Raw genomic sequence first — 56,097 nt, forward strand, 5'->3', positions numbered from 1 at the left:
CCGGTAGAAGCAATCAGCCGGGAAAAAGTAGAATCGTCGGCGACAGTCGATAAGAGTGATTATAAAGGCGTATGGGTCTTTGTAGAACAGACCGCCGGTCAGGCTCGCGGCGTGGTTCATGAACTCTTAGGCCAGGGTCGGATTTTAGCCGATAAATTAGGCGAAGAATTGTCGGCAGTCATGTTCGGCGGGAATGTAGATGAAGTGGCGAAAGAACTCTTTGCGAGCGGCGCAGACAAAGTCTATGCCGTAGAAGGAGAAGAATTCAGTCATTACAATTCCGATGCCTTCACTAGCGCGTTTGTCGATTTAGTCAATACGTATAAACCGAATGTAATTTTATTAGGAGCGACAGTCGACGGCCGCGATCTCGGACCGAGAGTGTCTTGTCGGGTCAATGCAGGCCTAACGGCAGACTGTACGAACCTGGATATCAATGAAGATCGATTAGTAGCTTGGACGCGTCCAGCTTTTGGCGGCAACATCATGGCTACGATTGTATGCCCGGATTATCGTCCGCAGATGGGTACGGTTCGCCCGAAAGTCTTTAAGCGTCCCGAGCAAGATTATAGCAAAACGGGCGAAATTGTCCGCTTAAAGAGCAAAGTGAAACCAGAAGAAATTCGGACGAAACTGATCGAAGTGATCAGCGTATGTTCGGCATCGTGCAATATTGAAGAAGCAGAAATTGTTGTAGCAGGCGGCCGTGGCTTGTGCAGCTTGGAAAACTTCAAGCTCATTGAAGACTTGGCAGAAGTGCTGGGCGGAGCCGTTGGGGCGTCCCGTGCAGCGGTTGACGCTGGCTGGAAACAGGCGCTGCATCAAGTGGGTCAGACGGGTAAGACCGTTGCGCCGAAGATCTATTTTGCCTTTGGGATTTCAGGCGCGATTCAGCATCTGGCGGGCATGACTACATCAGATCTGATTATTGCTGTCAATAAAGATCCTGATGCGACAATCTTTAAATATGCCGACTATGGTATTGTAGCAGACGCTATGGAAGTTCTACCGATTTTGATTGAAGAGTTTAAAAAGCTAAAAGCTTAAATGGTTTCTTAACCATATAAGTGTATGCAAGCCAGTGAAAATGAATTTTGAATAAAAAAAGAAAGAGGTGACATTATGATTCAAGACGTAAAGTTTGCTGATATCGTAGTCGGTCAAAAAGCCAGTGTTTCTAAAACGATTTCAGAAGCCGATGTCTATGCTTTTGCTGGTATCACAGGAGACTTCAATCCGGTCCATGTGAATGCGGAGTTTGCTAAAAACTCAATGTTTGGCGAACGAATTGCTCACGGCATGCTTTCTGCGGGTCTTATTTCCGCTGTGCTTGGGACAACTCTTCCTGGGGCAAATACAATTTATATGGGACAGGAACTTTCTTTCCTCGCTCCCGTGAAATTCGGCGATACGCTGACAGCGACGGCAGAAGTTATCGAAAAAATCGAAGGTAAAAACCGTCTAGTTTTAAAAACCACAGTAACAAATCAAGAAGGAAAAGTTGTTACTGATGGTAAAGCAACAGTTATGAAGAAATAAATGCATAAAGAGTCACTGCAGGATCTCCTGCAGGACTCTTTTCTGTAGTCACGGGTAGCAACGAAAGTATAGAATATATACTAAAAGCTAGGGAGTGGATATTATGGAATATAGTACACTACTTTACAGCGTTGACGAAGGAATTGCTTTAGTAACAATTAATCGCCCGAAAGCGCTCAATGCTTTAAATGCAGCAGTTATGTATGATTTAACCGATTTGTTTGGCAAAATAGCCGTTGATCCGGCTGTCAAAGTTGTTATTATTACAGGCAGCGGTGAAAAATCTTTTGTCGCTGGCGCCGATATTACAGAAATGCAGAAAATGAATGCAATCGAAGGCCGTAACTGGGGAAAACTTGGTCAGGCTGTATTCGATAAAATAGAAAAATTACCACAGCCAGTGATTGCTGCTGTGAATGGTTTTGCTTTAGGCGGCGGCTGCGAACTGTCCATGGCTTGCGACATTCGTATTGCTGCGGAAAATGCAAAATTTGGTCAACCAGAAGCTGGCCTAGGAATTCCTCCGGGATTTGGTGGTACTCAGCGTTTGCCTCGTTTAGTCGGCAAAGGCAGAGCCAAAGAACTGATTTTTACAACTGATATGATTGATGCACAAGAAGCCTATCGTATCGGCCTAGCGAACAAAGTAGTGCCTTTGGCCGAGCTTCTCGATACAGCAAAGAAAATGGCTCATAAAATTATGGGGAAAAGCGAAATTGCTGTACGGCTTTGTAAAGCAGCAATTAACGAAGGCATGGATGTGGATCTTGATTCCGGCACAGCTTATGAAGCGGAAGTCTTCGGCCTTTGCTTTGCTACAGAAGATCAAAAAGAAGGTATGGCTGCTTTTGTGGAAAAACGCAAACCAGCTTTTACGGGAAAATAACTTTGCAAAAGCAAGCGAAGGAACTTGTCGTCAGGCAAGTTCCTTTTTGTATTAAGCGGAGCTTTTTGGAAAAAAGGAAATCGCCTGCAAGCGTCAAATTATTTATATTCGAACCTAAGTATTTAAAGGAGGAGTCTAATGCGCATCATCGATATGATGAATACAGATATCGTTCCTTTGAATTCGTCAATGTCTTTGGCAAAAGCGGCAAAGGTATTTTCAACGAATCTTTGCTATGAATCTTTACCTGTAGTGAATAGTGAAAGCCGTGTGACTGGATTATTGACAAAACCGGCTTTAATTAAGGCAATTGGCGATTTCGGCGATGCTTTAGGGCATACGATTTCAGAAGTGATGACAGTCAACATTGTTACGCTTCGACCGCTTATGACTCTTTTTGAACTTCATCAACATCATAAGCATTTTGAACAGGTGATTTACCCTGTTGTGGATGACAATAAACGTTTTTTAGGCATTGTAAATTGCAGCTCGCTTTTATATAGTCTTCCTGATGCTGTGACTGCTTTAGAAAGTGAGTTCGATTCCGAAAATAATGCCTTATTTCACGGCGTGATTGCAATTAATGGACAGGGGCTTATTACAGCAGTAAATCGAGCCGGGGAACAGTTAATCGGTCTTACAAAAGATCAATTAGAAGGCCGGGCGATTGAAGAAGTTTTACCGCAACTAGGAATGCTTCGCGTTCTACAGACGTCTACAGCCGAAATGAATCAGTATTTTCATGTAAATGGTCACGAGTTGTTACTAAATCGTTTTCCCATTTTTAATGAACAGCGTATTGACGGCGCTGTAGCAACCTTTCAGGATATTACAGCTCTTGATAAATTGCAAAAAGAATTGCGGACAGTGCAGCAACAAAATTACATGACCAATCTTTTTGTCGATAGCATGCTAGAATGTGTGGTAGCAGTAGACCGTAAGGGAATTATCGTTATGCTAAACTCGGCTTATTGTAACCTTCTCGGGATTCGTCGCGAAGACGCTGTTGGTAAACATGTGTCTGACGTGATTCCCAATACCAGGATGCATATGGTAGCCCATACAGGCAAAGCTGAAGTAGGCGAATATCAGCGAATTAAAAGTCACCATTGTATCGTAACACGTCTGCCAGTGATGCAGGGCGGACAAGTTGTCGGTGCAGTTGGTAAAATTATGTTCACAGAACTGAAAGAATTAAAAACTCTAGCCAATAAGCATATTAAGATGCAGTCTGATATGGAATGCTATACAGAAGAGACCAGCAGTAAAGGCCATAAGCTGGCAGTAGAACAGATTGTCGGGAAAAGTGAAGAGATGGAACGGCTAAAAATGTTAGCTGTAAAAGCGGCACGGGGGAATTCAACCGTTCTGATTCTGGGGGATAGCGGTACAGGTAAAGAACTGTTTGCCCAAGCTATCTATCATGCTAGCTCGCGTCGTCATGGACCTTTTGTGAAAGTGAATTGCGCTGCTGTACCGGAAAATCTGTTAGAATCGGAGCTGTTCGGTTATGAAGAAGGGGCCTTTACCGGTGCTCGTAAAGGCGGTAAGCCCGGCAAATTTGAGTTAGCTCAGGGGGGAACAATTTTTCTTGATGAAATTGGTGATATGCCTTTATCGATGCAGGCAAAGCTGCTCCGCGTTTTGCAAGAAAAAGAAATTGAACGCGTTGGTGGCACCAAAAGCACCAAAGTCGATACACGAGTGATTGCAGCCACCAATTGTAATTTGGAAGAAAAGATGGCAAAAGGTGAGTTTCGCCTTGACCTGTTCTATCGTCTAAATATTGTTCCGATTCATATTCCGCCGCTTTCGGAGCGACGCGAGGATATCCCTTTATTATGTCAGGTTCTGCTACAAAAAATTTATTATCATGTCCAACATGAAGTTGAAGGGGTTTCGCCAGCGGCCATGGAACTTTTAATGGCTTATGAATGGCCAGGGAATGTACGCGAGTTAGAGAATGTTTTGGAGCGAGCTGTTAATATGATGGACGATGAACGTTATATTATGCCGAAGCATTTACCGCTGTTGTCACCAGTCACTGTATCATTGCCGCAGAAAAATCAAGAAAATAACAAAAAATTGGCAGGATTAGTAGGAGATACGGAGAAACAAGCCATTTATAAGGCTTTAGAGTTAGCAGGCGGCAATAAAAGCAAAGCAGCAAAATTGCTTGGTATTCATCGCTCCGGCTTTTATCAAAAGCTGCAAAAGTATAAGATTCATTAAATTAAGGGCCTGGGAGGCTGCTATGTGGACAGTTGTATATATTGCGGTAAATCGAGCACAAGCAGAAACGCTTAAAAATCTATTGACAAGTGAAGGAATTCTTGCCGATACTAGGCCGCTCGGTGCTGCCGGTGTTGGCGACGGCGCCCATGAAATACTCGTTTTACAATCAGAAGTCAATGAAGCACATGAAATTCTATGTCAATTTGCTATTAAATAAATCGCTGTAGGGAGAGTGTCTTATGATTAAAAAAACGAAAATCATCTGCACTGTAGGACCTAGTACGGACAAGCTTGAAACTCTTGCGGAGATGTTAAAAGCAGGCATGAATGTGGCTCGCTTCAACTTTTCGCATGGCTCGCACGAGGATCATGCGAAACGGATTGCTTTAGTTAGACAGGCGTCGCTAGAAACGAAAATTCCTGTGGCTTTAATGCTCGATACCAAAGGGCCGGAAATGCGGCTTGGGAAATTTAAAGGCGGGAAAGCGCAGCTTGTGGCTGGAAATCGTTTTGTTTTGACGGGCAAGACGATCGAAGGCACGGCGGATATGGCTACAGTTAGCCATGCTCTTTTGCCTGAAGAAGTGAAATCAGGTGATACAATTTTGCTGTCAGACGGTTTAATCAGTTTGCATGTTGATAAAATTGAAGATGGCAATATTGTAACAACAATTCAAAACAGCGGTGAAATTAGCGATAGGAAGCGGGTAGCTGCCCCTGGCGTTAGTGTACAGTTGCCGCCGCTTTCCGAACAGGATATTGCCGATATACATTTTGGGATTCAGCAGGGGATGGACTGTATTGCCGCCTCCTTTATCCAGCGAGCTGCCGATGTTTTAGCAATTCGGCGTGTTTTAGAAGAAGCCGAATCGGACATGTTGATTTTTGCTAAAATCGAAAATGCCGCTGGTGTTGATAATATGGATGAAATCTTAAAAGTCGTTGATGGCGTTATGGTAGCCCGCGGCGACTTAGGGGTTGAAATTCCGGCAGAAGAAGTACCAATCATTCAAAAATTATTGATTCATAAATGCAACCGCGTAGGGAAGCCTGTTATTACGGCAACCCAAATGTTGGAATCAATGATGACAAATCCTAGACCGACTCGGGCTGAGGCTAGTGATATTGCTAATGCTATCTATGACGGTAGCGACTGTATTATGCTTAGCGGCGAGACTGCTTCCGGCAAATATCCCGTAGAAGCGGTTAAAATGATGGCGAAAATTGCGATTCGTACCGAAAACTCCCTTGAATATAGTTCACTGCTTGCCAACAAGGGTTTGGGACAATCTCGGACGACGACAGATGCAATCAGTCATGCGACGGTACAAATTGCCCACGAACTAGGGGCGGCGGCGATTGTGACAGCCACAGAATCGGGATATACGGCTTGTATGGTTTCAAAATATCGTCCACAAGCGGTGATTGTAGCTGTTACGCCCAATGAAAAAACGCTGCGACGTATGCTGTTACATTGGGGTGTCTGTCCGCTTCATGGCCCTAGCTCTAGAGACAGTGATCAAATGGTTAATAATGCGGTAGCTAGTGCTCTGTTTGCCAATATTATTAAAGATGGAGACCTTGTTGTGATTACTGCCGGCGTTCCTGTTGGAACAGTTGGTACAACCAATATGATTCGTGTTCATGTTGTGGGTAATATTTTAATGCGCGGTACGGGTGTTGGTCAAAAAAGTGTAACAGGCAAAGTTTGTATTGTTCGGTCCGAGCGGGAAATCAAGGAAAAGTTTAGAGATGGCGATATTTTGATTGTTCCCGGTATTGATGAAAGAACAGCGTCGTTTGCTGTCAAGGCTGGCGCGATTATTGCCGAAGAAGGCGGATTTACTTCTCAAGCAGCCATTGTGGGGATCAGTTACGGAATGCCCGTCATTGTCGGCGTTGATGGCGCTACAGATCGCCTGAAGGATGGGGCGATTGTTACTGTCGATGCGGCGAGAGGTTTGATTTATCAAGGGGAAATTAACGTACGGTAAAGGGACGGAAAGGGGAGCAGGGCTGATGCTGGGGTTTGGACGCAAGATTTTGCGCGGGCGTTTTTTCCTTTTAGCTTTTTCTAGAAAACGTCTGGAGCAAAAGCAGAATACAGAGCAATCCTTACTATGGCTCAAAAAAGCTTTTTTACTGCTCTTTGCTTTTTTAAAACAAGGAAAAACAGTAGAAGCCGTCCAAATTATTGAGCAGATAAAAAGTGCTTATGGGAACGGCTGGCATCGTGAAAATGAACCGATGAAGCTTACTTTGGCGATTGCTGCTTGTTTAAAGACGAAACAACATGATATGGCTGTTTTGTTGTTTGCTGCGTTTACTCCTTTATTTCGCTGTTTGAATCGGGAGCAACAAACGGCTTGCCTTAGTCAACTTGCCTTTTTAGCGCTCATTTCTGCACGGTATGGTCAAATTTTTCTTTGTGCTAAAGCGGCCGACCTTACATTACTTTATTTAGAGAAAAACGAATCCAGTTTAAGCGACATAGAAAATAGACCGGCTGTTGCAGCCGGTCTATTAACAGTAGGAAGGATTGGCTCTATCGCAGTTAGGCGAGATCAAAGCCTCTTTCGTGAGATCGTTTTACGATATACTAGAATCATGGAGCGAAGTGATCTACATTCTTTAGGAGCGTTACCCATAGCGCCGTGGGTTTCTTGGCTAAGAAAAAGTGTTAGCCAAAGAACGGAAGATACAACGGCTTTTTTGCTTGAAGCGATCGCTATTCTTGTAGAACAAGGCAGTTTATCGAAAGCACAATTTGCGGAGTGGATTTTAGAAAGTCAAAGTATTGCTTGTCAGCTTCTGGCTTCGACCAAGAGTACTGTGACGCCGCTTATTGTCAGCGGGATGATTGAAGCGGCCCTACAGGCGGGAAACGTTGCCTATTTCGAAGCTGCAGCAGCTAGCGCTGGGCGGATTTGCCGTATTGCAGTGCAGCAGCGCGGGTATGAGCAAATCTTTCCTTTATTATATCCCTTTTTGAAAAAAGGACGAGTTTTATTGCGTGATGAATGTCGGCTAGGCTATTCAGAAGCCAGTCAGGGTTTTCGACAACACTGTCTTTTCATAATCATGAAAGAATTATCGTTGTTGATGCATTTTGTTTTACGTCAGGAAGCAACAGTCGCATTTAGCGATCTTTTATTCTGGATATTTCATCAGTGGCCGAAAGCATCTGCTAAAGGGCAAAAAGAAATAGAGGCCTTTTGTCAGCTCTTTTATCTGTATTGGTGTCAAAATAAACGTCAGAATAAACGAGAAGCGGCAGCTTTGCAAGAAGCGATCGGAATGCTTGGGGACAAAAAAGAGCTGCCCCCTTTGTTCTTTTTGTCTTAGTTGATCGAAGTTTTTATTGGCGGTTGCCTGTTAGTAACAATGATACAAGCGGCAGTTTCTTTTTGTAATGGTTTAAACAAGCCGCGAAGAGAAGACTGCAAAGAACTGTGGCGCTGTAGAAACATAAAGTCATAAAGCCTGTAAACAGAAGATTTTCTTTTTCTAATAGACGTGACAGATAATACATAAAAAAGGGATGGACAAGATAAACAAGATAAGAATGGGTGCTTAAAGAACGCAGCAGCGAGGCCAATAAAGTGGGCGGCGAATAGCTTTCAAACCACATGATAAAGAACAAGCTTGCCGCTACTGTATAGAGAATCCCGAAAGGGCTGAGTTGGTGTCCTGTATTCACAGCTTGTTCCGGCGTATAGTGCAGCCCAAACAGCAGATAGTAGTACAAGCCAAGCATCGCGATCAAGGTTGTCGTAATGAAGAGAAGGACGGCGTTTTTATGACGCTTTACTGCTTGAGATACCGCTACGAAGTTTTGAGCACAGTAACCGCCCAAAAGGAAGATAAATACATAGTGCAAAACCCAGTAATTCAAACGGTAGTCAATCAAATGATCTACAAAGCGATGTCCTGTAACGGCAGGAATGCAATAACTAGAATAAAAATCGAAGACGATTTGCAGAATCAGCAAAGGGATAAAATAAACAGGATGGGAAAGTAAAATTTTGAGCAAATAGCGCCAAACAGGCATGAATAGATAAAACCATAATAAAATGACGAGAAAATAGAGTTGGTAAGAAGCCAGTCCGAAAAAAAGCGTGTCAAATAGTTCGCGTGGTCGCCAAAAGCTTGTATCGCCAGTTAGATAAGTGGAATGAAGCAAGTACAGACAAGACCAGACTAAATAGGGAATCAGAACGGTTTTAGCGCGTTTTCGCAGATATTCGCCATAAGAAAAGGGCGCTGTTAAATTTTGCGCCCAAAAGAGGCCAAAAGCAGAAACGAAGAAGAAAATAGGTACGCTAAAGCGACTTACGATTTCGAGTAAAGCGAAAAGCTGTATATTTACTTTAGGATTTGTGAGTGAGTAAGCTCCGGTATGAATACCTACTACCCCGAGCATTGCAATGCCGCGAATATATTCAACAGATAAAATGCGTTGTTTTGCCATAATAAAGTCCTTTCCTTACAAAACAGTAAAAATGGTGTAGAATAACAGGATTTGGTTAAACTATGTCGAATAAGATGAGCGAGTTAGGAGAAACGGAGGGAATAGAGTGAGCGAAATTACCGAAAATATGATAGCGCCTGATTTTTCTTTACCAGCTGCAGGCGGGCAAACCATTACCTTATCGGACTTGAAAGGACGGCGGATTCTCCTTTATTTTTATCCGAAAGATAATACGCCGGGTTGCACTATTGAAGCGCAAGAATTTAATGAAATTGTTGCGAGATTGGAAGCACTTAATGTTGTGGTACTAGGGGTGAGCCGCGATACCGTATCTACTCATGAAAAATTTCAAGACAAGCATTCGTTAACTTTTGCCTTACTGAGCGATAGTGACGCCAAGGTATGCGAACTTTACGGCGTTATGAAAGAGAAAAATATGTATGGAAAAAAAGTAATGGGAATTGAACGATCTAGCTTTTTGATTGATGAGACAGGTAAAATCACTAAAGTATGGCGCAAAGTAAAAGCACAAGGCCATGCAAAGGAAGTCCTCGCGGCCTGTGCCTTATAATTATTCTCGCTTTATGGCTATTTTCCTGCCCTAAATAAGAGCTGTCTCCCAGGCAAAGCTTTCACAAAGAGCGTTTTGCCTGGGAGACAGCTGTGTTTTTATTGTTGATTCAGAGGAATGCCTAAAAAGTTACCTGATTGAATCGGTTGATTTTCAATTAATTCTTCCGGTAAAATGTTAAAATGTTTAAAAAAGCGTTTGGCGCCGATATAAGCGCCTTTAGAAGCGAAACGGATGGGAAAACAATTTGTTTTTGGTTCTTCTAAGGGGAGAATACCGACGGCTTCTTGCGTCGCATCATAACCAAGCATGCAAAATCGGTTGTTTGCCAAAAGATCAGCCGCTTTTTTATTAAAAACGATGCGGCCATTGGGACGAACTTCTACAAGTGGTTCTGTGTTTGGCACCGTGCGAGGTTTTTTCGGCTCGAATAACTGAAAGGAAAAACTCATAAAAAACACTCCTTTATGCAATAATTTTCTATATAATCAAAGTATGCACAGAAAACGGAAATAATAAACTTTTTTTCAAAATTTCGAAAGAATTGACGAAAGTGATGCAATCAGTTAGGATTAGAAGAGTGAGGTGAAAGGCATGCCTGTTTTAACAGAAATGGAAAAGATTCCAGAACGCGTTTGGGTTGATTTTCTTCGAGCAAATTTGTTTCCGCCAGAAGAAATTCCCTGTATTGTTCCCTTAGAAAAATCCTTTTTTATGCTTTCTATTCCCGATGCGGGTTTTTTAGTTACAGCAAAGCGTCTTGTGATTTATCGGAAAAAATTCATGAAGGGCCTTGTCAAGCATGATGATGTTTTTTTGACGGACCTAGATAAAATTTCCTGTGAAGAAGCTACGAAAGGGTATCAGTTTTATTTTCACTTTGTCGATGGCCGTGAGTATTGGGTAAAACTAGCGGTCACGCAAGGGGAAGCGGAACTGATTCAAAAATCCTTATTTAATTTGGCGCCGCAACTGCATTCTGAGATCGCCTTATTTTAAGAAAGGAGAGATACTCGATGAATCAGGCTTGGTTGTTAATTTTTGCGATTATGATTGGCAGCAGCTTACTGAAAAATGTCTTTGTACACATGTTTGCTTGGGTGTTGATTGATGTAGGCGTGTTAGCTGTTTGCTATCTTGTTTTAAAACGCCATCCCTATATTGATATGGGAAAAAGTTTGACCTTTTTAGTTGGGTTGACCATAGTCAATGTCTTATCAGATCTAGATATTATTGGAAGTGTAGTGGCGAGCTTGCTGCTGTTGGCCTTACTTGTTTGGATTTTTTTGGGCGGAAACTTACGACCGCCTCGTTCGACTGTGCGGCGATTGCGTCATAAGTGGCACAAATGAAACTTCGTCAGCTTGTACGCGGATCACTGCTACTCGCCTTAGCGCTTGTGTTTCAGTCCTTGCGGCTGATGATTCCGATTCCGCCGATGTTCACGACCTTTTTAATCGGAACGCTAGTTAACAGTGTTTTGCTGTTCGCCTGTGAAATGGTAGGGCTTAGAGCCGCTTTGTTTATTGCTTGGATTACACCGCTTGTAGCTTTTGCGCAGCAAATGCTGCCTTTGCCTGTATTCATTTTGCCTGTGGCTATTGCCAATTCAGTTTTTCTGTTGAGTTTTTACGGTTTACGTCATAGGGCAAGTTGGTTGAGGCTTTTGGGAGCGGCGACGCTTAAAACCGTAATGATGTATAGTTCTTTTGTCTGGTTATTATCTTTTTTGACATTGCCAGCACCGGCAGCAAAGGCGATTTTGTTTGTAATGAGCTGGCCACAGTTTATTACTGGGGTAGGCGGTGGAATTTTAGCGCTTTTTTTAGTCAAGTGGTTTGCAAAATTTTATACAAAATAAAAACGGGATGTCTCATACATCGGGTTACCGATAGCGAGACATCCCATTTTTTTAGCTAGGATAGACAGTAAGTTTTATTCTAGTTCACAAATGAGCGAGACAGTGCCAGTTGCGATAATGGTTCCTGGGGAAATCGGTGTAGCTGCATTACTACTGAATAGTTCCGCTTTCAGCATCAACCGAGGCGAATCAGGTTGTTGGAAGCTAAGATCCTGTTCTGTTACGGAAGAAACGCGTTTAATTTTTTTATTGAGAGCTGCCGCAATGGTTTGGGCTTTTTCTAAGCCGTTTTGTACAGCTTCTGTCAACAGTGCCTTTTTTAGTTCAGTATCATTTTTTTTCTGGAAACGTACATTTGTGACTTGATTGGCGCCTGCAGCTAAGGCTGAGTCAATGATTGTGCCTACACTGGCAATATCATCAGCTTGTGCGGTAATATTGTTTGTTACACGGTAGCCAATGATTTTCGCTACTTTTGTGGATTTATCTGGTTCATTAGCATAGACAGGGTAAATCACAAATTGCGATGTGTGAATTTGTTGCGCAGCGATTCCGAGTGCGGCAATTTTGTCACGGACGGCAGTGGAATTTTGCGCGTTTTGGGCTCTGGCGGCTTCGGCCGTTTCGGCTTGACTTACGACGCCTAAAGTAATAAAAGCTTGGTCTGGTTCTATTTCCATCCGGCTGGTTCCCTGAACGGTTACCGTCGGCGCTTCGCTAGCCCAAGTTGTTGGCAAAAAGAAAGCTAGACAAAAGCAAAGGAGCAAAAGAGTTTTCAATCGGTTCATAGGTTCAAACCTCCTAAATGTTTTGTTTTTGACTGAGTAGTCTGTTAAGGAATTTCGCCATATAAGCTGGTTTTTCCTCTTAATTTGAAAAAAGACGCCGTAATAGAAGTCCTTTTTCTTTCAGCCAAAGGCGATGTTTTTGATAAGCTGGGTCAAAAGTGGCTACGATCTGCCAAAATCGTTTGGAATGGTTTGGTTCACGTAAATGAGCTAGTTCGTGAATAACGAGATAATCCATCACTTGCGGCGGTGCCATAATAATCTGCCAGTTATAAGCTATGTTTCCAGCGGAAGAGCAGCTTCCCCATAAAGTCTTTTGGTTTTTTAAGGTAATCTTGCGGGGAAAGACGCCGATCTTTTTTGCCCAGGTTTCGGTAGTTTCTCTTAGTTTGGTCTGCGCTGCCTCTTGGAAGAGCTGGGCTAGTATCGCCTTGGGAGCTTGCGGTAAAGTTGTTGCAAAATATAAATGAATCGCGTCTTGTTCGATCATGCCTTTCGTTTCTGTGGCATGTTCATGGAAGATTAGTTCATGGGGCGTCCCTTGAAATAAAATTTTTTGACCCGGTGCAATTGTTTGATTGACAGTGGCGTGTGACAATTGCTCCAGATGGGCGGCATGGCTTATGATCCAGGCAGTCTTTTCAAGTAGCAGCGCGCGAATTTGGGCAAGCGGGTAATTCTTTGGCGCTTTAATTTCGAGCTGTCTTGCCGAAACTACTCTTAGTAGTAAGGTTTTTCGACGCGGCACAAAAACTACGTCAAAGGAAAAGGGCTGTCCGTTTAATGATATATTCATAAATACCTCGCGAAAGTGGTTTATTTACGATTTTACCATAGGGTTTTATAAAATGCTTCATAATTTTTTTATAAACTGGCATTTTAGTGCTTGACATAATAGGTTCTGGATGTTATTATTATTTATGTCGCTGCGATGTGCAGCACGAAGACATGCCGAAGTGGCGGAATTGGCAGACGCACCTGACTCAAAATCAGACGAGGTCTCCTCGTGCCGGTTCGAGTCCGGCCTTCGGCACCAACAAGATTAAGGCTTCCCAGTTTGGGAAGTCTTTTTTCATGTTTAAAAGTGCTACCGGAGTGCTATGGCAAATTATTTTTTGTGAGTTTTAGGCGTAGTCATTTGCAGAATATCATCAAATTTATTTACAGCATCTTGTTGAAGCGTATCTGTAGCATGAGTATGCCTTAGATCGTGAAAGCGAGTATGAGGCAGTCCTGCGTTTTTTAGCCAAGTATAATGGAACTGTATAGCTAAAAGTGGAAGGACGAATGTAGCCTCCTTTACGGTTCTTAAAAACGATGTCATCAGGCGTAGTTGGTCCTTGCTCTGATTTATACTGCTTCAATTCTTCAATCACTATGTCTAGTAGCAAAACGATTAGATGAATCGTTTTTGTTATTGGTAGAAAAGATACGCAGTCTTTCTTAATTTTGTTACACTACCTTCGATCGTTAAAGTTTTTTTGCTAAAATCCATATTTTTCAATGAAACGCTAGTAGTTCAGAGCGTCTTAAGTCTGTTCCTAACTCGAAGAGTACGAAAGATAGAGCATTTAGCTTGAAATTAATAACAACTGTATTGCGCGAAGTATTAAGCCGTTTATAATTGGTCGCAAAAATTTTATGTTTACTAATACGTCGCGAGATGCAACAGCTAGTAGTATAATTTATAGTCTGGTGGAAACGGCGAAGAAAAATCATCTTAATCCTTATGCATATTTAAATTATGTATTGAAGAACGCACCTAACTGGGATATTTCTGATGCTGCTATACTGCAAAAACTATTACTAATGAATGCTCTTAATGAATGCAAGATACAAGCCGCATCCAGTTGACTTTGTCAGGGTAACGGCTTTTTTAACGCTTATCTATAACATAAAAGGCATTTGATTAAATGTCGAAAATTGTATTTATCTTGCAAAAAAACATTGCAAATTAGTATGAATTGGAATATAATGTCTTTTGTTGTTGTAGGAAAATTTAGGAATAGGAGTGAACTATTAGCATGAGGTTAACAGAATGGACTAAAATTTTTGTCGGATTAATTACTGTTTATGTATGTTTATTAGGCAGTTTTCCTGTAAAAGCAGCTGCACAAATTGAAAACAGTGCAGCTGATCCGATAATTACTGAACCTGTGGTGCAGGGGGAACCAACTCAGGATAATCGCAACTCTTCTGATATTGCGTTAGCTGGTGTAAAGCTCAATGGCAAGTGGGGGTTTATTAATCCGCAAGGGCAATTTGTAATTCCAGCCGAATGTAAAGAAATCAGAGCCTTCCAAGATGGTTTAATAGCAGTAAAAACGGAACTGGGCTGGGGCTTTTATGATAAAAAAGGAGTCATGGTGATACCTTGTCAGTTTGATGAGGTGGGAATTTTTAAGGATGGTTTCGTAGCAGTAAAGTATAAAGGTAAGTGGGGATATTACGATACGCAAGGGAAAATTGTTGTCCCGGTAGAATATGATGAAGTAGCTGGTATAAGCGAAAATATTGCTGTTGTTAAAAATAGTGGTAAATGGGGTTATTACAAAATAAAAGAAATGTTAACCATTCCTGGCTATAAGGAAGCAGGGCTGTTTGGCGATGGGATAGCACCGGTAAAGAGCGATGGAAAATGGGGTTATATTGACAATAATGGTAAAGTGATTATCCCCTTTCAATTTGAAGATGCTTTGAAATTCAACGAAGGATTGGCTGCTGTCAAAAGAAAGGGAAAGTATGGCTTTATTGATAAAACTGGTGCAATGATTATCAAAGAGCAGTTTCCTGAAGTAAGCAATGGATTTCAAGACGGTTTTGCTATGGTTAAGACTGATAAAAACTGGGGTTACATTGATCGCAGTGGCACCGTGTTAGCTTCTGACTACGATAGTGTTTTTCCATTTAAGAACGGATTAGCAGAAGTCAGAGTTGTAAAAAGATCGTTCAACATTTTTGACGCGGTCATGGTAGTGGTAGGGGCTACTGCAGGTGTGGTAGATATCCGTACTAATGACCTTTTGCCAGAGAATACGAAACGAGGATATATTGATAAAACCGGTAAAGAAGTTCTTTCGACTAAAAATGATTTTACAGGAGAGTTTCATGATGGACTCGCTGTTGTTAATGTAAAGGGAAAATGGGGAGCTGCAGACAGGACGGGGGCATTTATCGTACCGGCCCAATATGACAAGATGTCAGCTTTTCGGAGAGGATTTGCCCAGGTCAAAAAAGATGATAAATGGGGATTTATTGATACAACGGGTAAGCCTTTGACTTTGTTAAAATTTGATGAAGTTTCAAGTTTTGGCAATGATGGTTTGGCCGCCGTTAGAATAGGCGAGAAGTGGGGGTTTATTGATACCGAAGGGAAAACGGTTATTGCTTTCCGCTATGATGAGGTAGGTTTTCCTGAGACGGAAGCGTTACAAGAAAAACTTGGCTTCTTCTGCGGTTTTGCTAAGGTTAAAGCTTATGGCAAGTGGGGCCTAATTGATACTGCCGGAAAATGGGTTGTTCCGGCGGAGTATAGCAGTTCATCAGACCTTATGGGCGGATCCTTTGATTTGTTAGCAGTTAAAAAGAACGGTAAATGGGGGTATATGGATACTAAGGGGCAGCTGATTATTGAGCCAAGGTTCAATGAGGCAGGTATTTTCTGGAATCAGGCATTATTAGATAAGGAAAATAGTTATTACGTAAAATGATAGTACTCTAAGCAAGCGATTATTATATATTCTATGAATAATTAGCAGATAAATAAAAGAATGAGGTCAGTGGAATACTAATCCACTGACCTCGTTTCTATTTTAATAATGGATCTAAAATTTTTGCAGCATTTTTAAATCCGAAGTGTTGGAGATTTCACGAATGCTAGGTCATTTGGATTTGTAAGCGTAATAAGTCTTTCTGGAAATATGAAGGCATCGGCATAATAAAGCAACAGACTGTTAGAGAAAAGCTTACTGACTATTTGATCTTCGATGGCTATTCCAGGAGTTATACCAGCGTGAAACATGTATATTATAGCTGGCTAAAAAGGAGTTGTTGTGGTCAAAATATGGTCTTAGATTGCGGAACCCCGCACCTTCTCTATGCATAGGATACACTGTAATGAGACAGAGGCAAAAAGGAGGAAGTCTTTATGGGCTTTTGCGGCGGCGGCTTTCGCGGAGGAAACAACTGGGTTATTATCATCATCATTCTAGTGCTGCTCTTTTTCTGGGCAGAAGAAGAAAGTTCTACATGCTAAATAAGAAGTATACCACGAAGCATGGGCGCCTGCAGTGGCGCTCTTTTCATTTGTAAGGCTCTACAATCAATGCTATTATAATACTACAAGTAATACTCAAGTCAATAAAACGAGGTGAGGCAAGTGAAACTTTATTTGTGGCGCCATAATCGAAAATTTCATAGTTATAGCATGATTGAGGAGCCTTGCGTTCATCAGGATTTTTATACAGCCGCGACAGCAGCTGTTTTGGCAAGCTCATTAGAAGAAGCGTTAGCTCTTTTGGCAAAAGAGGGAAATGGCTGGCGAATTGAAGATTTACGTAAGCTTTCGCCCGAGGTTTTTGACTGTCAGGAGTCAGGACTTGTCTTGCAGCGCATTGAAGGTTCTTAAGTTGTTAGTAGTAAACCATTAAGAGGAGGAAGCTATGCTTTACGACACTCATTTACATACAGAATTTTCCACAGATTCGGAAATGAAGTTTAAGGAACTAAAAGACTGGGTTCAAAACTATGGACAGGGAGTTATTGTTACAGAGCATATGGATTTAAAATATCCGAAACCGAACCAATTTGTTTTTTCGCCGTCGGATTATTTTACTAAATTTGGGCCATATCGTTCCAAGCAAATTCTTCTAGGCATTGAAATTGGTTTGCGTCTTGATTGCCTCGAAGAATTTCGTCAAATGATTAAAGACTATCCCTTTGATTTTGTTCTTGGCTCGATTCATGTCGTGGATCAGAAGGATCTTTATTATAATCCCTTTTATGAAGGAAGAAGTAAGAAGGAAGCCTATGAAAGATATTTTCAGGCAATGTGGGAATGCCTGAGTGCTTTTGATTGTATTGATAGCTTAGGGCATATTGACTATATAGCGCGCTACGCACCTTACTCCGATCCGGAGATCCACTACTCTGAATTTCCTGAGATGATTGATGAAGTGTTGCGGCTTGTTGCGAAAAAAGATATTGCCCTGGAAATAAATACGCGGCGCTTTACCGAGCAAGAGACGGTGCAGCAGCTTATGCCCATTTACCAGCGTTTTCGGGAAGTTGGGGGGCGTTATGTAACGCTTGGTTCTGACGCCCACCGGATCAGCGAAGTTGGACGGGCCTTAGAAGAGGCCGACGCGCTAGCAAAAGCCTGTGATCTTACAGTAGTCCACTTTGTAAATCGTCAAAGAATAGAGGCGTAGAAAAATTGTTTTCAGGAGGCTTGTTGATGAATAAGCGCTGGAAATATATTGGATCTTGTTATTTGATGAGTCTTCTAGTGTATTTGGCGTTTTGGGGGCTGGCAATTGCCGCTCCGGCGGTGCTTTCTGATCGTGAAACTAGTGAAACAGTGACCTCGTTGCGCCATGAAACAGTGCAAACTCTTAATTCCTATCGGCAAGCAGCTGGTCTTACTCCGTTTAAGGAGGATTTTCGTCTGGCAAAGGCTGCGCAAGGGCATGGCGACTACATTACTCGCAATTATCCCCAAAGGATTACCCTTGATATCCACCGTGAACAGCTAGGTCGCAGTGGGTTTATTGGTCGTGACATTGGCGAAAGAGGCGCTTATTTTGGTTATTTTGGTACTGTCGGTGAAGCGCTTGATCCTGGCGGCGCTTTTACAGTAAAGCAAGGTGTTATGGGATTGTGGGACAGCCCCTATCATCGCTTGCTATTAGTAAATCCTAATTTTAACGACATTGGTGTCGGCTTTGGAGAAAAAGACGGCAATTATAATATTTTAGTTTTAGCAACTGGAACGGAACAAGCAGCAAAGGACGAACGGCTTGTAGTTTATCCTTATGATGGACAGAAGGATGCAAAACTTGGCTGGCTTGTTAGTGAAGTTCCGAATCCCTTGCGGTTTTGGAACAAAGAAAATATTGTGACAGGCTATCCCATTACTGTAAGTGTTCATAGCAGTAAGGTGCGAGAGTTGCGTTTGAAACAGGCAATTCTTACAGATGAAAATGGTTTGAATGTGGCTTGTTATCAAGTCGATTCATCCATGGAAACGATGGAGTCAGAGAAAAAACATGCTTTTTTGATTCCCCGCGAGCCCTTGGCTTGGAATAAGACCTATCATGTCGCAGCAGAAGGAACTTTAGTTTATCAAGATGGAAGCAGTGCGCCATGGCGAAAGGCGTGGGACTTTCATACGGTATTGCAGCTTCAGGTAGCGACAATCACCGTAGAGCAGTCCGCTTTTTCGGATGGAAGAGCGTTAGAACTCTTACGCTTGGCTACAACTGCCGGTGACCTGCCTGATTTAACCTATGAGCTTTGGCAAGGTGATCGGTGGATTCAACGCTGGGATGGGCGCAGCCACAAATTTCAATTTTATCAGCTTCTATTTTTACCCGGAGAGTATACGTTGAAAATGAATGGCTGGGGCCAAAGTACTTCCATGACTCTTCAGATCTATGAAACACAGGGCTTGAAGAAAGTCGCTCTTGGAAATAGTTTATAACAATAAAGCGGGGTAATATATGAAAAGTAAAGGCAGGAAAGCTACAGGGCTGTTACTTTTTTTTGCGGGCTTATTTCTAGTAAGTCTTCCCTATCGGGAATCCTTGGCAGGTGGTTTACTTTTGGGCGCGGCTAGTGCGGCTCTTGTTGGCGGCATAGCCGATTGGTTTGCTGTAACGGCACTGTTTCGTCGTCCGCTCGGCATTGCTTTTCGCACGGAGATTATACCACGAAACAGAGAACGGATTTTTCAGGAACTCATCGATATGTTGGAAAATACGCTTTTAACAAAGGAGCATTTAAAAGCAAAACTAGCTGGGCAAAATTTAGTTCGCACCATAGCTCTTTATTTGACAAGTCCGCCAGGAAAAGATTTTCTCGAATCGCTTTGCCACCAGCTTGTAGAGCAGGGGAAGAATCGTTTTGAAACGACAGAAATAGTCTATTTTGCTGAGAAGTTTTTAGCGGGGCAGCTTAGAGCTTTACCGGCAGGACCGCTGGCTGGCGCCTTTTTGCGGTGGCTAATACAGCAAAACTATGATAAACGTATTTTGCAGTTTCTTTTAGCGCAACTTATTACACTTTGTCGTGCCAAACCTTTGCATCAGATGCTAGAGGAGATGGTTGTAAAAACGAAAGAGACTTACAGTCGGGGCCATAGTGGTCGCAAAGCGATTCTTGATTTGCTTGAGTCTGGTAATTTATCAAACCAGGAAATCGCTACCAAAATGCAGCAAGAATTGATTGGCTTTCTTGATACGCTGCAACAGCCTGATTCGTCCTTTGGAGCTATGAGTCGTCTATGGCTCGAAAGCTGGGCGGACAAGCTTTGTCATGATGAATTGACGCAAAGCAAAGCGGAAGAGGTTAAGGCTTATTTGATCAGACAGCTACCTTTGCGTCAGTGGCTGGAGCTTTTGGTGCAAGAAGGCGAAGCTGCTTTGCGTGGTAAAGGCGGTATTGGATCGGTTGTGGCAGGGAAAATCCTCTATCAAGGTGAGCTGTGGTTAAACTCACTATTGGCGGATGAACAAAAACAGCTCGAGGTCAATGAACAACTTAGGCGCTTTGCCAATGAACTGATTGAACGCTATCATTTTCAACTAGGAAAAATGGCTCGTAATAGTTTGGAGCAATACACTAATGAGCGGCTTGTTACCTTTCTCGAAGAAAAAGTCGGCGACGACTTACAGATGATTCGAATCAATGGATCATTGGTTGGTGCTCTATTAGGAATTATATTGTATCTTATCGATAAATTTTTTATAGCAGTAGGTGGCTTATGACAGAACAACAAGTATTTACAAAGCGTCGTAAGATTGCGAATTGGGCGCTAGCCCTTTCTTTTATTTGCTACCTTGCATCATTATATCTAACGATTTCGTTTCATGAATCAGCGGGAGCTTCTATATTTAAAGCTGTAGCAGAAGCTGCTCTGGTTGGCGGTGTAGCTGACTGGTTTGCTGTTACCGCTTTGTTTCGAAAACCCTTAGGATTTTCTTATCATACCGCATTAATTCCTCGTAACCGCGAGCGCATGGCTCGTGCCATGGCAGCTATGGTACAGAATGAACTTTTAAGTGCCACAAGCCTTGGCAATAAAATGCGCCAGATTCATTTTGTGAAGCTCTTTATTTTCTTTATGGAAAAACGCGGCGGTAAGGAAAAGCTGCGTCAGTGGTTGCAGCAAAAAATAGCTTCTCTTTTGCAAGGCATTTCCGGCGAAAAAGTGGAAAAACAGTTAAAAGTTTGGCTTGATCGGCATCTAGCAGACTGGAACGGCCTGGGTTTTTTGTGTCACAGCGGTATTAAGGTGCTTGAGAATGGTCAAGAGCAAGCTCTGGTACTTTTCCTTTTGCAGCAGGTTCAGAAAGAAATTGCTTTGCCGCAAACACGGCAAAAGATGGAGAAGTTTTTAACGGCTTATGGCGAAATGACCAGTAAACCGCAATCTAACGATGCTTTTGGCTGGCTGAAGTCCCTCTTGTATGAGGGAGCGAAAGCTTTTAATATGATTAATTTTGCTGATGCGGCGCGGGCGCTGCAGGAAGAACTGATTGTGATGCTAAAAGCGATGGAAAACCCGGAGCATCCAGTACGTTTATGGCTAAGGGGTGAGGTTTATGAAATTTTCCGAAATCTTTCTGAACAAGAAGAGAAACAACGTGCTTTTTTAGCGTGGCAGAGAGAGCTTGTGGCCGAAATTGATTTTAGTGATCTGACTGACCGATTGGTGACAAGCTTGATTGAAGACGTATCACCGCAAAATAGAGCGACAAAGCAGGGGAAATCTGAGTTACTCTCGCGACCGGTTACGGCCTGGATTGTATTAGAGCTAGAACGGTTTTGGTCCCGCTTTTTGCAAGATTCGCCGCGCCAGTCTCAGGCTGAGCTACTCGTTCAGGAATTTTTGCAGAAACTTGTTAGCAGCCATCACCAATGGATCGGCGAGCTAGTCTATGAAGTGCTGACTCATTTGTCAGACGCGAGGCTCAATCAACTAATCGAAGAAAAGGTAGGCGCTGATTTACAGTGGGTGCGAATTAACGGTGCATTGGTGGGCGGATTTGTTGGACTCGTACTATCCCTTTTTTTGCACTGCTTTTATAATTAGATAATAAAAGCCCGGAGGAGAAGAATATGGCTTTATGGGATTTTTTGAAAAATATTCCTGTCTTTGAGGAACTCGGTGAGACAGAGTTAGCTCTGATTGCTGAGCTTACGGTAACGCGAAATTATAAAAAAAGTATGATTATTTTTATGGAAGGGGAACCAGGTGAGGGTTTTTACTACGTAAAATCAGGTAAAGTAAAAATTGTCCAGGCTTCTTCTGACGGGCGTGAGCATATTATTAATATTTTAGGGCCAGGCGAAGTTTTTGCCGAAGCGCTATTATTTCGCCGGGGCGGCTATCCAGCTACAGCTGTGGCTTTAGAGGATTCTGTAATTGGGATGATTCAAAATAAAGAACTTGAGAAAGCGGTTATGAGTCATCCCACGATTTCGTTACATATTATTAAGGTGCTGACGCAAAAACTGTTGAATGCGCAAATGAAGATAAAAACTCTGGCTTTTTCCGATACCTATGTACGTACTGGCCAAAACTTAGCAAAGCTAGCTAGGCAGTATGGGAAGCCTACAAAAGCTGGGGTGGAAATTGACCTTGACATGACGCGGCAAGATTTAGCCAATTTAGTGGGGACTTCGCGGGAAACCGTTACGCGCGCTTTAGGGTCTTTGAAAAAAGAACGGACGATTGATCTTATCGAACATAAAATTATTATCCTTGATATGGACAAGCTGGAAAATTCCTTGTGATAAATATCACAGTAGCATGTGACCTATTTCCGTTTTTTTGTGCTGGTTTTCTCTTATAATGTACCCATAGACAGTTTATACTACTTGCATGATAAAAACCGCTAGTAAGTGCAGCGGTTTCAAGCTGAAATAAAAGGAGGAGTTTTCATGTTACCGAAAGGCGCAAATTTGCAAAAGATTCGTAACGGAAAACGGACTTACGCCATTACGCCACATATTCCCGGTGGCTTTGTCAAACCGGAGTTTCTTCGTAAATTAGCTGATGTAGCAGAAAAATATCATGGTGTTTTAAAATGCACCTCAGCGCAGCGGATTATGATTACAAGCCTACAGGCGGAAGATATTGAGTCAGCTTGGCAGGAGCTCGGTGTAGAGCCGGCCATTGGTTTTGCCAACTGTGTTCGTAGCATTAAAGTTTGCCCTGGCATTTCTTTTTGTAAACGAGGCAAACAAGACAGTGTGAAACTAGGCTTGGAATTAGATCGACTGTACCATAAGAAAGAAATGCCTTCGCGCTTGAAAATGGGCGTAGCTGGCTGTCCGAATTCCTGTTCGGAAATTTATATTAAGGATATTGGCGTTCTCGGAACTGATGCAGGCTGGAATGTTTATGTAGGCGGCAGTGCGGGAGCCCATCCTCGTATCGGCGAGCTCTTAATCAGTGATCTTTCTCACGAAGAAGTTTTGCAAATTGTATCAGTTGTTTTATCTTATTATGAAAATCATGCTGACATTGAACGGATTGGTCAGTTTATTGACCGAATCGGTTTTAAGAAATTCAAGGCCGATGTTTTGGCTGCTTTCTATCAAGGGGTTAGTGCGGAAGATGCAGAGCCAAACATGAGTGAAGAAAAGCTTCAGCCTGTTCCTGGCGGCTTGACTGAGGGAACGCTAGTACTTGGTGATCCCATTGCGCCGGATAGTGTGATTAGTGATATTATCCGCGTCTATCCTCAGACTGTACCGACTTTACGAGGTTTTGGCATGGGGTGCCTTGGTTGTCCCTCTGCTACAGCGGAACCAATTTCTCAGGCGGCGTCTATCCATGGCGTTGATGTAGCAGAGCTTGTAAAAGAATTAAATAAAGTGATTGGCAAGGAGGAGTAAGATGAGCGCATTTTTAGGTCATATTCATTTTTGGCTGTACAGTAAGATTCAATTGGTAAATGAGAGGGAAACACTTCTCTTTCATCAAGCTAGTGAGGTTTGTGGCGACACAGCTGAAGAACTCCGCAGCCTTGTTTGGCAAGCCTATGGAACGCCTCCCGGCGATACGCCGCTGGAAGACTTGATTGATACAAGCAATATTCACGGTTGGCTACAACGACAGATTCACTTAGCGCAGTCAAGAGAAGCTGCTTTCATTAAGGAACTCCTAGATAGCTGTGACAATGCTTCAGAATGGATTCAGGCGTGTTTTGCCGAGCATGGCGAGGCTTGCGGCAATGCGGCGAAGCTTTCCGGAAAATATGACACGGCGTCCGCCGAAGGCATTTTTACAGCGCTTAGCGATTACCGTTTAAATGGAATGCCTTGCGATCAAAGCGATGAACTTGTTGAGGAAAGTGCGGCAAGCGTTATTTGGCAAAGTGCTGAAAACTTAGCTGAAGTGAATTGGAAGCGCGCTGGTATTGCAGTAAACGTGATGGATGGATTTTATGAAGTATGGCTGAATGCTTTTGTTAAAGCCATGAATCCTGCTTTCACTTGTCGCCAGACTGCTCGCAAAACAGATGGGCAGAGAGTGGATCGTTTTGAAATTGCAAAATAAGTTTGAAGGGCAAGAGATGCAGATCTCTTGCCTGTTTTTTTATTTATTACATAGTTTTTTATCGACTAGATGTCATAAAAAAAGACAGAAAAGGCATAAATAAATAAGAGAGAACGGTTGAGTTTATAAGCGATTCGACAGACTTATTGCTGATGACATTTTATTTTTACTGCTTTTGTCGGATTTGTTTGTTTTTTTTGTCAAGTCATTTAGCAGGAGATACAATATTTTACAAGAATGTTATCATCACCTGAAAAAAGGAATCCTATAGGTGGTGATAGCCGTGATTGCGACAGATTTTTTAGGCAAAGGCATGCCAGAGCTGATTGCGGATAACGAACGGGAATACCTTAATGCTGCGAAATCGGGAATTTTATATCTAAACCAAGAACGATATGTGATGGATATAAATCAAGAAGCAGAACAGATTTGTTTTGTAAAACGGTCCCAGGTGATTGGCTTAAAAGCGGAGCGGGCTTTTCAACATTTAGGTGAAAAATTCACTAAAATTTTTCGCGTGAGTCGTTATGAAGACTATTCGGCCAGTGTTAAGCTGACAACTGCTGAAGGGTGTAGCTATGTTCACATTGATACACTGCGGCTTCATAGTACCCTAGGGGCTTTTATGGGTTATATTGTGATTCTTCAAGATGTTACGGCTGTGCATGCGGCGTTTAAGCAAATCCAGACCACGCAAATGCTGTTGTCATTAGGTGAACTGGCGGCAGGAGTCGCTCATCATATTCGAACGCCTTTGACAACGATTAGCGGCTATTTGCAGGTCATGATGAACCGCTTGCAGGATGAACAATACGTAGTAAAACGCGAAGTGTTAGAAGTCTTATTAGGCGAGACGACTTATATTAATCAAGTGATTAAAGATCTTGTCTTATTTGCCAAACCGCCAGTAGCCAAGCAAAATGCTGTAGCAATAAATCGGATTTTAGAAGAGGCTTTGCTGCTGAATTTTCGTGATTTTGGCGGAGAAAATATCGAGATTGATAAGCGGTTGGCGGAAAACTTGCCAGTTTTACATGCTGATCCCAATTTATTGCAACAGGCTTTTGTGAATATTATTCAAAATGCATTGGAAGCTATGCCCGAAGACGGTGTGATTACTTTGAAATCATGGTTGCATGCCGATCTAAATATGATTGTTGTGTCCATCAATGATACGGGACCTGGTGTTACACCGGAAATTCTTTCTAAGATTTTTGAACCTTTTTATACATCAAAACTTGATCATATGGGATTGGGGTTGCCCATAGCTCATCGAATTGTTACGGAACATGGCGGTTTTATTAATATAAATGCTGCAGGCAGTGGTGGCACGAAAGTGAATATTTATCTTCCTGTAGTAGATCGGCGAGAAAGTGCCCTCCCCAAGGTGTATCAGCAGATTTTAAGTTTGCAGTGAGAAACAATAAATTTTTAAAGGATTATAGCAGAAAGTAGCCAATATAAACAGGATAAGGATTTTTATTTTGTGAGGAGTGGGCCGATGCCTAAGAAAAAAATACTCATTATTGACGGTAGCAGCCTTATGTATCGTGCTTTTTTTGCTTTGCCTTTATTAACTACAGCAGCAGGACAATATACAAATGCCGTTTATGGCTTTACTTCTATGTTGGCGAAGTTACTAGCAGAACTGCAGCCTGATAAGGCTGTTGTTGCTTTTGACAAGGGAAAAATAACTTTTCGCCATGAATGGTATGCTGAATACAAAGGAAAACGTCAGGCAACTCCGTCAGAGCTATCGCCGCAATTTCCGCTCATGCAAAAGGTTCTGGAAACCTTGGGCATTTCTGTATTAGAATTGGCGGGCTATGAGGCTGACGATATTATTGGAACTTTAGCCGCTAAAGCCGAGGCCGCTGGTGAAGAGGCTCTGATTGTAACAGGTGACCGTGATGCGCTGCAGCTTGTGAGCGATTCAGTCAAGGTACTTATGACGAAACGCGGCATTACCGATCTAGAATGGTTTGATAATCAGGCTGTATTTGAGAAGTATTCATTGACGCCGCGGCAGGTCATTGATTTGAAGGGCTTGATGGGGGATGCATCAGATAATATCCCTGGTGTTCCTGGTATTGGTGAGAAAACAGCTGTCAAATTGCTCAAGGAGTTTGAAACAGTAGAAAACTTGTTAAATCATATTCCTGACGTTTCTGGGGCCAAGTTGAAAGAACGGTTAGCAGAACATGCCGATTTAGCGCGACTGTCAAAACGGTTAGCGACAATTGACTGTCAGGTACCTTTAAGCGAAGCTGATTTAGCTTGTGAGATAAAGCCGGATTATGAAAGACTCCAGACGCTTTTTGACGAATTGGAGTTTAAAACTTTATTTAAACGTTTTGTCAGCAACAATGAGCTGCCCGAAGACCAGGCAGTTTGTAGCAATGCGATAGCCTGCACTTACGAAAAAGTGAATTCAGAGCAAGTCTGTACTCATCTAGAGAGGTTGATTCGGCAAGCGGAAAAGCTTGTTTTTTTTCCGTTATGGCAGGGGAAAGGTCCAGATCTTTCCTTAGAAGCCGTTGCGATAGCTACAGCAGACGCTCTGTATTTGGTTGAAAAGACCCATTGTACCTTTTTGTTTAAGTTATGGTCTGATAGCCAGATTACAAAAATTACTTCTGAGGCAAAGTATCTTTATCAATATGGAAAACTGTATCAGTTTTCATTGCGCAATATTGCTTTTGACGCTGCTTTAGCGGCTTATCTTGTTGATCCTGCAGCGGCTTCCTATGATATGGCAACTTTGAGTCAAAAATATTTAGGGGAGGCTTTTCTCCCGGCAGAAGAAGAACTCGCAAAAACAGTCCGCAGTGCCGCAGCTTTAGCTAAGCTGTATCCATTACTGGAAACAAAGCTAGCGGACGCTTCTTTGCTGTCACTTTACGAATCAATCGAACTGCCGTTGCTGAAAGTATTAGCTGACTTGGAGGTTACCGGAATCTTTGTTGACGAGGTGAACTTAAACGCTTTAGCAGCGACAATAGATGCGAAGGTAACTTTGCTGCTTGCAGCTATTTATGAAGCCGCTGGAGAGAAGTTTAATGTAAATTCGACGAAACAATTGGGACTGATTTTATTTGAAAAATTGCAACTTCCTGTCATAAAAAAGACTAAGACGGGCTATTCTACCGATGCTGAAGTATTAGAAACTTTAGCGGCAGAGTATCCGCATCCTTTAATCTCTAATCTGTTAGAGTATCGAACTCTCATGAAATTGAAATCGACATATCTTGATGGCTTAAAGCCATTGATTCATCCTACTACAGGGCGGATTCATACGAGCTTTAACCAACTTGTGACAACAACAGGTCGACTTAGCAGTTCTGATCCTAATCTGCAAAACATTCCTGTGCGGACGGAGGAAGGACGGAAAATTCGCAGTCTCTTTGTGCCGCAGAAACCTTGGGATTACTTGCTTTCCGCTGATTATTCGCAGATTGAGCTACGCGTCTTAGCGCATATGTCAGGTGACGCTCATTTAATCAGCGCTTTTGAAGAAAAGCAGGATATTCATGCTCAAACGGCGGCAAAAGTTTTTGGTGTAGCTGAAAGTGAAGTCACAAGCGAGATGCGCTCCAGAGCGAAAGCCGTCAATTTCGGGATTGTTTATGGAATTAGTGATTATGGTTTGGCTCGAGATATTCATGTGACGCGAAAAGAAGCAGCTAGTTATATCGATAGTTATTTTTCCTTATATGGCGGCGTAAAGGGACTAATGGATCGATTAATTGCCGAAGCGCATGAAACTGGTTTCGTCACGACTTTATTTGGCAGAAGACGTTATCTTCCTGATATTAACAGTCGAAATTTCAACTTGCGTTCTTTTGCCGAACGGACAGCTATGAATACGCCCATTCAAGGAACAGCAGCCGATATTATTAAAAAGGCTATGATTGCTGTGTATGAGCGTCTGCAGGAAGCCGGGCTGGAGAGCCGCATGCTACTGCAAGTGCACGATGAACTTGTGCTTGAAGTGCGGGAATCAGAAGTTTTAGCTGTAAGCGAGCTTGTAAAAACGACGATGGAGCAGGTTGTATCATTAAAGGTGCCGTTAGAAGTTGATGTGAAGTTCGGAAAGAATTGGGCTCTAGCAAAATGAGGAGGATTTTTTTGTGCCAGAAATGCCGGAAGTAGAAACGATTCGTTTGCAGTTAGAAAAACATGTGATCGGACAAAAAATTGAAGATGTAGAGATTTCCTTGCCTCGGCTGTTTAAGTGGCCGGAAGCTAGCGATGCCAAAGCCTATTTGTTGCATCAGACCATTACTGCATTAGAAAGACGAGGCAAATACCTTCTTTTCCGGCTTTCGAACGGACGAATTCTCGTCATTCATTTGCGAATGACTGGTCGTCTTTATTATCAGGACGCCATTGCCCGGCGCGATGCGTACACGCGAATTGTTTTTCAATTATCGCAAGGGAATGTTTTGATTTACGCAGATACGCGTACTCTTGGCACCTTATATGTAGTTAGCGAAGGGGAAATATCTCGCATATCAGGTTTGGCTACTTTAGGTCCGGAACCTTTAGCAGCGGACTTTACTCTTGAATATTTTGCCAGTCAACTACAAAATAGGCAGGGAAAGATTAAATCTTTACTGCTCAATCAGCAGATTGTAGGGGGACTTGGCAATATTTATGTGGATGAAAGTTTGGCTGTGGCTCAGATTCATCCCGAGCGGCGCGCTTGCGAATTGTCGCAGGCGGAAGTAGCAAGATTATATGCCGCCGTGAATCAAGTGATTCACGATGGCATTGTCGATGGCGGTACGACCTTTCGTGATTATCGCAACAGTGAAGGGAAGATTGGTCAACACCAGAACCATTTATGGGTTTATGGCCAAACTGGTCGGCCTTGCCAACGCTGCGGCCAGCTTATTGAAAAAATTGTCGTTGCTGGTCGCGGAACACATTTCTGTCCCCACTGCCAAAAATAGAAGCGAGGCGTTATTATGCATTTGATTGGGTTGACTGGCGGCATTGCCTGCGGAAAAAGTACAGTAGCGGCTCTACTCGCGGCAAAAGGCGCTTGTTTGATTGATGCTGATAAAATTGCCAGACAAGTGGTAGAGCCGAATACCCCGGCTTTTCATGAAATTTTGTATTTTTTCGGTTCGGCTGTGCTTGGCGCCGATGGGGCGATAGACAGGCAGCAGCTTGCTCGAGAAATTTTCGCCAGTGAAGATAAGCGTAAACAGTTAGATGCGATTACTCATCCGCCTATTTTGGCGGAAATTCAACGCAAGATCCAAGCGGCTGCCGCAAAGGGAATTTCGCTTGTTATTCTAGATGTGCCACTTTTGTTTGAAAGTGGCTGGCATAAAAAGATGGATGAAGTTTGGGTGGTGACGATTCAAGATCCGTCGGTCCAACTGCAGCGTCTGATGGATAGAAATGGCTTTTCCAAAGAAGACGCTAGGGCGCGGATGGCGGCGCAATGGTCACAGTCAGAGAAAGTTCGTTTAGCTGACCAGGTTATTGATAATAGCGGTGATCTGGCATCATTAAACCGACAAGTGGAGGCTCTTTGGGAGCAGGCGCAGGAAAGGGCCTTGTTGAAGCAGGCTGTCTTATTGGCAAAAGATAAATTGAAGTTATGATGAGGCCTGTTTTGGGGAATGTTTATAACGGAGTGATTGGTTTGAGGAAATGGTCATGGACCAGACGCATTATTACCTTAGCTTGCATCTTTATGATTGCTAGCTATGTGGTTTATGAAAGTGAATGGTTCCAGAAGAAATATGTGTATCCTTTGTTATATCAAAATGAAATTTTTCGCTATGCTGAAAGACATGATCTTGATCCTTATTTAGTAGCAGCTGTGATTCGTACGGAAAGTAAGTTTTCCCATTTAGCCCGCTCGCCTAAAGGCGCGATGGGACTCATGCAAATGATGCCCGATACGGCGCAATGGGTGGCTCAGGAAATAAAATATCCGAATTTTACAGTCGACGAACTGAATAATCCGGTCGTGAGTATTCGTTTTGGTACTTGGTACCTAGCCTCAGTCGAAAAGGAGTTTGGCGGGAATGAAGTTCTCATGCTTGCTGCTTACAATGGCGGACGCGGCAATGTAAAGAGTTGGATGAAGAAATACGGCTGGTCTAATGAGTTTCATGAAATTGACGAAATACCTTTTAAGGAAACGCGGGAATATGTCAAAAAGGTTCTGCGTGATCGTGAAACGTATCGGCTGCTTTATGAAGGCAGAAAATAGGCAGGTGCTGGGCAAGCGAAGGGGCGTGGTTTTGTGGCGGGAAAAATGAATAGCAGCGTGGAGCTTGTGGCGATTGGCGATTCGTTAACCTATGGATTTCCTTATACGCCATCAGACTCTTGGCTTCAGCTCGCTGCGCTAAGACTTTCGTTTTCTTACTTAAATCAGGGAATCAATGGTGATACCACGAATGGCATGGCAGCCCGATTTCGTCGTGACGTACTGCAGGTAAATCCGGATTATGTTATCTTGATGGGAGGCACCAATGATATTTATGAAGGCGTTGATCTTGCTGAAATCATGGGTAATATGGAAGAAATGACGCAAGCAGCGCTCCAGGCAAATATTCGGCCCATACTGGGCCTTCCTATTCCTTGCAATGATGAAGGCGAAGAACGGCTGCTGATAGAATATCGAATGTTGTTAAGGAATTTTGCCGCTGCAGCAAGCTTGCCGCTTATTGATTTTTATAGTTGTGTGGTTGACCAGACCGGGCAGATTCCAAGGACGCTTAATTATGACGGAATACATCCTAATAAGAGTGGTTACCAAGCTATGGCTCAAGCCGCGATTCAAACCCTAGTAAGAATTTTTCCGGAAAAATAAAAAAGTGAAAAATTCTTGTTGACATTTTGTTATGCAATGGATATAATATTATTTGTCGGTAGCAAGCGGACCAACAGTGAGTGGTCGACTGACAAGATAAAAAAATGGGCGGTCGTGGCGGAACGGCAGACGCGCTAGCCTCAGGAGCTAGTGAGAGCAATCTCGTGGTGGTTCAAATCCACTCGACCGCACCACATACAAGACCAGTTTAATATGCGGTAGTGGCGGAACGGCAGACGCACCAGCTTGAGGGGCTGGCGGGGGCAACCTCGTGGTGGTTCAAATCCACTCTACCGCACCAAAAAAAGTAAACTAAGACTTCTTGAATCAACAAGAAGTCTTCTTGTTATTTTCCCGAGAACGATTGCCTGATTTTCCCAGGCGATGAAAGGAGATGGCTACATGACCGACAATAAAGGCGTCAACACTTATGTATTGCCTCCTGAAGAAGTGGAAAAGATGCTGCAAGCGAAATTCGGCAGCAAAATTGAGCCGACCAACCAAGCTAAATTAGCGAAACAGCACTTACAGCGCAATAAAAACCGCGACAGAAACAAAGCCTAAAAGAGCGAAGATCTTTCATTGACAGATGAACGAGTTTGCTATATAATAGTTAAAAATTAACCTTTAAAACTAGTCCTGTGAGGCTAGGAAGGAGCGTGGAACTATGAAGAATTATAAGCCTTTTTATCATTCAGCCGATATGACGTGTTGAGAGATGAAAAGGCTTTTTTGTATGCTCTTGCCAGACATGAAGAAACCTGTTAGTATATATATGAATAAAATATGAATAATTATTAGTAGACTTACTCACGAAGGATGTAGAAATTTCAAACTATTTTCTTGCGATTGATCAGGCAGTCAGTAAGAGTTTTTATAGAATTGCTATAGTAAATAAGGAGGCAGACCATGAAAAAAAATCAAGTTTCGCTACGACAAAAAAGTATTCTTGATCTGGAAAGTTTAACAACTGATGAAATAGAGCTTATTTTAAATACAGCCAAAGAAATGAAAAATATCATTAAGCGCGATATCAAAAAAGTGCCGACACTAAGAGGAAAATCGATTATTAATTTGTTTTTTGAGCCAAGCACAAGAACGCGTACATCTTTTGAGCTGGCAGGTAAGTACTTGGGCGCTGACGTTGTGAATATTACTACTTCAACTAGCAGTGTGGTAAAAGGCGAAAGCCTGCGTGATACGCTCATGACGGTGGAAGCCATGGGAGTGGATGTGATCGTCATGCGTCATAGTGCGGAAGGGGCTGCTTTATTAGCGACCCAGTGCGTAAAACCTGTCATTATTAATGCTGGTGACGGCGCTCACGCTCATCCGACGCAAGGTCTGCTTGATCTTTTTACGATGCGGCAGAAATATGATTCTTTAGAAGGCAAAAAAGTGGTAATTGTCGGCGATATTACGCATAGCCGCGTTGCCCGTTCTAATATTGCGGGCCTTAAGAAGTTTGGCGCCGATATCCATGTAGCTGGGCCTAAAACACTTATGCCTAAAGACATCGAATCACTTGGTGTAACCGTTCACTACAACGTGGAAGAGGCCTTAAAAGACGCCGACGTTGTAAACGTACTGCGTATTCAATTAGAGCGTCAGAAAAAAGGACTTTTTCCATCACCGCGTGAATATGCGCGAATCTTTGGTGTGAATGGGGACAGGCTGAAACTGGCTAGTCCTGAAGCGCTTATTATGCATCCAGGACCGATGAATCGCGGCTTGGAAATTGCTCCCGATGTGGCCTATTCGGATCAATCTATGATTGCGGAACAGGTTCAAAACGGGTTGGCTGTACGTATGGCTGTACTTTTCTTGGTAACGTTGGGAGGGAAAAACATTGAAGTATCTGCTTAAGGGCGGGCGTGTGATTAATCCCGCAAAACAATTTGATGGCATTCTTGACATTGTAGTAGAAGATGGAAAAATTGTCGCTTTAGGAGAAAGCTTAACTGCTGAAGGCGCTGAAATAAAAGATCTCACAGGTCTTGTTGTGACTCCTGGTTTAATTGATATGCACGTGCATCTGCGTGATCCAGGTCTCGAAGCAAAGGAAGATATTGCTTCAGGGACGAGAGCTGCGGCAGCAGGTGGTTTTACCACAGTTGCTTGCATGCCAAATACAAAGCCGATTGTCGACAGTTCCATTTTAATACAAGGAATTTTGGCCAGAGCCGCTAGCGAAGGTGTTGTTCGCGTCGCTCCTATCGGTTCAGTTGTAAAAGGCGGCACTGGCCATGAATTGGCCGAAATCGGCGATATGATTTTAGCAGGAGCAGCAGCCATCACTGATGATGGTGTTGAACCTGGCAAGACTTCTTTCTTTAAGACAGGACTTGAATATACGTCCATGTTTGACCGGATTTTTATTACTCATGCCGAAGATGCTTCTTTAGTAGAAGACGGCATTATGCATGAAGGGGCTGTATCAGCGCGACTTGGCATGAAAGGTCGTCCGGCTGTAGCGGAAGATCTTGCTGTAGCCAAAAGTATTATGCTGTCAGAATACACGGGGGCTCCTGTTCACATTGCCCATATCAGCTCGAAGACGGCTATTGACTTAGTCCGTCAGGCAAAGGCGAAAGGCCTTGCAGTGACGGCAGAAGCTACGCCGCATCATTTGAGCTTAACGGACGAAGCGGTTATTACGTACTCGTCTGCGGCGAAGGTTTGTCCGCCGCTGCGCTCGGCTGAACATCGCGACGCCGTACGCCAAGGACTCATTGATGGAACGATTGACGCAATTGCTACAGACCATGCACCCCATGCTTTTGAGGAAAAGGACTGCGAGTTTCGTGATGCGCCAAATGGCTTTTCCGGTTTGGAAACGGCTGTCGGCGTGGTGCTAACCGAAATGTATCATACGAAAGAAATGTCTCTGTTGCAGATTATTGATAAAATGTCTACAGCGCCAGCAAAACTGCTGCATTTAGACGCTGGGACGATTGAAGTCGGACAAATTGCTGATTTGACTATACTAAACCTTGATGAGGCTTGGACGGTCGATAGTAAAGAGTTTTATACGAAAGGCAAGAGCACTCCCTTCCAGGGGAAGACGCTGACTGGTAAAGCGGTTGGTACTATTATAGGCGGACGCTTTATCATGGAAAACGGAGAGGTGTTACTATGATCGGAAAACTGGTCTTAGAAGATGGAACGGTTTTTACAGGCAAAACACTAGGAACAACAGCAGCCGTCGGTGAAGTTGTTTTTAATACAGGCATGACGGGGTATCAGGAAGTGCTTACAGATCCTTCCTACTGTGGTCAGATTGTTACCATGACTTACCCGTTAATTGGAAACTATGGTACGAATGATCTTTTTAATCAGTCGCGGAAATCTTTTGTGCGTGGCTTTATAATCAGCGAGCTTTGCCAGCAACCGAATAGTTACTTGGCGGAAGATTCCTTGAAACAGTTTTTTATCGAGCAAAACATTCCGGTTATTTATGGGATTGATACGCGGGCTGTTACACGGAAGATCCGGTCAGCAGGTACCATGAAAGGAATCATCGTATCCGGTGATATTTCCGACGAAGCAGCGAAGGCGCTTATGGCGGAAACTCTGCCTCACGATGAAGTGGCTCAGGTTACTACGCCAGAGACCTATACTATGGACGGTGCAGGCCCTCATGTGGTCGTAATGGATTTCGGCGTAAAACAAAATATACTGGATTCTTTGCAAAGAGCCGGTTGTCGGCTAACAATTGTCCCTGCCAACACTTCGGCTGAGACGATTCTTGCTTACGATTCTGATGGGATTTTTCTCTCTAACGGACCAGGAGACCCGAAAGATCTGCCAGAAATTATTGAGACAGTAAAAACGATTGTTACAAAAAAGCCAACCTTTGGCATCTGTCTCGGCCATCAACTGCTAGCCTTAGCCTTTGGCGCCGATACGTACAAACTGAAATTTGGTCATCGCGGCTCCAACCATCCCGTAAAAGATATTGCGAAAAATCGCGTTTATATTACATCGCAGAACCATGGTTATGCGGTTGATCCAGAATCGCTTACCAAAACAGAGTTAGAAATTACGCATTTCGCTGTAAATGATAAAACAGTAGAAGGCTTAAAACACAAAACACTGCCTGTTTTTTCTGTGCAGTATCATCCAGAAGCTTCACCGGGGCCTGATGAAAACACCTATCTTTTTGACGAATTCATGACTTTGCTGACAGGAGGTCAGTCTCATGCCTAAGTATACAGATATATCGAAAGTCCTCGTAATTGGTTCAGGCCCGATCGTTATCGGTCAGGCGGCGGAATTTGACTATGCCGGCACGCAGGCTTGTCGTTCCTTGAAAGAAGAAGGCTTGGAAGTTGTTCTTATCAACAGTAATCCGGCTACTATTATGACCGACGCGCATATTGCTGACCGCGTCTATATTGAACCGTTAACGGCTGATTTTGTAGCGGCAGTCATTGAAAAAGAACGTCCTGACGGCGTTCTGCCGACTCTTGGCGGTCAAGCTGGTTTAAATCTAGCGGTTGAATTAGCTGAACGAGGCGTCTTTGAAGAATTTAACGTACGCCTTCTCGGTACGCCGTTGGAATCTATTAAAAAAGCAGAAGACCGCGAACTGTTTAAAATGACAATGCAAGAGATCGGTCAGCCGATACCAGAAAGCGATATTGTGGAAACACTGGAAGCAGCCGTTTCCTTCGCCAATTCCATTGGTTATCCGGTCATTGTTCGTCCTGCCTATACCCTTGGCGGTACTGGCGGCGGGATTGCCTACAGCGAAGCCGAATTGGAAGACATTGTACAGCGCGGCTTGAAAGCCAGTCTGATTCATCAGGTGCTGATTGAACGCAGTGTAGCTGGTTGGAAAGAAATTGAATATGAAGTACTGCGCGATGCTGCCAATAACTGCATCACCATCTGCAACATGGAGAACTTTGATCCTGTAGGGATTCATACCGGCGATAGTATTGTCGTAGCGCCTTCTCAGACGCTTACCGATTTTGAGTATCAAATGCTGCGGACTGCTTCTTTAAAAATTATCCGCTCCCTTGGCATTGAAGGCGGCTGTAATGTGCAGTACGCTTTGGATAGCAAAAGCAAACAGTACTATGTTATTGAAGTAAATCCTCGGGTAAGCCGCTCTAGCGCCTTGGCCTCGAAAGCAACAGGTTACCCTATTGCGAAAGTAGCTAGTAAAATCGCGATTGGTTATCATCTTGATGAAATCGTCAATGCTGTTACGCAAAAAACAATGGCTTCCTTTGAACCAGCCCTTGATTATGTCGTCGTAAAATTCCCGCGCTGGCCTTTTGATAAATTCGTTTTAGCGGATCGTAATCTGGGAACCCAGATGAAAGCCACCGGCGAAGTGATGTCAGTAGATCGGACATTAGAAGGCGCATTGATGAAAGCCGTACGTTCCTTAGAAATTGGCTTGCAGCGCTTGCATTTGCCTGAACTGGATTCGCTTTCAACGAAAGAAGTTAAAGAATTGATTAGTCTGGCTGACGATGAACGACTTTTTGTGATTGCCGAAGCGTTGCGTCGGGGCATTTCCGTCGACGCCATTCATCAGATTACCAAGATTGATCCGTTTTTCCTCTATAAAGTTCTTAACATTATCAAAATGGAACAGCGTCTTAGCGAAGAAGAACTTACGGCAGGTCTTCTCGATCAGGCGAAAAAATGGGGCTTTAATGATGTCACCATTGGTGAACTTGCTGGTAAAGATCCGTTTGCTGTCAGAGAATTACGCAAGAGTCTTGGTGTTGTTCCGCGTTACAAAATGGTGGATACCTGCGCTGCTGAGTTTGAGGCGGCTACTCCTTACTATTACTCAACTTACGCTGCTACAGAAGATGAAGCAGAGCCGACGGAACGGAAAAAGGTGGTTGTACTCGGTTCCGGACCGATTCGAATTGGCCAAGGCGTAGAATTTGACTATTGCTCAGTTCACTCTGTATGGGCCTTGCGCGAGCTCGGCTATGAATCTGTGATTATCAATAATAATCCAGAAACAGTCAGCACGGACTTTGATACATCAGATCGACTTTACTTTGAACCACTTACGGTCGAAGATGTGTTAAATATCCTTGATAAGGAACAACCTGACGGCATTATTGTGCAGTTTGGCGGTCAGACTGCTATCAATTTGGCAGGGCCTCTGGCCAAACGGGGTATTCAGGTTCTTGGTACAAGCGTTGACAATATTGACCGAGCGGAAGATCGTGAACGATTTGATGCGTTGTTAGAAGAACTCTCCATTCCACGGCCGAAAGGTGAAACGGTTACTAATGTCGACGAAGCAATTGCTGCCGCGGAAGGTATTGGCTATCCTGTAGTAGTTCGTCCTTCTTACGTGTTGGGCGGTCGGGCCATGGAAATTGTCTATAGCACGAAAGAGCTTATTGATTACATGGAACATGCCGTAAAAGCGTCGCATGAACACCCTGTGCTTGTGGATCGCTACATGCAGGGACGGGAAGTCGAAGTTGACGCCATATCCGATGGTACGGATCTCTTGATTCCTGGTATTATGGAGCATATTGAACGAGCTGGGGTTCATTCCGGCGACAGTATTGCTGTCTATCCGGCACAGACCTTATCTGATAAGGTTCTTAATATGATCGTCGACTATACGAAGAAATTAGCTACCGGATTAAACGTAAAAGGCTTGATCAATATTCAATATGTAGTTGTGGATGAACAGGTTTATGTTATCGAAGTAAATCCTCGGTCCAGCCGCACCATTCCGTTCCTTAGCAAAGTAACCAACATTCCCATGGTAAACTTAGCTACGCGCGTTGCTATGGGCGCGACACTGAAGTCGCTAGGCTGCCCAATCGGCCTGTTACCGGAAAAACCTTATGTAGCAGTAAAAGCGCCAGTCTTCTCCTTTGCGAAAATGCAGCAAGTTGATATTTCACTTGGACCTGAAATGAAATCAACTGGGGAAGTTATGGGTCTCGATTATCACTATGAACGGGCTCTTTACAAAGCGCTGATCGGATCAAACATGAATATTCCTCGCGAAGGAACTGTTTTGATCACTGTCAATGATAAAGATAAATCGGAAGTTCTGTCGATCGCCAAAGGGTTTGAAGAACTGGGCTATCAGCTCATGGCGACAGAAGGAACGGCGAAGTACTTGACTGATCGAGGAATCGCCGTGAGTCGTGTGCCGAAAGTCAGCGAAGCGCCGCCGCATATTCTTGATCTCATTCGTAGCAGCAAAATCAATCTTGTCATTAATACGTTAACACGTGGCAAGGAACAGGAACGTGACGGCTACAAGATTCGTCGGGCCACTGTCGAAAATGGAATTCCTTGTCTTACTTCGCTTGATACGGCAAATTCTGTTCTGCGGGTACTTACAGTTATGCGTGAACGGCGTCTTACCTATGTTCTTGCTCTACAGGACTATGTAGAAGGAAGGGATTATTTTGGCTAAAGTTCGAGAAGAAGCGGCAATTGTATCTCACAAGATTCTAGCGCCGACTCTGCGCGAGCTTGTGCTAAAAGCGCCGGAGATTGCGGCTATGGCTCAGCCGGGGCAGTTTGTTCATGTGGCCGTCGGCGCGACTCATATTTTGCGGCGCCCCATCAGTATTGCTGATGCCGATGCGAAGCAAGGAACGATTACTTTAATTTATAAACTAGCAGGCCAGGGCACTATTGCCCTGGCTGATAAAAAAATTGGTGAACTAGTGGATCTGCTAGGCCCATTAGGAAACTCTTTTGCGGTGCAAGGCGAAAAAATTCTGCTGGTAGGCGGCGGGATTGGTACTGCGCCGCTCATTTATCTGGCAAAATCTCTTTGTCCAAAACCCATGACTGTCGTCATGGGCGGACGAACAGCGGAAGAAATGATTTGGCCGGACTATTTCAAAAGTGTTTGCCAAGATATACAGATTACTACGGATGACGGAACTTGTGGTACAAAAGGTCTGTGTATTGATTTATTGCCGGAAATTTTAACAAAGGGCTATGACATGATTTATACTTGTGGTCCGAAAATTATGATGGAGGCTGTGGCGAAGGCGGCGCAAGAAGCGGGTGTGCTTTGCCAAGTTTCCTTAGAAGAATATATGGCCTGCGGCGTGGGGGCTTGTCTTTCCTGCACTTGTGCGGCGAAAGGCGAAAAACGCGTTAAGGTTTGTACCGATGGACCTGTCTTTTTTAGCAGCGAGGTGATGTCTTTATGAACCGTTTAGCTACAGAAATTGCTGGGATTTCCATGAAAAATCCAGTTATGAGCGCGTCGGGAACTTTTGGTTTCGGTCTGGAATATCAAGATTTTGCGCCGCTCGAAGATTTAGGCGCTGTTGTCGTCAAAGGTACGACCCTATTACCTCGTGCTGGCAATGCCGGTCATCGCATCGCCGAAACACCAGCAGGTATGCTGAATGCTGTTGGTTTGGAAAATCCCGGTGTGGACGTTTTTTTAACGGAAATTCTGCCGAAGGTTTCTACGTATGGCACGCCGATCATCATTAATATTTCGGCGAATACAGTAGAAGAATACGGTATATTAGCGGCTAAACTGGCTGATGCGCCGATTGCCGGTATTGAGATCAATATATCCTGCCCGAATGTCAAACAAGGCGGCATGGCTTTTGGCGTTCAGGAAGAAAGCGCCGCCAGCGTAGTGCGGGCAGTAAAAGCCAATACAGATAAACCGGTCATTACGAAACTCTCGCCGAACGTTACGGATATTGCTTCTATGGCTAAAGCGGTAGAGGAAGCCGGAACGGATGCGATCTCTTTAATTAACACACTTCTGGGCATGGCCATTGATATTCACTCCTGGCGACCCATTCTAGGGAACGGCATGGGAGGTCTATCAGGGCCTGCTGTGAAACCTGTAGCTGTGCGTATGGTTTATCAGGTAGCTCAGGCCGTTTCTGTCCCTGTAATTGGTATGGGAGGCATTATGACAGCAGAAGATGCTGTTGAGTTTTTCCTGGCTGGCGCCAGCGCCGTTGCCGTAGGAACAGCGAATTTTATGAATCCTTCTGCTATGGTTGATGTGGCGGCAGGGCTTGACGATTATTTGGCGAAACGGGGCATTTCCCATATTAGCGAGATTGTTGGTAAGGTGAAATTTGGATAAGGAGAACAGGTATGAGTGCGAAAAGTAATTCACGCTGTATCGTTGCTTTAGATGTAAATACGCTTGAGGAAGCAAAACAGATTGTTGACGAACTAGGCGATTCTGTCAGCTTTTATAAAGTAGGCATGCAGTTTTACTATAGTCAAGGCAATGAGGTATTGCGTTATCTGCAATCCAAAAACAAATCGATTTTTTTAGATTTGAAGCTTCATGATATTCCTAATACTGTGGCAAAAAGTGCGGCAGCGCTTTCGAAGTTAGGCGTTTCGCTAATGACACTTCATTCTCTTGGCGGCTTTGCTATGATGCAGGCCGCCGCTCAAGCTGTGAAGGAAAGTGCTGCGGCGGAAAATCGTGAGGTCCCCAAACTTTTAGCTGTTACTATATTAACAAGTATGGACGAGGTAGCTTTGAAGCAAGTGGGCTGCCCGCTTGCGATTGGTGAAGAAGTTTTAACGTTAGCTAAGCTAGCTAAATCGGCGGGGATGGACGGCGTTGTCGCTTCGCCTCATGAAGCCGCGATGATTCGAAAAGCCTGCGGCGACGACTTCTTGATCGTCACGCCGGGAATTCGACCAGCCGGAGCAGCATTGCAAGATCAAAGTCGCGCCAGTACGCCAGCAGCGGCTCTTACGGCAGGGGCAACGCATTTAGTTATTGGGCGGCCTATTACGCAGGCGGCCGACAAGAACTTGGCCGTAGAAAAAATACTAGCAGAAATGGAGACGGTATGATGACTGAAGCAGAAGTAAAAGAGTTATTTATACAAACTGGGGCGATTTTAGAAGGCCATTTTCTATTGACCTCTGGCCGTCATAGTATGATGTATGTTGAGAAATTTCAGGTACTGCAGCAGCCGAAACATACCGAAACGTTATGCAAAGCTTTAGCTGAAAAATTTCGTGATGCTAAGATTGACGTAGTTATCGGACCGATGACTGGCGGTATTCTTTTGGCTCATGAAGTGGCTAAAGAGCTTGGTACAAGAGCGCTCTTTACGGAAAGGGAAAACGGCAAAATGGCACTGCGGCGCGGTTTTTACGTCGATCCCGGTGAACGCGTTCTCGTCGTGGAAGATATCGTTACAACAGGTGGCTCGGTGCAGGAAGTGATTGACACAATTAAACCAACAGGCGGAATTATTGCTGGGGTGGGGATTCTTGTGGATCGCAGCGGTGGTAAAGCTTCCTTTGAAGCGCCGACTGAGGCGTTGTTGCATCTTGATGTGGCGTCTTTTGCACCAGAAGAATGTCCCGCTTGCAAAGCCGGAACTCCTATTACCAAACGGGGCAGTCGGAAAATTTAAGTAAACTATTTAAGAAGTCCTGAATTGACAGTTATTAGCATGTTATGATATAAATAAAGATAATGAATATGGCAAACTTATCGAAAGATAAGGACGCAAAGCTATGGGTCTAAAGACAGGATGTCTATGATTGCCAGGTTGCTCCCTGTATAGATAGACCAGGTGTCAGGCCTGGTCTTTTATTTTTTTGAGAGCGCGAGGTAGGAGGATTTTTTGTGAAGAAAAATGATTCTGAGTCGGTAGGAAAGGCGCAAGAAAAGATTTTGTTTGCCGAAATAGAAGCGCAGATTCAAAAATATCAGGTTCTCGCAGAAAAGACAGGAGATATTATTTTATTTATAGCTTTAGAAGGGCAAATTCTAGCAGGTAATGATGCTGCGCTTCGTGTCTATGGCTACTCAGCGGAAGAACTCACAGCTTTAACGATTTTTGATGTGCGGGAAGACGGTACGGAAGCAGCTCTAATTTTAGAACAGATGAAATTAGCCGGAGCCGCCGGCGTTTGTTTTGAAGCAAAGCATAAGCGGAAAAATGGTACGGTTTTTTACGTGCAGGTTCAATCGCAACGAAGCATTGTAGCTGGGGTGCCTGTTTTATTGAGTATTATCCGTGATATTAGTCATCGCAAGCAGATGGAAGAAAGACTATGGCATTTGGCCCACTATGATTATCTTACAGATATTCCAAACCGCTACTATTTAGAAGAACATTTGAAAAAGACAGGCACAAATGGTTGTGTGGCGCAAAAAAGCGCGTTACTGCTACTTGATTTTGATAATTTTAATCTTGTCAATAATTCGTATGGCCATAAGGCGGGTGACCGTTTATTGCAACAGGCTGTAAAATTATTGAAGCGCAACCTGCGTAAAGGTGATTTTTTAGCCCGTTTAGGCGGCGATGAGTTTTTAATTTTTCTGTATGAGACTACCTTGGAAAAGGCGAACTGCATGGCTACAAGGCTCTTAAAAACATTAGAAAAAGAAAACTTTTATGTCGATGCCAGCAAAATTCCTCTTCGCGTTACGGCAAGTATTGGTATTGTCTATATTGATGAAGCGGTTGAAGTAAAACGTATTTTTTCTTATGTAGATGCCGCGGTTCATCAGGCTAAGGAAGCCGGAAAAAACCGGGTTATGCTTATCAGTGATATTGATGACCGTCGTCGTATTTTTGAAATGAATCGCAAAGTGGCTTTAATTTATCAGGCATTACGACGTGATCAGTTTAAACTAGTGTTTCAGCCTATTTATCAGTCAGGCAAGGGCATTATTCATTATGAGGCGCTGATCCGGCTAATAGATGGTGACCATATTATTTCACCAGTTGACTTTATTCCTGTGGCGGAAAAGAGTGGTCTCATAGCCTCTATTGATCGCTGGGTGATATCGAAAACACTTTCGGTACTTGAAAATCAGCCGCAGTTAAGAATTTTTGTGAACTTATCAGGTTTTACCCTGAGTGATGAAGGGCTCTTAAGCTGGATTGAACGCTCTATACTAGAAAGCGGCATAGAGCCAAATCGACTTGGTTTTGAGATTACAGAAAGTGCGACAATCAAGGATTTATCAATAGTAGAAAAATGGATTAATGGTTTAAAGAAGCTCGGCTGTCATTTTGCTCTAGATGATTTTGGTGTCGGTTTCTCTTCTTTTTCTCACTTAGGAAAGCTGCCAGTTGACTATTTGAAAATTGATGGATCCTTTGTAAGAAACCTAGAGAATAATCCCAAGCAACAGGCTCTTGTACAAGCGATGAATGCGGTAGCCCATACGTTGGGAAAGAAAACGATTGCTGAGTTTGTCGAAAATGATGCCATTTGGCATATTTTAAAGAAATTAGAAGTTGATTGTGGGCAAGGTTATTATTTAGGGAGACCTGCATCTTTAGAGGAAGTTCTTGTCTCCAAGCAGTTTTGTCAAAGCTGCTGCTAAGGTAAATGCGAGAAGAAAAAGTACTAGTAAAAAGTTCTTGCCAAAGTATATATAATATGTTATTATATAAAAGCTGGTTCGGCCCGGTAGTTTAGTTGGTTAGAATGCCGCCCTGTCACGGCGGAGGTCGTGGGTTCAAGTCCCATCCGGGTCGCCATATTGCGGAAGTAGCTCAGTGGTAGAGCATCGCCTTGCCAAGGCGAGGGTCGCGAGTTCGAATCTCGTTTTCCGCTCCAATTTCATAGGGGTATAGCTCAATTGGTAGAGTAGTGGTCTCCAAAACCATTGGTTGAGGGTTCAAGTCCTTCTGCCCCTGCCAGAAACTCAAAAGAGATGCATTTTATGCATCTCTTTTTTATACGAAAATTTAAAAATAAGGAATATATTTAGTCGTAATAATTTTTACAGTGCAAGAATCGGTTAAAAATGTTATAATTATTCTATAATTTGTAAAATTACAAAACGCTTTTGCAACTGAGTTGATGAGGGGGAGACAGAATGGATGTAAAAGACATTAAAGTCATTGGGAACCTAGGTACTGGAACCATGGGTTTTGGTACAGCTTTGGCCTTTGCCATGGCCGGCTATGAAGTAAAAATGTATGGTCGGTCTGAAAGCAGTATTGAGCGCGGCGTTAACAGTATCAAAGGCGCCTTAAAAACTTATGTCGCTAATGGCTTGGTAAAAGAGGATGATGTAGCATCTATTTTAGCGCGTGTAGAAGGTGTAACAACACTGGAAGCCGTTGCTGAAAAGGCTGATTTCATTATTGAATCTGTTGCCGAAGAACTGGCTATTAAACAGGAAATTTGGGGTAAGCTTGATAAACTTTGCGCGCCTCATACCATTTTTGCCACAAATACGTCTGGCTTGAGTCCTACTGCGATTGCTGAACCATTGCAGCGCAAAGATAAATTCGTCGTAGCTCATTTCTGGAATCCGCCTCATCTAGTTCCACTTGTCGAAGTTGTTCCAGGTAAAGGAACTTCTGAGGAAACCGTACAAATCACTTGGAAGCTCATGGAACTCATTCAGAAAAAACCTGTTGCCTTAAAACGGGAAGCTCTTGGTTTTATCGGTAACAGACTACAGCTGGCTTTGCTGCGAGAAGCTTTGTATATTGTAGAATCGGGCATTGCTACGCCAGAAGCGGTTGATACAACCATGAAATATAGTCTTGGCCGTCGTTTAGCTACAACAGGTCCTTTGGAAAGCGCTGATTTAGGCGGACTTGACATTTTTAATAATATTTCCAGCTATTTGTTAGCTGATTTATGCAATGAGACAACAGGCTCAAAATTATTGCAGGAAGCTGTGGCTGCAGGAAAACTAGGCGCCAAAACTGGTACAGGTCTTTATGACTGGACGCCTGAGTCGTTAGAAAAAATTAAAAGCTTTAGAGAAACTATTTTAATCGATTGGCTGAAACGCGATCAGATCAAAGACTAATGATGTGATAAACAGAAGATGGTTAGCGTAGAATAATACAAAGAGCTATAAGCGAAATGAGATATTTTCGCTCTAGCTCTTTTTTGTTTGGCCTCTTAGTATTTTGGGTTTACTATTATGTTCCCTTGGGATGTGGTAGAGTATGTCGGTTTACTTTAACGACTTCTTCCTTTAGGAGGAGCCAAATTTTTTTAAAGAGTTCCTGATAGTGAGTCGAGGTGCGAAGATCTGAAATTTCCCGTGGTCTAGGCAGATCAACAGGAATGATCGTTTTAATGGTGCCGGGATGAGCCGACATGAGAACGACTCGATCCCCTAATACCAGGGCTTCGTCAATACTGTGGGTAATGAAAACAGTCGTTTTTTGATATTGATTCCAGATTTTTAAAAGTTCTTGTTGTAAAATCAGGCGGTTTTGTTCGTCAAGGGCGCCGAAGGGTTCATCCATCAATAGAATCTCTGGATCATTGGCAAAAGCTCTTGCCACACTTACGCGCTGTTTCATTCCGCCGGAAAGCTGATGTGGATAGACTGAGGAAAAATCTTGTAGTCCTATCATAGAAATGTAGCGGTCGGCGATTTCATAGCGGTCTTTTTTCTTCATGCCGCGCAGACGCAGACCATATGAAACATTTTCAATCACAGTCATCCAGGGAAAAATAGATTGTTCTTGAAACACCATAGAGGTAAGTGGTTGGTGAAGATTTTGGTGTAAGATTTTTATTTTACCACTGCTCTGCCGATCTAGATTTGCTAGAATACGTAATAATGTGGTTTTGCCGCAGCCACTCGGTCCGACAATCACGACAAACTCTCCCTGATTTACGACGAGATTAATTTTGCTTAAGGCGGTAATCGAGCCAGTTGGTGTTGCGAACCTTTTTTCCATGTCTTGAAGGATGATGCAAGGTTTGTTTTTGTTCAAGGGCGAGACCTCCTAGTAATCCTGTTTTTTCCAGGGGAGGACGATTTTTTCGACTCCGTCGAGCACGAGGGAAAAAATATAACCAAGAATCGAGAGCGTGATGAGCGCGACAAACATGGTTTCAATATCAAACATGTCGTAAGAACGCCAGATCATCCAGCCGACACCGGCTTTTGCAGCCGACATTTCAGCAGCTACGATGAGGATCAGAGCCATGCCCATACCTAACTTTAATCCAGCAAAAATCATAGGTAAAGCACCGGGAAGTGCAACGGTAAGGTAAAAGTCTTTTCGATTGGCGCCAAAATTTTTCGCCACATCCAAATAAATCTTGTCAATGTTTACAACACCTGCCAAGGTATTGATGACAACAAGATAAAATACGCCAATCGCTATGGTGAAAACCTTCGACGTTTCGTCAATGCCGAATACAAGGAGAATCAGCGGCATTACGGCAAGTTTCGGTATGGGGTAAGTTGCAGCAATGAGCGGTTCAATGAGAGTGCGAATGACCGGGGACAGTCCCATGCTGATGCCAAGTAGAATTCCTGGCAAAGATCCTAATAGAAAGCCGAGGAGAACTCTTTGGACGCTGATAAGTGTATTATAAGCAAGTTCACCTGAGTAAAGCAGCGGCAAAAAGGTACTAGCAATGAGCGTGGGCGAAGAATAAAGGCGAATGTCTATGAAGCCAGTGCGAGCTAAGATTTCCCAGAAAAGTAGGAGCGTTAAAGGGGAGAGTAAGGGGAGAAGGTGAAGAATTTGAGCTCTTTGCAGCTTCATCATTAATTTCCTCCTGGCTGGTAATCTCCCAGTTTACTTATAGCAAAATCAACATAACGATTATCTACAACATCAGAAGTGGCAAGGCTTTTTATCAATTGATGTTCTTGATACCAAGCAAGATCCAGATCTATGCCGTGGAGACGGACATAGCCGTTGGGATTCAGACCTGTAGGAAACATTTTTTCGTATAACAGTGGATCTTTTATAACAGAATATTTACAAAGGATGGAAACGATATCTGCTTTGTTTTTATTGTAGAAAAAAGCATCGTTATAATCACGGAGCGCTTTTACATAGGCTGTCATAAAGCGATTGGCTACATCAGGCTGTTTGGTTAAACTGGCGCCAAACACGAGAAGCGCTGTTTGCGCGTCTGGATCATATTCTGAGGGATCCTTCCAAGGGTCAATGAGGTCTTTAGCTATGCCTTGAGCAATAAATGGCTCAATGACCATAGCGCCATCAATGCTTTTGTTGGCCAGGGAAACAAGCATATCGCTGAAAGAGCGGATAACTTCGATCTGAACATCTTTTTCGGTTAAGCCGCCTTTCTGTAATACTCGGTCTAAGGAAATTTCATCAAGTGAAGCTGTGCCGACAATGGCGAGCTTTTTACCGCGCAGATCTTGATAATTTTGAATACTGTTTGCTAAATCTTTGCGTATTACGAGCCGATAATAACCTTTGCCAGGGACATTAATGCCTTTATCAGCTACAATTTTTACCGGGATATCCCGCGACATGGCGTTGAAGAGGCCTGAGGCGCTTACGGTTGCACCTACATCTAGTTGTCCTGCTGCTAATTGGTTGATCATTTCCTGACCAGAATTAAATTGAACCGCTTCGATGGTAATGCCGACATCTTGATAGTAGCCTTTGGCCATACCAATTAAAATACCAGCATCAGATATGACCTGTTTCATGCCTACCTTTACTGTTGCCTGCGACGAAAGCGGCGACAAGGTCGGCGCCCAGGCGGGCGGTGGCGCCTCGCTTGTTTTCGTAGTCTGAGTTCCTTGATTCAGACCACAGGCGGACAGCAGAAATACTAGTGTAACCAAGGTGAGTAAACGAAAGCTTTTTAGGTAATTCATCCTATATCCTCCCGCTATAATTCATTCGATGTATTACTATGCAAAGCTAAGGAGATTGGTGACGTTATAGCAGGTTTTTGGCAAGTTTGTGAAGAATACATTAACGATGATTCAATTTAGAAGGTTTTAAAGCTATCTTACAATAAAATGAGGCTAGAATTTATGTCAATTCAAGAAGAACTAGAGGCTTGGACGTATCCGGAAAAACTGCCGCAAAATTTGCTGGGGTTTGAGCTGAGTACGCTACGTGAAACGAGTGGGACGCAGACCATTTTGTTTAATTATGAGTTTTCCGCTAAAAGACGCCGATTTATTGCTTTCTATGATGAAGCGACGAAAGATTTTATGGTCCGTGTTATTATCGGACTGACTGAGTATAATGATGTAAGTTATATCGTGACAGACTTAGCCGCTTTTGAAAGCTTGCTGCAGGAAAGAATGGAAAATACGTTGCACGAATTAGCTGTATTTGAAGAGCATCATCTAGAAAGCGTGCTTTTGCAAACGAAGATTACTACATGGGAGTATGGAACAAAATTACCTCATGCAATAGGGCCTTTTTCTTTATTTATTTCACCGCAGGAACCAGTTAAAGTAATTAATGGTTCCTACATTGTTCTAGACTACAGCTGTTTTTCCGAAGAAAGCAATTTTTTGCTGTATTATAATATTTATCGGGATGAATATTTTGGTGAAATTCGCCTTCACCGTACACCGGAAATGATTTTTGATTTTGATGCGAAAAACTTGAAAGAATTAGAAGAAAAGCTAGAAACTCATTTGAAAGACACTTTGAACAATTTGGAGAAACGGTTTAAAGCGGCGGATTAATAGTTAACTGAGAGAAGGGCGGAAATTTTAAATGGCGAAAATATTAGTATGTGATGATTCGGCATTTATGCGGATGATGCTTAAAAAGCTGCTTATAGATAATGGGCATGAAATTGTCGGTGAAGCTGGTGATGGCAAGCAGGCCGTACAGCTTTTTCGGCAATTTCAACCTGAGCTGACGACAATGGATATTACTATGCCTAAAATGGATGGGATTGAAGCAGTTCGGATGATTCGAGAGGAATTTCCTAGTGCCGTCATTATTATGGTAACTGCAATCGGTCAAAAAGCAGTTATTAGCGACGCCTTGCAGGCAGGAGCATCCGATTTTTTAGTCAAGCCATTTGATCCAGCACAGGTTTTAGAGACGATTCAAAAAGTTTTGCGGCGTCAATAAGAAAATGATTGGAAAACTATTGACTAATTTTATTTTTTTGCTATAATATTATTTGCTGTGGAAATAACTTTCGAGTTTCAAATGAATAAAAAAAGTTGTTGACATAGTAAGTTGAAGGTGTTATACTAACAAAGTAACTTATGAATGGCCCGGTAGTTTAGTTGGTTAGAATGCCGCCCTGTCACGGCGGAGGTCGTGGGTTCAAGTCCCATCCGGGTCGCCATTTGCCGCGATAGCTCAGTCGGTAGAGCAGAGGACTGAAAATCCTCGTGTCGACAGTTCGATTCTGTCTTGCGGCACCAATTATGCGGAAGTAGCTCAGTGGTAGAGCATCGCCTTGCCAAGGCGAGGGTCGCGAGTTCGAATCTCGTTTTCCGCTCCAATGGCGGCATAGCCAAGTGGTAAGGCAGAGGTCTGCAAAACCTTTATCCCCCAGTTCAAATCTGGGTGCCGCCTCCACACATGCCGGGGTGGCGGAACTGGCAGACGCAACGGACTTAAAATCCGTCGGAGAGTGATCTCCGTACCGGTTCGATTCCGGTCCTCGGCACCAAAAGGTGCACAAGAAATAAGGCCTCGCGGCGATCGCGAGGTCTTATTTCGTTATGAAAAATCAAAGCGCTGGACTACTTTTTTTTATGTGGTAAAATATAAATAACAAGAATTATTCTCAATCAAGGATAAGAGGAGGCTTGACCATGAAAAAAGTATTTCACAAAAAAGTTCTCATTGGCTTGTTAGCTCTCGCCTTACTGGGACTTCCTGTTTTTACAGCGAATGTAGCTGCTTTTGGTTTAGGCGATATTTTAAAAGTTGGCGGTATTGGTTTTATCGTAGACCGTATGGCGACGCCATTAAACAATTTTATTAATGGTTTAATGGCAAAACAAGGAGTCGGTACCGAGTATGCCACAAAGGTAGTGCCAATTATTACGGTTGGTTCCGGTGGGTATATTGGCGCTGCTCAAGTTACGGGCGATGCTGACCTTGTAGCGCAAACAGAGGCTGTCTTACAGTTAGAAGGAAATTTCAATGGCGCACAGTTTAGAGTGAAAGGGCTAATTCCTATAAACAGTAAGAATCCCTTACATTTTTCACGGGTACAAGGTGTTGGTATCTCTGCTATTATTGATGTGAGAATCTAAATTTATTGAATGTAACTTTAAACATAAAAAGCTTAATTCACACTCTTGTGAATTAAGCTTTTTTATTTTTGTAATTAATTGGTTTTTAAAGAGAAGTTTAGAAGGATTATGGAAAAATTTATATAATAAGTAGTTAAAAGTAAAAATTTTCCTGGCGCGGGAGGGGTTCTATGAAAAGATTAAGACCTTTGCAGGGGAATATGGTACTTCTATTGATTTTTCTTGTTATTCTAGGGGCTATTATTGGCGAAGAAAAGATTTTTGCCAATCAGTGGTTTTTTCCTGTTATGTTTTTTGAAAATGTTCTATTCATTACTGTACCTGCCTTTATCATTGCCTACCTTTCCATTCAGGTTGTAAAACAAAATTACTCTTTACCGTTACTGTTATTTGGTTGTGCTTTTTTTATTAGCGGCGTTGGCGCCTTTTTGGCGGGAGGAACATTTGTTTACTATAGATCGCAAAATATTATTGTAACAATTCATAATATGGGAGTCGTAATTTCTTCGCTATTCTTCTTTTTAAGCGGATTTTTACCGATGTTGCGTAAGCAATATTTTTTGAAGAATCCTCGACAAGCCATCTGGGGCACTTATAGCGTTTCTTTTATTCTTATGGTCACGATAGCTGTTTTAACTACTACAGAAATGATGCCGCCGTTTTTTGAGCCTGATCAGGGTGCTACTGCTTTTCGTCAAGTTATACTAGGCTTAGCCGTTATATTGTATTCTCAGACGTTTGTCATTTTGCTTTTACGATATATTCGAACCAGGATTCGCTTTAGTTTATGGTTTTGCTTGTCCATTTTATTGATTACAGTGGGGCTTGCTTTTATTTTTCCGCAGAAACTTGTTGGCGGTTATTGGAATATCTTAGGAAGGACAATGCAGTACTTAGGGCACTGGTGCGCTATTTTTGCCATTATTGAAGTTGCCATACAAACGAAGTCTTTGCCAGACCCGTCTGAACTTGTAGCTAGATTTTTTGTGGAGGCCGAAGAAAATTACCAACTACTTGTAGAGACTGCAGAATTTCCTATTGTTGCTACGGATATTTTTGAACGAATTATTATTTGGAATGAAGGCGCTGAGCATCTTTTTGGGTTGCCTAAAATTCAAGTCATTGGTAAAAGATTAAAAGAAATTTTAAACTTTCAGGAAAAATTGCTACAGAATTGTCGCCAAGGGCCAGAAAAAGTACATCAGAATTTTTTTGCGGATGCAGTGGTGGCGGGCAAGGAATTGATACCGCTTCAAATCTTCATGTCTACCCGCGTAACTGCCAGAGGTGATATTAGGACTTTTGTTTTTTATGATTTAACTGAAAAGAAACAGATTGAAATGGAACTATCACGGCTAAGAAATCTCGATCTTGTGGGTGAAATGGCGGCAACCATTGCTCATGAAGTGCGCAATCCGCTAACAACTGTCAAAGGATTTTTACAATATTACAGTAGAAATTTGCCATTTAAAGAAAAGAGTAACTATGGTTTAATGATTGATGAATTGGATCGAGCCAGTTCTATTATTTCTGAATATTTATCGCTTGCTAAGAATAAGGCTTCCCATTTAATGCCTCGAAGCTTAGCAATTGTGGTTCTAGAGCTCAAATATTTGATGGAAGCTTACGCACGTGAACAAGAAAAAATAATTACCTTTACAATTGATATTCTTCATACGCCGAATACATTAGCAGACGACAGGGAAATCAAGCAGCTTTTAACGAATCTTGTGCAAAATGCATTAGACGCTGTGCCGATTGCCGGGAAAGTTCATGTTTCTGTTTTGACAGAAGGAAAGTACGTAATACTTGGCGTAGAAGACAATGGACCGGGAATACCTACGGATATTTTAGCAAAGCTTGGAACTCCCTTTACAACAACAAAAAGCAATGGTACAGGGCTAGGGCTTAGTGTTTGCTATCGGATTGCCGCACGACATAAGGCTACGATTCAGGTGGCAAGTAGTGCAGCAGGAACTTGTTTTTCGATCCGTTTTCCGATCCTTTCCTAGAGTTTTTTTACAAGTAGAAATCATGAACAGATGCACGGAGGGTTGTATGACTAGATTTCTGGGAAGAAAAAACTAGACAGATACGTGGCTGTCTAGTTTTTTTATTTGGAATTTTGTTTTTTTACTCATCACGGGAAGTTAGGCAACAGAGTAATCTTTTACATTCTGCTACTTCTTTATAAATCGTATTGAGGTCTTCTAAGATGAGGCAGGTAAATAAGGTTAAGAGACGCCTTTCACTAGGCGAGCAGCCGATGCTACGAAATATTTCCTGAGATAACTGGCGGAGCTCCCAAAAACAGTGAATTGTCTTATTGGTATCAAGGGGCTGTTCGGGCGGACAATTATGATGACAGGCGATATCATCGGAGAAAAGCGGTTGTCGCCAAGACTCTTGCGACGCTTTAGCCGAAACAGCTTCATCTTTGCCGTACAGAGGATTTTGTTCATCTTGTTCACTCATAGAATCACCTTCTTATATAGTTTTTAGAAACGGGATGTACTATGATCGTTAGCTATTAAAGCGAATAAGAGTACAATAATGGCAATAATGATAAATAGGCCGGTTGGTCCCGACGGGGTATCGGAGTCGAAGTGGCAGCCGTGTACCATTCTATTTCCTCCCTTTATGTAGTATCTGTTTTTGTTGCTTTATCTTATGAGTTTTATTGTCAGGCTGTTACATCTAGGGGGAGTGTTTTTCAACAGAGGCCAGGTTCTGTAGATAAAGTTGGAATTCACTGATAATCAGTAGCAGGACTTCGTGAAGATTGGTAGAAAAGTTACAATGAATTCAAGATCTTATTGTTAGAAGGTGGGAGAGTATGGCTAGTTTATCTGCTAAAGAAATTCTTCAGCATTATGCCGATCTTGCTTCTTACATTCAAGAAAGTATGCCCGAAGATATTGGAATTTCCGTAGTAGCCGATTCTGTCTATTTAGAATATATTCCAGCTGAAAAATTGAATTTAGGTAATAAAAAAGGCGATCCTGTAAAAGGGATTGTTAGTAAGCAGTGTATAGAAACTGGCAAAGCGCAGTTTTCTTTAGTATCGCGGGAAAAATCTTCTTATGGTATTCCTTACGTAGCGCGGGCCATACCTATAAAAGAAAATCAATCGGTCGTAGGCTGTATTACAGTTACGCAGCCTATTGCAATACAGGAGAAAATTCGAACCGTTGCTGAAGAATTAGCCGGCTCTTCAGAAGAATTTGCTACAGGCATGATCGAGCTCAATCATCACTCCGAACTGCTCACAAAGAGCAGTCGAAAAATTGTTTCTATTGGCAGTGATTTAAACCGAGCGATTGCCGAAAACGATCAAGTCATTTCTTTAATTCAGTCGATTACGAAGCAGATTAACTTGTTAGGGCTGAATGCTTCGATTGAATCAGCTCGTGTTGGAGAAGCAGGCAAAGGCTTTGCTATTGTAGCACAAGAAGTGAGAAAGCTTGCTACAGTAAGCTCTGAATCTGTGGGCAGCATTGTTAAAAGTTTAGAGGAAATGAGCTCCATCGTTCAGATTCTGTTGCAAGAATTAAATGGAATGGATGGAAATCTTACAAAAGAAGAAGCAACTGTTGAGTCTTTGGCAAAAGCGAGTGAAAGTCTTGCCAATGCCGCCATTGAGATTTCTGAAATTGCTAATTCTATGTATCGAGTAAAATAAATCAGCCGTCCGTTAAGGACGGCTGATTGCTTTGGCGTTATGGTTTGATTGTGGTGCTTCTTTTGCTTTTTGACAAGGTGTATCGCAATAAGGCATATTTTTTGCTACATTTTTTTGTCCTTTTGTCATATAATAAGACGATTCTTTTTCTTTATCCATATTATGCACTCACCTTCTTTGGAATACTTAAAAGACTAAGGGATATCCTCGGTTTGGTCTGTAATTTCTACGAGGCTGATTTCGTTGCGATAGGGAATGGGTTGGCTGCTAGCCACATTAAAATAAGCGTTTACATAATCACTGGCATCAACAGTTGTTCCTGTTTCGATGCCATCGATAAAGATGCGGTAAATGGGCATCCAGATTCCCCCTTTACGTTTCGCACTCTGCTTTATTAACATGGGAAGCTAGGGCATTGACGGCTTCTATCTGTGTTTTTTCGGAGGCTGATATTTTATTTTTGTTGGTGCTGTTGTTTTTGCTTTTTTTTGCAGGATGATTGTTTACAGTAAAGGATTCAGTATCTTCTTGGTGCATAGAAATCACCTCGTAATTCGCGGAGTTGTTTGATAGCAAAAAGCGATAGCCGAAGCTACCGCTTTTGGGAGGAGATAGGATTAGCGGCTGCAGTTGGAAGTACAACTTTTTTTGTTAGGCAGTTTTTCCTTATTCACTCCTATTTCACAAGAAGCTTCTAGATTCTTTCCTTTTTTTGTACTTTCGTTTTGTTTAGAGCAATCGTTTTTCATGCGTATCACCTCCATTAGGTAGTATACCCGTTTGCTGTTAATGAATAAGTGTAAAAATTTTCATGACTAGATCTATTTGACAAAAGTGCGATCCTTGTTTATAATACAAAGAAATTCATATTGCCGATCAGAAATACTGAAGGCCTAATTTCTCTTTTTTGAAAAGAGCGATTAGGCCTTTTTATTTTTTAAACCCCAAATTCCAAAAGAAGAAATGAGGAGAGATTTTTATGTTTATTCAAGCAAGAAAAGTTTTTTTATTGGTACTATCAGTTCTGACTTCGCTGTTTTTCCTTGCTGGCTGTGGTTCAAGTGTTGGGGAGAAAGCGAATCAAAGTGATTCAAACCAAAAGGTAAAAACGTATTATGTCGGAACTCGGGGGACAATGAAACCTTTTACTTATACGGATGATAAAGGACAGTTGACTGGCTATGATCTTGAAATTTTAAGGGAAGTAGAAAAGCGCAATCCTGATATTAAGTTTGAGTTTAAAACGATGAGTATTGAAAGCGCGTTTGTTGCACTAACAGCCAACCAAATTGATTTAATTGCGAATCAAATGGCCTTGAATGAAGACAGAGCTGCTAAATATACCTTTACTAAAGAAGTAAATAATTATACGAGCAGTAAGCTTACGGTAAAAGAAGGTCGAAATGATATTGCGAGCCTTGATGATTTAAGAGGAAAAAGCATGGCCTTAACGCCTACTAGTGAAGTGGCTCGTCTTGTTAAGAAATATAATGAAACAGCAGAACCTAAAATTAATGTTTTATATACAGACAAAGGGTCATCAGAAACTTTGAACCTTGTTGCTACCGGCAGGGCTGACGCTAGCGGCGACTATGAAGTGGCGGTAAGAGAAGCCAATCAGGTGCTGGGGCTTCATTTAAAATCTGTTGGGTCTGTGATTTCCAGTGTGCCTACGTATTTTATTTTGCGCAAGGATGCTGACAGCCAAGCCTTAGCAAATCGCATTGACAAGACCATTCAAGATATGAAGTCAGATGGTACGCTAAAGAAACTATCAGAAAAATTTTTAGGCGCCGATTACACGGTACAACCTAAGTAGGGGGCTCTATGGGAACTTATTTTGACTTGTCCTACATGGTTCAGTCTTTTCCAATCATATTGTCTTTTGTAGATACTACGATTGAAATTACGGTAGTTGCGATTCTCGTTGGTTTGGCGATTGGAATCGTAGCAGCTCTGATTCGGCTGAATAGGGTCAAGGGACTAGAAAAATTAGTGACAATTTATATTTCGTTTATGCGAGGTACGCCTTTCTTAGTTCAGCTCTTCCTGGTTTATTTTGGTATGCCAGAAGTACTGCGTAAAATTGGTTATGATGGGGTACGGGAAATTCCACCGCTTTTCTATGTTTTTCTCGTCTTTGCGCTTCATGTTGGCGCCTATACGGCAGAGATATTTCGCAGCGCCATTGCCGCGGTTGATAAAGGGCAGTTAGAAGCAGCTTATGCGATGGGGATGGGATCTGTGCAAGCCTATTGCCGTATTGTATTACCGCAGGCTTTTGCTATGGCGATCCCTGGGCTTTGTAATACAGTAATTTCTACGATTAAAGGAACTTCACTTGTTTTTAATGTAGGCGTCATTGATATGATGCGCAAAGCGGATTTGATGGGAGCGAATAGTCAGCGTAGTTTTGAGCTTTATATTGATGTGGCAATCATTTATATTCTGCTTGTTTTGCTAGTTAGTAGCGGGGCTCGTTT

56 protein-coding genes, 11 tRNA genes and 1 riboswitch (1 of these 68 only partly in view) are annotated in these 56,097 nt (G+C 42.8%); of the genes, 56 read left to right on the forward strand and 11 right to left on the reverse strand.

The window, feature by feature from the left end; all coding sequences use genetic code 11:
* The 7 genes from AC0NJP_RS14980 to AC0NJP_RS15010 all read left to right on the forward strand — a co-directional run.
* The coding region (locus tag AC0NJP_RS14980; protein WP_474700337.1) for an electron transfer flavoprotein subunit alpha/FixB family protein at positions 1 to 1,047 on the forward strand (1,047 nt) is incomplete at its 5' end.
* 75 nt (positions 1,048 to 1,122) lie between these two features.
* Positions 1,123 to 1,539 carry a MaoC family dehydratase gene (locus tag AC0NJP_RS14985; protein ID WP_474700338.1) on the forward strand — a complete coding sequence of 139 codons (417 nt, stop codon included), beginning with the start codon at positions 1,123 to 1,125 and terminating at the stop codon, positions 1,537 to 1,539.
* 100 nt (positions 1,540 to 1,639) lie between these two features.
* A complete protein-coding gene (locus tag AC0NJP_RS14990; RefSeq protein WP_474040723.1) occupies positions 1,640 to 2,425 on the forward strand; it encodes a short-chain-enoyl-CoA hydratase in 786 nt (261 codons plus the stop codon).
* Positions 2,426 to 2,563: 138 nt separating this feature from the next.
* Positions 2,564 to 4,657 carry a sigma 54-interacting transcriptional regulator gene (locus AC0NJP_RS14995; RefSeq protein WP_474040672.1) on the forward strand — a complete coding sequence of 698 codons (2,094 nt, stop codon included), beginning with the start codon at positions 2,564 to 2,566 and terminating at the stop codon, positions 4,655 to 4,657.
* Between the two features lie 22 nt (positions 4,658 to 4,679).
* The gene (locus AC0NJP_RS15000) at positions 4,680 to 4,877 is read left to right on the forward strand and encodes a putative signal transducing protein (RefSeq protein WP_474040671.1); all 198 of its coding nucleotides are present in this window, start codon (positions 4,680 to 4,682) and stop codon (positions 4,875 to 4,877) included.
* A 22-nt stretch (positions 4,878 to 4,899) separates the two neighbouring features.
* Complete coding sequence (gene pyk / locus AC0NJP_RS15005) at positions 4,900 to 6,654, forward strand: pyruvate kinase (protein WP_474040670.1); 1,755 nt, start codon at positions 4,900 to 4,902, stop codon at positions 6,652 to 6,654.
* Between the two features lie 25 nt (positions 6,655 to 6,679).
* Positions 6,680 to 8,005, forward strand: coding sequence for a hypothetical protein (locus AC0NJP_RS15010; RefSeq protein ID WP_474040669.1), 1,326 nt, complete (start codon positions 6,680 to 6,682; stop codon positions 8,003 to 8,005).
* Between the two features lie 13 nt (positions 8,006 to 8,018).
* Here the strand turns inward: AC0NJP_RS15010 and AC0NJP_RS15015 are convergent, their stop codons facing one another.
* Positions 8,019 to 9,131, reverse strand: a complete 1,113-nt coding sequence (locus AC0NJP_RS15015; RefSeq protein ID WP_474040668.1) for an acyltransferase — start codon at positions 9,129 to 9,131, stop codon at positions 8,019 to 8,021.
* A gap of 106 nt (positions 9,132 to 9,237) precedes the next feature.
* Here AC0NJP_RS15015 and bcp point away from each other — a divergent pair, with 106 nt between their 5' ends.
* A complete protein-coding gene (gene bcp / locus AC0NJP_RS15020) occupies positions 9,238 to 9,702 on the forward strand; it encodes a thioredoxin-dependent thiol peroxidase (protein WP_474040667.1) in 465 nt (154 codons plus the stop codon).
* A 98-nt stretch (positions 9,703 to 9,800) separates the two neighbouring features.
* Here bcp and AC0NJP_RS15025 read toward each other — a convergent pair whose 3' ends face one another.
* Entirely contained in the window at positions 9,801 to 10,154 is a 354-nt protein-coding gene (locus tag AC0NJP_RS15025; protein WP_474040666.1) for a hypothetical protein, read from the reverse strand.
* Positions 10,155 to 10,296: 142 nt separating this feature from the next.
* Here AC0NJP_RS15025 and AC0NJP_RS15030 point away from each other — a divergent pair, with 142 nt between their 5' ends.
* The 3 genes from AC0NJP_RS15030 to AC0NJP_RS15040 are packed head-to-tail and all read left to right on the forward strand — an operon-like array spanning position 10,297 to position 11,563.
* On the forward strand, positions 10,297 to 10,701 hold the full coding sequence (locus tag AC0NJP_RS15030; protein WP_474700339.1) for a hypothetical protein: 405 nt from the start codon (positions 10,297 to 10,299) through the stop codon (positions 10,699 to 10,701).
* A gap of 17 nt (positions 10,702 to 10,718) precedes the next feature.
* On the forward strand, positions 10,719 to 11,054 hold the full coding sequence (locus tag AC0NJP_RS15035) for a hypothetical protein (RefSeq protein ID WP_474040664.1): 336 nt from the start codon (positions 10,719 to 10,721) through the stop codon (positions 11,052 to 11,054).
* Entirely contained in the window at positions 11,051 to 11,563 is a 513-nt protein-coding gene (locus tag AC0NJP_RS15040; RefSeq protein ID WP_474040663.1) for a hypothetical protein, read from the forward strand. Before AC0NJP_RS15035 ends, AC0NJP_RS15040 begins: the two co-directional genes overlap by 4 nt.
* A 74-nt stretch (positions 11,564 to 11,637) precedes the next feature.
* On the opposite strand, the gene AC0NJP_RS15045 is transcribed toward AC0NJP_RS15040, so the two are convergent.
* Complete coding sequence (locus AC0NJP_RS15045) at positions 11,638 to 12,351, reverse strand: SIMPL domain-containing protein (RefSeq protein WP_474040662.1); 714 nt, start codon at positions 12,349 to 12,351, stop codon at positions 11,638 to 11,640.
* A gap of 79 nt (positions 12,352 to 12,430) precedes the next feature.
* Positions 12,431 to 13,147 (reverse strand): M48 family metallopeptidase, encoded by a 717-nt coding sequence (locus tag AC0NJP_RS15050; RefSeq protein ID WP_474040661.1) that lies wholly within the window; start codon positions 13,145 to 13,147, stop codon positions 12,431 to 12,433.
* Between the two features lie 154 nt (positions 13,148 to 13,301).
* Here AC0NJP_RS15050 and AC0NJP_RS15055 point away from each other — a divergent pair.
* From AC0NJP_RS15055 to AC0NJP_RS15215, 33 genes are all read left to right on the forward strand, one after another.
* Positions 13,302 to 13,387 (forward strand) — tRNA-Leu (locus tag AC0NJP_RS15055).
* 605 nt (positions 13,388 to 13,992) lie between these two features.
* On the forward strand, positions 13,993 to 14,205 hold the full coding sequence (locus AC0NJP_RS15060; protein ID WP_474040642.1) for a transposase domain-containing protein: 213 nt from the start codon (positions 13,993 to 13,995) through the stop codon (positions 14,203 to 14,205).
* A gap of 170 nt (positions 14,206 to 14,375) precedes the next feature.
* The gene (locus AC0NJP_RS15065; RefSeq protein ID WP_474040641.1) at positions 14,376 to 16,061 is read left to right on the forward strand and encodes a WG repeat-containing protein; all 1,686 of its coding nucleotides are present in this window, start codon (positions 14,376 to 14,378) and stop codon (positions 16,059 to 16,061) included.
* A 668-nt stretch (positions 16,062 to 16,729) separates the two neighbouring features.
* Positions 16,730 to 16,978, forward strand: coding sequence for a hypothetical protein (locus tag AC0NJP_RS15070; RefSeq protein WP_474040640.1), 249 nt, complete (start codon positions 16,730 to 16,732; stop codon positions 16,976 to 16,978).
* Positions 16,979 to 17,012: 34 nt separating this feature from the next.
* Positions 17,013 to 17,780 carry a histidinol phosphate phosphatase gene (locus AC0NJP_RS15075; RefSeq protein WP_474040639.1) on the forward strand — a complete coding sequence of 256 codons (768 nt, stop codon included), beginning with the start codon at positions 17,013 to 17,015 and terminating at the stop codon, positions 17,778 to 17,780.
* 26 nt (positions 17,781 to 17,806) lie between these two features.
* The gene (locus AC0NJP_RS15080; protein ID WP_474040638.1) at positions 17,807 to 19,051 is read left to right on the forward strand and encodes a CAP domain-containing protein; all 1,245 of its coding nucleotides are present in this window, start codon (positions 17,807 to 17,809) and stop codon (positions 19,049 to 19,051) included.
* A gap of 19 nt (positions 19,052 to 19,070) precedes the next feature.
* Complete coding sequence (locus AC0NJP_RS15085; protein ID WP_474040637.1) at positions 19,071 to 20,336, forward strand: DUF445 domain-containing protein; 1,266 nt, start codon at positions 19,071 to 19,073, stop codon at positions 20,334 to 20,336.
* The gene (locus AC0NJP_RS15090; protein ID WP_474700340.1) at positions 20,333 to 21,664 is read left to right on the forward strand and encodes a DUF445 domain-containing protein; all 1,332 of its coding nucleotides are present in this window, start codon (positions 20,333 to 20,335) and stop codon (positions 21,662 to 21,664) included. The genes AC0NJP_RS15085 and AC0NJP_RS15090 overlap by 4 nt, the downstream gene beginning before the upstream one ends.
* 26 nt (positions 21,665 to 21,690) lie before the next feature.
* Positions 21,691 to 22,368, forward strand: a complete 678-nt coding sequence (locus AC0NJP_RS15095) for a Crp/Fnr family transcriptional regulator (RefSeq protein WP_474040635.1) — start codon at positions 21,691 to 21,693, stop codon at positions 22,366 to 22,368.
* Positions 22,369 to 22,515: 147 nt separating this feature from the next.
* Positions 22,516 to 23,475 carry a DUF1858 domain-containing protein gene (locus tag AC0NJP_RS15100; protein ID WP_474700341.1) on the forward strand — a complete coding sequence of 320 codons (960 nt, stop codon included), beginning with the start codon at positions 22,516 to 22,518 and terminating at the stop codon, positions 23,473 to 23,475.
* 1 nt (position 23,476) lies between these two features.
* On the forward strand, positions 23,477 to 24,139 hold the full coding sequence (locus AC0NJP_RS15105; protein WP_474040633.1) for a hypothetical protein: 663 nt from the start codon (positions 23,477 to 23,479) through the stop codon (positions 24,137 to 24,139).
* A gap of 283 nt (positions 24,140 to 24,422) precedes the next feature.
* Positions 24,423 to 25,556 carry a two-component system sensor histidine kinase NtrB gene (locus tag AC0NJP_RS15110; protein ID WP_474040632.1) on the forward strand — a complete coding sequence of 378 codons (1,134 nt, stop codon included), beginning with the start codon at positions 24,423 to 24,425 and terminating at the stop codon, positions 25,554 to 25,556.
* An 84-nt stretch (positions 25,557 to 25,640) separates the two neighbouring features.
* Entirely contained in the window at positions 25,641 to 28,256 is a 2,616-nt protein-coding gene (polA, locus tag AC0NJP_RS15115) for a DNA polymerase I (RefSeq protein WP_474040631.1), read from the forward strand.
* Between the two features lie 22 nt (positions 28,257 to 28,278).
* On the forward strand, positions 28,279 to 29,094 hold the full coding sequence (gene mutM, locus AC0NJP_RS15120; protein WP_474040722.1) for a DNA-formamidopyrimidine glycosylase: 816 nt from the start codon (positions 28,279 to 28,281) through the stop codon (positions 29,092 to 29,094).
* Positions 29,095 to 29,109: 15 nt separating this feature from the next.
* A complete protein-coding gene (coaE, locus tag AC0NJP_RS15125) occupies positions 29,110 to 29,757 on the forward strand; it encodes a dephospho-CoA kinase (protein WP_474040630.1) in 648 nt (215 codons plus the stop codon).
* Positions 29,757 to 30,374, forward strand: coding sequence for a lytic transglycosylase domain-containing protein (locus AC0NJP_RS15130; protein WP_474700363.1), 618 nt, complete (start codon positions 29,757 to 29,759; stop codon positions 30,372 to 30,374). Before coaE ends, AC0NJP_RS15130 begins: the two co-directional genes overlap by 1 nt.
* 33 nt (positions 30,375 to 30,407) lie before the next feature.
* Positions 30,408 to 30,980, forward strand: coding sequence for a GDSL-type esterase/lipase family protein (locus tag AC0NJP_RS15135; protein ID WP_474040629.1), 573 nt, complete (start codon positions 30,408 to 30,410; stop codon positions 30,978 to 30,980).
* 108 nt (positions 30,981 to 31,088) lie between these two features.
* A tRNA-Leu gene (locus tag AC0NJP_RS15140) sits at positions 31,089 to 31,174 on the forward strand.
* Between the two features lie 21 nt (positions 31,175 to 31,195).
* Positions 31,196 to 31,281: transfer RNA gene (locus AC0NJP_RS15145), tRNA-Leu, on the forward strand.
* A gap of 101 nt (positions 31,282 to 31,382) precedes the next feature.
* Positions 31,383 to 31,544, forward strand: a complete 162-nt coding sequence (locus AC0NJP_RS15150; protein ID WP_474040628.1) for a hypothetical protein — start codon at positions 31,383 to 31,385, stop codon at positions 31,542 to 31,544.
* Positions 31,545 to 31,889: 345 nt separating this feature from the next.
* Positions 31,890 to 32,846 carry an aspartate carbamoyltransferase catalytic subunit gene (locus AC0NJP_RS15155; RefSeq protein WP_474040627.1) on the forward strand — a complete coding sequence of 319 codons (957 nt, stop codon included), beginning with the start codon at positions 31,890 to 31,892 and terminating at the stop codon, positions 32,844 to 32,846.
* Positions 32,830 to 34,119 (forward strand): dihydroorotase, encoded by a 1,290-nt coding sequence (locus AC0NJP_RS15160; protein ID WP_474040626.1) that lies wholly within the window; start codon positions 32,830 to 32,832, stop codon positions 34,117 to 34,119. The genes AC0NJP_RS15155 and AC0NJP_RS15160 overlap by 17 nt, the downstream gene beginning before the upstream one ends.
* Positions 34,116 to 35,189, forward strand: a complete 1,074-nt coding sequence (carA, locus tag AC0NJP_RS15165; protein ID WP_474040625.1) for a glutamine-hydrolyzing carbamoyl-phosphate synthase small subunit — start codon at positions 34,116 to 34,118, stop codon at positions 35,187 to 35,189. The genes AC0NJP_RS15160 and carA overlap by 4 nt, the downstream gene beginning before the upstream one ends.
* Complete coding sequence (gene carB, locus AC0NJP_RS15170) at positions 35,182 to 38,406, forward strand: carbamoyl-phosphate synthase large subunit (protein ID WP_474040624.1); 3,225 nt, start codon at positions 35,182 to 35,184, stop codon at positions 38,404 to 38,406. Before carA ends, carB begins: the two co-directional genes overlap by 8 nt.
* The gene (locus AC0NJP_RS15175) at positions 38,399 to 39,160 is read left to right on the forward strand and encodes a dihydroorotate dehydrogenase electron transfer subunit (protein WP_474040623.1); all 762 of its coding nucleotides are present in this window, start codon (positions 38,399 to 38,401) and stop codon (positions 39,158 to 39,160) included. Before carB ends, AC0NJP_RS15175 begins: the two co-directional genes overlap by 8 nt.
* Complete coding sequence (locus AC0NJP_RS15180; protein WP_474700342.1) at positions 39,157 to 40,068, forward strand: dihydroorotate dehydrogenase; 912 nt, start codon at positions 39,157 to 39,159, stop codon at positions 40,066 to 40,068. Before AC0NJP_RS15175 ends, AC0NJP_RS15180 begins: the two co-directional genes overlap by 4 nt.
* Positions 40,069 to 40,079: 11 nt before the next feature.
* The gene (gene pyrF / locus AC0NJP_RS15185; RefSeq protein ID WP_474040621.1) at positions 40,080 to 40,802 is read left to right on the forward strand and encodes an orotidine-5'-phosphate decarboxylase; all 723 of its coding nucleotides are present in this window, start codon (positions 40,080 to 40,082) and stop codon (positions 40,800 to 40,802) included.
* Positions 40,802 to 41,374, forward strand: coding sequence for an orotate phosphoribosyltransferase (gene pyrE, locus AC0NJP_RS15190; RefSeq protein ID WP_474040720.1), 573 nt, complete (start codon positions 40,802 to 40,804; stop codon positions 41,372 to 41,374). Before pyrF ends, pyrE begins: the two co-directional genes overlap by 1 nt.
* A 60-nt stretch (positions 41,375 to 41,434) precedes the next feature.
* Positions 41,435 to 41,520: riboswitch (cyclic di-GMP riboswitch) on the forward strand.
* Between the two features lie 69 nt (positions 41,521 to 41,589).
* The gene (locus AC0NJP_RS15195; protein WP_474040620.1) at positions 41,590 to 43,305 is read left to right on the forward strand and encodes a putative bifunctional diguanylate cyclase/phosphodiesterase; all 1,716 of its coding nucleotides are present in this window, start codon (positions 41,590 to 41,592) and stop codon (positions 43,303 to 43,305) included.
* Between the two features lie 80 nt (positions 43,306 to 43,385).
* Positions 43,386 to 43,462: transfer RNA gene (locus tag AC0NJP_RS15200), tRNA-Asp, on the forward strand.
* A 4-nt stretch (positions 43,463 to 43,466) separates the two neighbouring features.
* Positions 43,467 to 43,541: transfer RNA gene (locus tag AC0NJP_RS15205), tRNA-Gly, on the forward strand.
* Positions 43,542 to 43,548: 7 nt separating this feature from the next.
* Positions 43,549 to 43,624 (forward strand) — tRNA-Trp (locus AC0NJP_RS15210).
* 179 nt (positions 43,625 to 43,803) lie between these two features.
* Positions 43,804 to 44,754, forward strand: coding sequence for a 3-hydroxyacyl-CoA dehydrogenase family protein (locus AC0NJP_RS15215; protein ID WP_474040619.1), 951 nt, complete (start codon positions 43,804 to 43,806; stop codon positions 44,752 to 44,754).
* A gap of 115 nt (positions 44,755 to 44,869) precedes the next feature.
* Here AC0NJP_RS15215 and AC0NJP_RS15220 read toward each other — a convergent pair whose 3' ends face one another.
* Genes AC0NJP_RS15220 through AC0NJP_RS15230 form a run of 3 tightly spaced genes read right to left on the reverse strand, consistent with a single transcriptional unit; the run spans position 44,870 to position 47,559 of the window.
* Complete coding sequence (locus AC0NJP_RS15220) at positions 44,870 to 45,679, reverse strand: ABC transporter ATP-binding protein (RefSeq protein WP_474040618.1); 810 nt, start codon at positions 45,677 to 45,679, stop codon at positions 44,870 to 44,872.
* Positions 45,680 to 45,691: 12 nt separating this feature from the next.
* Entirely contained in the window at positions 45,692 to 46,465 is a 774-nt protein-coding gene (locus AC0NJP_RS15225; protein ID WP_474040617.1) for an ABC transporter permease, read from the reverse strand.
* Entirely contained in the window at positions 46,465 to 47,559 is a 1,095-nt protein-coding gene (locus AC0NJP_RS15230; protein ID WP_474040616.1) for an ABC transporter substrate-binding protein, read from the reverse strand. Before AC0NJP_RS15230 ends, AC0NJP_RS15225 begins: the two co-directional genes overlap by 1 nt.
* A gap of 162 nt (positions 47,560 to 47,721) precedes the next feature.
* Between AC0NJP_RS15230 and AC0NJP_RS15235 the strand changes: the two genes are divergently transcribed.
* From AC0NJP_RS15235 to AC0NJP_RS15275, 9 genes are all read left to right on the forward strand, one after another.
* On the forward strand, positions 47,722 to 48,390 hold the full coding sequence (locus AC0NJP_RS15235) for a hypothetical protein (RefSeq protein ID WP_474040615.1): 669 nt from the start codon (positions 47,722 to 47,724) through the stop codon (positions 48,388 to 48,390).
* Between the two features lie 31 nt (positions 48,391 to 48,421).
* On the forward strand, positions 48,422 to 48,787 hold the full coding sequence (locus tag AC0NJP_RS15240; protein WP_474040614.1) for a response regulator: 366 nt from the start codon (positions 48,422 to 48,424) through the stop codon (positions 48,785 to 48,787).
* A 146-nt stretch (positions 48,788 to 48,933) separates the two neighbouring features.
* Positions 48,934 to 49,010 (forward strand) — tRNA-Asp (locus AC0NJP_RS15245).
* Between the two features lie 3 nt (positions 49,011 to 49,013).
* Positions 49,014 to 49,089 (forward strand) — tRNA-Phe (locus tag AC0NJP_RS15250).
* A gap of 5 nt (positions 49,090 to 49,094) precedes the next feature.
* Positions 49,095 to 49,169 (forward strand) — tRNA-Gly (locus AC0NJP_RS15255).
* A gap of 2 nt (positions 49,170 to 49,171) precedes the next feature.
* A tRNA-Cys gene (locus AC0NJP_RS15260) sits at positions 49,172 to 49,246 on the forward strand.
* 5 nt (positions 49,247 to 49,251) lie between these two features.
* Positions 49,252 to 49,340 (forward strand) — tRNA-Leu (locus AC0NJP_RS15265).
* Between the two features lie 145 nt (positions 49,341 to 49,485).
* Positions 49,486 to 49,932: a hypothetical protein gene (locus AC0NJP_RS15270; protein ID WP_474040533.1), complete on the forward strand. Its 447-nt coding sequence runs from the start codon at positions 49,486 to 49,488 to the stop codon at positions 49,930 to 49,932.
* 170 nt (positions 49,933 to 50,102) lie between these two features.
* A complete protein-coding gene (locus AC0NJP_RS15275) occupies positions 50,103 to 51,944 on the forward strand; it encodes an ATP-binding protein (protein ID WP_474040532.1) in 1,842 nt (613 codons plus the stop codon).
* 121 nt (positions 51,945 to 52,065) lie between these two features.
* Here AC0NJP_RS15275 and AC0NJP_RS15280 read toward each other — a convergent pair whose 3' ends face one another.
* Positions 52,066 to 52,407 (reverse strand): hypothetical protein, encoded by a 342-nt coding sequence (locus AC0NJP_RS15280; RefSeq protein ID WP_474040531.1) that lies wholly within the window; start codon positions 52,405 to 52,407, stop codon positions 52,066 to 52,068.
* Positions 52,408 to 52,768: 361 nt separating this feature from the next.
* Between AC0NJP_RS15280 and AC0NJP_RS15285 the strand changes: the two genes are divergently transcribed.
* Entirely contained in the window at positions 52,769 to 53,614 is an 846-nt protein-coding gene (locus AC0NJP_RS15285; protein WP_474040529.1) for a methyl-accepting chemotaxis protein, read from the forward strand.
* Positions 53,615 to 53,626: 12 nt separating this feature from the next.
* On the opposite strand, the gene AC0NJP_RS15290 is transcribed toward AC0NJP_RS15285, so the two are convergent.
* Genes AC0NJP_RS15290 through AC0NJP_RS15300 form a run of 3 tightly spaced genes read right to left on the reverse strand, consistent with a single transcriptional unit; the run spans position 53,627 to position 54,151 of the window.
* The gene (locus tag AC0NJP_RS15290) at positions 53,627 to 53,773 is read right to left on the reverse strand and encodes a hypothetical protein (RefSeq protein ID WP_474040528.1); all 147 of its coding nucleotides are present in this window, start codon (positions 53,771 to 53,773) and stop codon (positions 53,627 to 53,629) included.
* A 35-nt stretch (positions 53,774 to 53,808) separates the two neighbouring features.
* Complete coding sequence (locus AC0NJP_RS15295) at positions 53,809 to 53,973, reverse strand: hypothetical protein (protein WP_474040527.1); 165 nt, start codon at positions 53,971 to 53,973, stop codon at positions 53,809 to 53,811.
* A 13-nt stretch (positions 53,974 to 53,986) separates the two neighbouring features.
* Complete coding sequence (locus tag AC0NJP_RS15300) at positions 53,987 to 54,151, reverse strand: hypothetical protein (protein WP_474040526.1); 165 nt, start codon at positions 54,149 to 54,151, stop codon at positions 53,987 to 53,989.
* A gap of 442 nt (positions 54,152 to 54,593) precedes the next feature.
* Here AC0NJP_RS15300 and AC0NJP_RS15305 point away from each other — a divergent pair, with 442 nt between their 5' ends.
* Complete coding sequence (locus AC0NJP_RS15305) at positions 54,594 to 55,433, forward strand: transporter substrate-binding domain-containing protein (protein WP_474040525.1); 840 nt, start codon at positions 54,594 to 54,596, stop codon at positions 55,431 to 55,433.
* An 8-nt stretch (positions 55,434 to 55,441) separates the two neighbouring features.
* Positions 55,442 to 56,097, forward strand: the 5' portion of a protein-coding gene (locus AC0NJP_RS15310; protein ID WP_474040524.1) for an amino acid ABC transporter permease. The gene runs 46 nt beyond the window's last position; only the first 656 of its 702 coding nucleotides appear in the window; it begins with the start codon at positions 55,442 to 55,444; the stop codon falls past the right edge of the window.

Source organism: Pelorhabdus sp. sgz311002, from assembly GCF_056134285.1.

What these genes read in the sequence shown, in the direction of transcription:
- AC0NJP_RS15130 (WP_474700363.1), top strand. Translation starts at nt 29,757, where the DNA reads ATGAGGCCTGTTTTGGGGAATGTTTATAACGGAGTGATTGGTTTGAGG.
- carB (WP_474040624.1), top strand. Translation starts at nt 35,182, where the DNA reads ATGCCTAAGTATACAGATATATCGAAAGTCCTCGTAATTGGTTCAGGC.
- pyrE (WP_474040720.1), top strand. Translation starts at nt 40,802, where the DNA reads ATGACTGAAGCAGAAGTAAAAGAGTTATTTATACAAACTGGGGCGATT.
- AC0NJP_RS15105 (WP_474040633.1), top strand. Translation starts at nt 23,477, where the DNA reads ATGAGCGCATTTTTAGGTCATATTCATTTTTGGCTGTACAGTAAGATT.
- AC0NJP_RS15030 (WP_474700339.1), top strand. Translation starts at nt 10,297, where the DNA reads ATGCCTGTTTTAACAGAAATGGAAAAGATTCCAGAACGCGTTTGGGTT.
- AC0NJP_RS15215 (WP_474040619.1), top strand. Translation starts at nt 43,804, where the DNA reads ATGGATGTAAAAGACATTAAAGTCATTGGGAACCTAGGTACTGGAACC.
- AC0NJP_RS15295 (WP_474040527.1), bottom strand. Translation starts at nt 53,973, where the DNA reads ATGCCCATTTACCGCATCTTTATCGATGGCATCGAAACAGGAACAACT.
- AC0NJP_RS15300 (WP_474040526.1), bottom strand. Translation starts at nt 54,151, where the DNA reads ATGCACCAAGAAGATACTGAATCCTTTACTGTAAACAATCATCCTGCA.
- AC0NJP_RS15280 (WP_474040531.1), bottom strand. Translation starts at nt 52,407, where the DNA reads ATGAGTGAACAAGATGAACAAAATCCTCTGTACGGCAAAGATGAAGCT.
- AC0NJP_RS15025 (WP_474040666.1), bottom strand. Translation starts at nt 10,154, where the DNA reads ATGAGTTTTTCCTTTCAGTTATTCGAGCCGAAAAAACCTCGCACGGTG.
- AC0NJP_RS15065 (WP_474040641.1), top strand. Translation starts at nt 14,376, where the DNA reads ATGAGGTTAACAGAATGGACTAAAATTTTTGTCGGATTAATTACTGTT.
- carA (WP_474040625.1), top strand. Translation starts at nt 34,116, where the DNA reads ATGATCGGAAAACTGGTCTTAGAAGATGGAACGGTTTTTACAGGCAAA.
- AC0NJP_RS15000 (WP_474040671.1), top strand. Translation starts at nt 4,680, where the DNA reads ATGTGGACAGTTGTATATATTGCGGTAAATCGAGCACAAGCAGAAACG.
- AC0NJP_RS15015 (WP_474040668.1), bottom strand. Translation starts at nt 9,131, where the DNA reads ATGGCAAAACAACGCATTTTATCTGTTGAATATATTCGCGGCATTGCA.
- AC0NJP_RS15240 (WP_474040614.1), top strand. Translation starts at nt 48,422, where the DNA reads ATGGCGAAAATATTAGTATGTGATGATTCGGCATTTATGCGGATGATG.
- AC0NJP_RS15035 (WP_474040664.1), top strand. Translation starts at nt 10,719, where the DNA reads ATGAATCAGGCTTGGTTGTTAATTTTTGCGATTATGATTGGCAGCAGC.
- AC0NJP_RS15010 (WP_474040669.1), top strand. Translation starts at nt 6,680, where the DNA reads ATGCTGGGGTTTGGACGCAAGATTTTGCGCGGGCGTTTTTTCCTTTTA.
- AC0NJP_RS15080 (WP_474040638.1), top strand. Translation starts at nt 17,807, where the DNA reads ATGAATAAGCGCTGGAAATATATTGGATCTTGTTATTTGATGAGTCTT.
- AC0NJP_RS15085 (WP_474040637.1), top strand. Translation starts at nt 19,071, where the DNA reads ATGAAAAGTAAAGGCAGGAAAGCTACAGGGCTGTTACTTTTTTTTGCG.
- AC0NJP_RS15075 (WP_474040639.1), top strand. Translation starts at nt 17,013, where the DNA reads ATGCTTTACGACACTCATTTACATACAGAATTTTCCACAGATTCGGAA.
- AC0NJP_RS15050 (WP_474040661.1), bottom strand. Translation starts at nt 13,147, where the DNA reads ATGAATATATCATTAAACGGACAGCCCTTTTCCTTTGACGTAGTTTTT.
- AC0NJP_RS15290 (WP_474040528.1), bottom strand. Translation starts at nt 53,773, where the DNA reads ATGGATAAAGAAAAAGAATCGTCTTATTATATGACAAAAGGACAAAAA.
- mutM (WP_474040722.1), top strand. Translation starts at nt 28,279, where the DNA reads ATGCCGGAAGTAGAAACGATTCGTTTGCAGTTAGAAAAACATGTGATC.
- AC0NJP_RS15270 (WP_474040533.1), top strand. Translation starts at nt 49,486, where the DNA reads ATGAAAAAAGTATTTCACAAAAAAGTTCTCATTGGCTTGTTAGCTCTC.
- pyrF (WP_474040621.1), top strand. Translation starts at nt 40,080, where the DNA reads ATGAGTGCGAAAAGTAATTCACGCTGTATCGTTGCTTTAGATGTAAAT.
- AC0NJP_RS15150 (WP_474040628.1), top strand. Translation starts at nt 31,383, where the DNA reads ATGACCGACAATAAAGGCGTCAACACTTATGTATTGCCTCCTGAAGAA.
- polA (WP_474040631.1), top strand. Translation starts at nt 25,641, where the DNA reads ATGCCTAAGAAAAAAATACTCATTATTGACGGTAGCAGCCTTATGTAT.
- AC0NJP_RS15090 (WP_474700340.1), top strand. Translation starts at nt 20,333, where the DNA reads ATGACAGAACAACAAGTATTTACAAAGCGTCGTAAGATTGCGAATTGG.
- AC0NJP_RS15305 (WP_474040525.1), top strand. Translation starts at nt 54,594, where the DNA reads ATGTTTATTCAAGCAAGAAAAGTTTTTTTATTGGTACTATCAGTTCTG.
- AC0NJP_RS15060 (WP_474040642.1), top strand. Translation starts at nt 13,993, where the DNA reads ATGTTTACTAATACGTCGCGAGATGCAACAGCTAGTAGTATAATTTAT.
- AC0NJP_RS15155 (WP_474040627.1), top strand. Translation starts at nt 31,890, where the DNA reads ATGAAAAAAAATCAAGTTTCGCTACGACAAAAAAGTATTCTTGATCTG.
- AC0NJP_RS15275 (WP_474040532.1), top strand. Translation starts at nt 50,103, where the DNA reads ATGAAAAGATTAAGACCTTTGCAGGGGAATATGGTACTTCTATTGATT.
- AC0NJP_RS15040 (WP_474040663.1), top strand. Translation starts at nt 11,051, where the DNA reads ATGAAACTTCGTCAGCTTGTACGCGGATCACTGCTACTCGCCTTAGCG.
- AC0NJP_RS14995 (WP_474040672.1), top strand. Translation starts at nt 2,564, where the DNA reads ATGCGCATCATCGATATGATGAATACAGATATCGTTCCTTTGAATTCG.
- pyk (WP_474040670.1), top strand. Translation starts at nt 4,900, where the DNA reads ATGATTAAAAAAACGAAAATCATCTGCACTGTAGGACCTAGTACGGAC.
- AC0NJP_RS15225 (WP_474040617.1), bottom strand. Translation starts at nt 46,465, where the DNA reads ATGATGAAGCTGCAAAGAGCTCAAATTCTTCACCTTCTCCCCTTACTC.
- AC0NJP_RS14985 (WP_474700338.1), top strand. Translation starts at nt 1,123, where the DNA reads ATGATTCAAGACGTAAAGTTTGCTGATATCGTAGTCGGTCAAAAAGCC.
- AC0NJP_RS15045 (WP_474040662.1), bottom strand. Translation starts at nt 12,351, where the DNA reads ATGAACCGATTGAAAACTCTTTTGCTCCTTTGCTTTTGTCTAGCTTTC.
- AC0NJP_RS15095 (WP_474040635.1), top strand. Translation starts at nt 21,691, where the DNA reads ATGGCTTTATGGGATTTTTTGAAAAATATTCCTGTCTTTGAGGAACTC.
- AC0NJP_RS15100 (WP_474700341.1), top strand. Translation starts at nt 22,516, where the DNA reads ATGTTACCGAAAGGCGCAAATTTGCAAAAGATTCGTAACGGAAAACGG.
- AC0NJP_RS15180 (WP_474700342.1), top strand. Translation starts at nt 39,157, where the DNA reads ATGAACCGTTTAGCTACAGAAATTGCTGGGATTTCCATGAAAAATCCA.
- AC0NJP_RS15230 (WP_474040616.1), bottom strand. Translation starts at nt 47,559, where the DNA reads ATGAATTACCTAAAAAGCTTTCGTTTACTCACCTTGGTTACACTAGTA.
- coaE (WP_474040630.1), top strand. Translation starts at nt 29,110, where the DNA reads ATGCATTTGATTGGGTTGACTGGCGGCATTGCCTGCGGAAAAAGTACA.
- AC0NJP_RS15235 (WP_474040615.1), top strand. Translation starts at nt 47,722, where the DNA reads ATGTCAATTCAAGAAGAACTAGAGGCTTGGACGTATCCGGAAAAACTG.
- AC0NJP_RS15285 (WP_474040529.1), top strand. Translation starts at nt 52,769, where the DNA reads ATGGCTAGTTTATCTGCTAAAGAAATTCTTCAGCATTATGCCGATCTT.